At 74.5% G+C, this 57,671-nt stretch carries 43 protein-coding genes and 1 pseudogene (1 of these 44 only partly in view); 23 read left to right on the forward strand and 21 right to left on the reverse strand.

Annotated elements, in window-relative coordinates; genetic code table 11:
• Window positions 1-690 carry the 5' portion of an RHS repeat domain-containing protein gene (locus ABT238_RS12165; protein WP_350756898.1) on the reverse strand. Its footprint begins 5,055 nt before the window's first position, so the window shows 690 of its 5,745 coding nt (coding positions 1-690); it begins with the start codon at window positions 688-690; its stop codon lies beyond the left edge, outside the window.
• Window positions 691-1,613: 923 nt separating this feature from the next.
• On the opposite strand from ABT238_RS12165, the gene ABT238_RS12170 reads away from it, so the two are divergent.
• From ABT238_RS12170 to ABT238_RS12200, 8 genes and pseudogenes are all read left to right on the forward strand, one after another.
• On the forward strand, window positions 1,614-4,040 hold the full coding sequence (locus ABT238_RS12170; RefSeq protein WP_350562860.1) for a penicillin acylase family protein: 2,427 nt from the start codon (window positions 1,614-1,616) through the stop codon (window positions 4,038-4,040).
• A 471-nt stretch (window positions 4,041-4,511) separates the two neighbouring features.
• Window positions 4,512-5,114 (forward strand): carbonic anhydrase, encoded by a 603-nt coding sequence (locus ABT238_RS12175; protein ID WP_350562862.1) that lies wholly within the window; start codon window positions 4,512-4,514, stop codon window positions 5,112-5,114.
• Between the two features lie 88 nt (window positions 5,115-5,202).
• Entirely contained in the window at window positions 5,203-6,690 is a 1,488-nt protein-coding gene (locus tag ABT238_RS12180) for a SulP family inorganic anion transporter (RefSeq protein WP_350562864.1), read from the forward strand.
• Between the two features lie 171 nt (window positions 6,691-6,861).
• Window positions 6,862-7,557, forward strand: coding sequence for a hypothetical protein (locus ABT238_RS12185; protein WP_350562865.1), 696 nt, complete (start codon window positions 6,862-6,864; stop codon window positions 7,555-7,557).
• 30 nt (window positions 7,558-7,587) lie between these two features.
• Window positions 7,588-8,595 (forward strand): N-acetylglucosamine kinase, encoded by a 1,008-nt coding sequence (locus ABT238_RS12190; protein WP_350562867.1) that lies wholly within the window; start codon window positions 7,588-7,590, stop codon window positions 8,593-8,595.
• A 282-nt stretch (window positions 8,596-8,877) separates the two neighbouring features.
• Window positions 8,878-9,534: pseudogene (locus tag ABT238_RS38775) on the forward strand (hypothetical protein); the annotation flags it as partial.
• Between the two features lie 51 nt (window positions 9,535-9,585).
• Window positions 9,586-10,281, forward strand: a complete 696-nt coding sequence (locus ABT238_RS12195; RefSeq protein ID WP_350756901.1) for an outer membrane protein assembly factor BamB family protein — start codon at window positions 9,586-9,588, stop codon at window positions 10,279-10,281.
• A 50-nt stretch (window positions 10,282-10,331) separates the two neighbouring features.
• The gene (locus ABT238_RS12200) at window positions 10,332-11,150 is read left to right on the forward strand and encodes a class I SAM-dependent methyltransferase (RefSeq protein WP_350562871.1); all 819 of its coding nucleotides are present in this window, start codon (window positions 10,332-10,334) and stop codon (window positions 11,148-11,150) included.
• A gap of 111 nt (window positions 11,151-11,261) precedes the next feature.
• Here ABT238_RS12200 and ABT238_RS12205 read toward each other — a convergent pair whose 3' ends face one another.
• Window positions 11,262-12,095 carry an SAM-dependent methyltransferase gene (locus ABT238_RS12205; RefSeq protein WP_350562873.1) on the reverse strand — a complete coding sequence of 278 codons (834 nt, stop codon included), beginning with the start codon at window positions 12,093-12,095 and terminating at the stop codon, window positions 11,262-11,264.
• 293 nt (window positions 12,096-12,388) lie between these two features.
• Here ABT238_RS12205 and ABT238_RS12210 point away from each other — a divergent pair, with 293 nt between their 5' ends.
• From ABT238_RS12210 to ABT238_RS12245, 8 genes are all read left to right on the forward strand, one after another.
• A complete protein-coding gene (locus tag ABT238_RS12210) occupies window positions 12,389-12,775 on the forward strand; it encodes a PRC-barrel domain-containing protein (protein WP_350562875.1) in 387 nt (128 codons plus the stop codon).
• A 146-nt stretch (window positions 12,776-12,921) separates the two neighbouring features.
• A complete protein-coding gene (locus ABT238_RS12215) occupies window positions 12,922-13,188 on the forward strand; it encodes a metal-sensitive transcriptional regulator (RefSeq protein ID WP_344329712.1) in 267 nt (88 codons plus the stop codon).
• Window positions 13,189-13,318: 130 nt separating this feature from the next.
• Window positions 13,319-14,233, forward strand: a complete 915-nt coding sequence (locus ABT238_RS12220) for a phosphotransferase family protein (protein WP_350756905.1) — start codon at window positions 13,319-13,321, stop codon at window positions 14,231-14,233.
• A gap of 162 nt (window positions 14,234-14,395) precedes the next feature.
• On the forward strand, window positions 14,396-15,727 hold the full coding sequence (locus tag ABT238_RS12225) for a cryptochrome/photolyase family protein (RefSeq protein ID WP_350756908.1): 1,332 nt from the start codon (window positions 14,396-14,398) through the stop codon (window positions 15,725-15,727).
• 238 nt (window positions 15,728-15,965) lie between these two features.
• Entirely contained in the window at window positions 15,966-17,417 is a 1,452-nt protein-coding gene (locus tag ABT238_RS12230; protein WP_350756911.1) for an endonuclease/exonuclease/phosphatase family protein, read from the forward strand.
• Between the two features lie 14 nt (window positions 17,418-17,431).
• A complete protein-coding gene (locus tag ABT238_RS12235) occupies window positions 17,432-19,426 on the forward strand; it encodes a phosphocholine-specific phospholipase C (RefSeq protein WP_350562883.1) in 1,995 nt (664 codons plus the stop codon).
• An 87-nt stretch (window positions 19,427-19,513) separates the two neighbouring features.
• Window positions 19,514-19,987, forward strand: coding sequence for a VOC family protein (locus tag ABT238_RS12240; RefSeq protein ID WP_350562885.1), 474 nt, complete (start codon window positions 19,514-19,516; stop codon window positions 19,985-19,987).
• 4 nt (window positions 19,988-19,991) lie between these two features.
• The gene (locus ABT238_RS12245) at window positions 19,992-20,441 is read left to right on the forward strand and encodes an SRPBCC domain-containing protein (RefSeq protein ID WP_350756915.1); all 450 of its coding nucleotides are present in this window, start codon (window positions 19,992-19,994) and stop codon (window positions 20,439-20,441) included.
• Between the two features lie 58 nt (window positions 20,442-20,499).
• On the opposite strand, the gene ABT238_RS12250 is transcribed toward ABT238_RS12245, so the two are convergent.
• The 7 genes from ABT238_RS12250 to ABT238_RS12280 form a co-directional block, all read right to left on the reverse strand.
• Window positions 20,500-21,765: an FUSC family protein gene (locus ABT238_RS12250; RefSeq protein WP_502891422.1), complete on the reverse strand. Its 1,266-nt coding sequence runs from the start codon at window positions 21,763-21,765 to the stop codon at window positions 20,500-20,502.
• A 14-nt stretch (window positions 21,766-21,779) separates the two neighbouring features.
• Entirely contained in the window at window positions 21,780-22,523 is a 744-nt protein-coding gene (locus tag ABT238_RS12255; protein WP_350562889.1) for a polyprenol monophosphomannose synthase, read from the reverse strand.
• Window positions 22,524-22,692: 169 nt separating this feature from the next.
• On the reverse strand, window positions 22,693-22,959 hold the full coding sequence (locus ABT238_RS12260) for a GlsB/YeaQ/YmgE family stress response membrane protein (protein WP_350562891.1): 267 nt from the start codon (window positions 22,957-22,959) through the stop codon (window positions 22,693-22,695).
• Between the two features lie 142 nt (window positions 22,960-23,101).
• Window positions 23,102-24,292, reverse strand: a complete 1,191-nt coding sequence (locus ABT238_RS12265) for an ABC transporter ATP-binding protein (protein ID WP_350562893.1) — start codon at window positions 24,290-24,292, stop codon at window positions 23,102-23,104.
• A 9-nt stretch (window positions 24,293-24,301) separates the two neighbouring features.
• Window positions 24,302-25,135 carry a carbohydrate ABC transporter permease gene (locus ABT238_RS12270; RefSeq protein WP_350562895.1) on the reverse strand — a complete coding sequence of 278 codons (834 nt, stop codon included), beginning with the start codon at window positions 25,133-25,135 and terminating at the stop codon, window positions 24,302-24,304.
• On the reverse strand, window positions 25,132-26,058 hold the full coding sequence (locus tag ABT238_RS12275; protein ID WP_350756919.1) for a carbohydrate ABC transporter permease: 927 nt from the start codon (window positions 26,056-26,058) through the stop codon (window positions 25,132-25,134). The genes ABT238_RS12270 and ABT238_RS12275 overlap by 4 nt, the downstream gene beginning before the upstream one ends.
• Window positions 26,055-27,326, reverse strand: coding sequence for an ABC transporter substrate-binding protein (locus tag ABT238_RS12280; RefSeq protein ID WP_350562899.1), 1,272 nt, complete (start codon window positions 27,324-27,326; stop codon window positions 26,055-26,057). Before ABT238_RS12280 ends, ABT238_RS12275 begins: the two co-directional genes overlap by 4 nt.
• 360 nt (window positions 27,327-27,686) lie before the next feature.
• On the opposite strand from ABT238_RS12280, the gene ABT238_RS12285 reads away from it, so the two are divergent.
• From ABT238_RS12285 to ABT238_RS12295, 3 genes are all read left to right on the forward strand, one after another.
• Window positions 27,687-30,722: an AMP-binding protein gene (locus tag ABT238_RS12285; protein WP_350757153.1), complete on the forward strand. Its 3,036-nt coding sequence runs from the start codon at window positions 27,687-27,689 to the stop codon at window positions 30,720-30,722.
• A gap of 123 nt (window positions 30,723-30,845) precedes the next feature.
• A complete protein-coding gene (locus ABT238_RS12290) occupies window positions 30,846-31,634 on the forward strand; it encodes a LysR substrate-binding domain-containing protein (protein WP_350756922.1) in 789 nt (262 codons plus the stop codon).
• Window positions 31,635-31,737: 103 nt separating this feature from the next.
• On the forward strand, window positions 31,738-32,184 hold the full coding sequence (locus tag ABT238_RS12295; RefSeq protein ID WP_350562903.1) for a DUF4259 domain-containing protein: 447 nt from the start codon (window positions 31,738-31,740) through the stop codon (window positions 32,182-32,184).
• A gap of 20 nt (window positions 32,185-32,204) precedes the next feature.
• Here ABT238_RS12295 and ABT238_RS12300 read toward each other — a convergent pair whose 3' ends face one another.
• The gene (locus ABT238_RS12300; RefSeq protein WP_350562905.1) at window positions 32,205-33,137 is read right to left on the reverse strand and encodes an NmrA family NAD(P)-binding protein; all 933 of its coding nucleotides are present in this window, start codon (window positions 33,135-33,137) and stop codon (window positions 32,205-32,207) included.
• Between the two features lie 110 nt (window positions 33,138-33,247).
• Here ABT238_RS12300 and ABT238_RS12305 point away from each other — a divergent pair, with 110 nt between their 5' ends.
• Both ABT238_RS12305 and ABT238_RS12310 read left to right on the forward strand, forming a co-directional pair.
• Complete coding sequence (locus tag ABT238_RS12305; protein WP_350756924.1) at window positions 33,248-33,997, forward strand: TetR/AcrR family transcriptional regulator; 750 nt, start codon at window positions 33,248-33,250, stop codon at window positions 33,995-33,997.
• A gap of 184 nt (window positions 33,998-34,181) precedes the next feature.
• The gene (locus tag ABT238_RS12310; RefSeq protein WP_350756927.1) at window positions 34,182-35,444 is read left to right on the forward strand and encodes a GDSL-type esterase/lipase family protein; all 1,263 of its coding nucleotides are present in this window, start codon (window positions 34,182-34,184) and stop codon (window positions 35,442-35,444) included.
• On the opposite strand, the gene ABT238_RS12315 is transcribed toward ABT238_RS12310, so the two are convergent.
• From ABT238_RS12315 to ABT238_RS12345, 7 genes are all read right to left on the reverse strand, one after another.
• Window positions 35,378-36,436 (reverse strand): WD40 repeat domain-containing protein, encoded by a 1,059-nt coding sequence (locus tag ABT238_RS12315; RefSeq protein ID WP_350756930.1) that lies wholly within the window; start codon window positions 36,434-36,436, stop codon window positions 35,378-35,380. The genes ABT238_RS12310 and ABT238_RS12315 overlap by 67 nt on opposite strands.
• Window positions 36,433-37,305: a hypothetical protein gene (locus ABT238_RS12320; protein WP_350756933.1), complete on the reverse strand. Its 873-nt coding sequence runs from the start codon at window positions 37,303-37,305 to the stop codon at window positions 36,433-36,435. Before ABT238_RS12320 ends, ABT238_RS12315 begins: the two co-directional genes overlap by 4 nt.
• A 105-nt stretch (window positions 37,306-37,410) precedes the next feature.
• Entirely contained in the window at window positions 37,411-38,733 is a 1,323-nt protein-coding gene (locus tag ABT238_RS12325; protein ID WP_350756936.1) for a serine hydrolase domain-containing protein, read from the reverse strand.
• A 115-nt stretch (window positions 38,734-38,848) separates the two neighbouring features.
• A complete protein-coding gene (locus tag ABT238_RS12330) occupies window positions 38,849-39,442 on the reverse strand; it encodes a GNAT family N-acetyltransferase (protein WP_502891423.1) in 594 nt (197 codons plus the stop codon).
• The gene (locus ABT238_RS12335; protein ID WP_350756939.1) at window positions 39,414-40,145 is read right to left on the reverse strand and encodes a lasso peptide biosynthesis B2 protein; all 732 of its coding nucleotides are present in this window, start codon (window positions 40,143-40,145) and stop codon (window positions 39,414-39,416) included. The genes ABT238_RS12330 and ABT238_RS12335 overlap by 29 nt, the downstream gene beginning before the upstream one ends.
• Entirely contained in the window at window positions 40,138-41,958 is a 1,821-nt protein-coding gene (locus ABT238_RS12340) for an albusnodin/ikarugamycin family macrolactam cyclase (protein WP_350756942.1), read from the reverse strand. Before ABT238_RS12340 ends, ABT238_RS12335 begins: the two co-directional genes overlap by 8 nt.
• A gap of 66 nt (window positions 41,959-42,024) precedes the next feature.
• Window positions 42,025-42,153 carry an albusnodin family lasso peptide gene (locus tag ABT238_RS12345; protein WP_350756945.1) on the reverse strand — a complete coding sequence of 43 codons (129 nt, stop codon included), beginning with the start codon at window positions 42,151-42,153 and terminating at the stop codon, window positions 42,025-42,027.
• Window positions 42,154-42,591: 438 nt separating this feature from the next.
• On the opposite strand from ABT238_RS12345, the gene ABT238_RS12350 reads away from it, so the two are divergent.
• Window positions 42,592-43,935 carry an NsdA family TPR-like regulatory protein gene (locus tag ABT238_RS12350; protein WP_502891424.1) on the forward strand — a complete coding sequence of 448 codons (1,344 nt, stop codon included), beginning with the start codon at window positions 42,592-42,594 and terminating at the stop codon, window positions 43,933-43,935.
• 1 nt (window position 43,936) lies between these two features.
• Here ABT238_RS12350 and ABT238_RS12355 read toward each other — a convergent pair whose 3' ends face one another.
• Entirely contained in the window at window positions 43,937-44,584 is a 648-nt protein-coding gene (locus ABT238_RS12355) for a TetR/AcrR family transcriptional regulator (RefSeq protein ID WP_350756951.1), read from the reverse strand.
• Between the two features lie 92 nt (window positions 44,585-44,676).
• Between ABT238_RS12355 and ABT238_RS12360 the strand changes: the two genes are divergently transcribed.
• On the forward strand, window positions 44,677-45,300 hold the full coding sequence (locus ABT238_RS12360; protein ID WP_350562919.1) for an SRPBCC family protein: 624 nt from the start codon (window positions 44,677-44,679) through the stop codon (window positions 45,298-45,300).
• Here ABT238_RS12360 and ABT238_RS12365 read toward each other — a convergent pair whose 3' ends face one another.
• The 3 genes from ABT238_RS12365 to ABT238_RS12375 all read right to left on the reverse strand — a co-directional run bounded on the left by ABT238_RS12365 (window position 45,301) and on the right by ABT238_RS12375 (window position 57,387).
• Window positions 45,301-48,471 (reverse strand): non-ribosomal peptide synthetase, encoded by a 3,171-nt coding sequence (locus ABT238_RS12365; RefSeq protein ID WP_350756954.1) that lies wholly within the window; start codon window positions 48,469-48,471, stop codon window positions 45,301-45,303. It lies immediately after the preceding gene.
• Window positions 48,468-54,077, reverse strand: a complete 5,610-nt coding sequence (locus ABT238_RS12370; RefSeq protein WP_350756957.1) for a non-ribosomal peptide synthetase/MFS transporter — start codon at window positions 54,075-54,077, stop codon at window positions 48,468-48,470. Before ABT238_RS12370 ends, ABT238_RS12365 begins: the two co-directional genes overlap by 4 nt.
• A 151-nt stretch (window positions 54,078-54,228) precedes the next feature.
• Entirely contained in the window at window positions 54,229-57,387 is a 3,159-nt protein-coding gene (locus tag ABT238_RS12375) for a non-ribosomal peptide synthetase (protein WP_350756960.1), read from the reverse strand.
• Window positions 57,388-57,671: the final 284 nt, after the last annotated feature.

A 57,671-nucleotide genomic window follows, 5' to 3' on the forward strand; every position in this document is an offset into this window, starting at 1 on the left:
CTCGGTGTGCTTGCCGCCGAGGGAGAGCACGGCGTTGTCGTTGTACCAGCACAGGTCGCCGACCTTGGCGGTGTTGGTCCCGCCGGACTGGTCGTCGTCGCACGGCTTGTAGCGCCGCTCGATGAAGCCGGGTTCGTAGGACCAGCCGTCACCCAGCCAGCCGGCCTGGTTGTTGGAGGCGCTGCTGCGGCCGTCCACGGCCTGCGAGGAGTAGCCGAGCGAGACGGCGGGCCGCAGACCGCCGGGCACCGCGGGCACCGACAGGGGGTAGGACCAGGTGAACGCGCCGGTGGAGCCCCCGCCCGACCAGGAGCCGGACGCCTGGAGCGAGGTCGCCTTGTAGTCGCCGGTGGGTCCGGCGGCGTCGGCGAGCGCCGCGAGGACCGTCGCCCCGGCGGCCGGGGCGGACGCGGCGGTGAGCGAGAAGCCCTTCGCCTCCGCCGGCCGCGCGGGCGCGTCCAGGCTCGCCGAAACGGCGGACCTGGCGGGCTCGTTCACCGACTCCAGCGGCACCGCCGTACGGCACTCCGGGCGGTCCGGGGTGGTCAGGACGCAGTCGGGAAGCCGGACCAGACGCAGCCGTGACGCCCAGTCACCGCCGTAGGCCTTCGCGAAGGCCGAGTAGTCGAGCGTGACCTTGACCTTGCCGTCCTGCGGTGTCCGGTCGGCGGACGTGAGCGAGAACAGCACGCCGTCTATTCCGGCGGCACGGGTCTGCTGCCGGTCGGCGACGGTGACCCCGATGCCCTCGGGCTGCTCCGAGGAAGGTGCCTTCGTCAGCGAATTAACGTGCTTTTCAAGCGACTTGGCCGATCCGGCCGACGGTGACGTTTCGACGGAAATGGCGCCCGGGCCGGGCCATACCGCGTCGACGGCCTTTTCCGTCACGGTCGATGCCAGGCCGGGTCGCTTCTGCCCGCCGATCGGCACCGTCTTCACCGGTACCGGCCGGGTCTGCTGGAGGGCCGGCAGGTCGGGCCTCCCGCCGCTCCCCTCCGCGGCTGACGCTGCACCTGGCAGCGCGGATGTCAATGCCGTGGCCGCGACGGCGGTCGCCAGCCAGCGGGCAGCGAAATGCCTCACTCGTCCCCTCCGATGATTGTGAATGAGCCGACGAAGGCTAACAAGGTCGGAGGGGGATTTCTTTGCCCCACCTGCCCGAACGCCGGGCGTAATGTCCCGTGTGCGATCATTCGTCAGGATCGGTGGCAATCGACCTCATCGGTCCGTCAGCGAGACGAATTGTGAGGGAAATTGACGGTCGATCACGGGAATCGAGATCGATGAAATTGCCCCGATGAGTGCCCTGCGGCGGGTATGGAGTCCTACCGCTTTTCGGAAAAGCACTCATCGTGAAGGAAGCGGTGTGGCGGCTGTGGTTGGCAGGCTGGATCACCCTCCGGATCGCGGACGTCAACGGCGACCGTCCCGCCGGTAGGGGCGGGCGCGGGCGGTGAGCGCCCCTCCGGGAGGCGTACGCGGGTAGGCCCGACGGGCGAGGGCCGGGTCGTCCCGAGGGGCGATGACCGGGCGGCGCCCGGGGCGGCAGCGTGGGAGCCATGACGGAGAAGACGAAAGTGAGTACACGTCAGTCCAGCTCACCGTTGCGGCGATTGGCGTCGGGAACGCTCGCCCTCGGGCTGGCCGCGGGGCTGCTGACGGCGCTGGTCCCCGCCTCGGCGCAGGCCGCCGACGCCGACCTCGCGACCGGCCAGGGGGCCGACCGGGGCGGCTGGACCGCCAAGATCCGCCGGACCGAGTTCGGCGTCCCGCACGTCCTCGCCCAGGACTTCGGCGGCCTCGGCTACGGCTACGGGTACGCCTTCGCGCAGGACAACCTCTGCCAGCTCGCCGACCAGGTGGTCACCGTGCGCGGCGAGCGCTCGCGCTGGTACGGGCCGGACGGCCGGTCCGTCGACCGGCTCCCGAACCTGGAGAGCGACACCTACCAGCAGGGCGTGCTGCGTTCCGGGACGGTGCGGCGGCTGCTGGCCCGGCCGGCGCCGCTCGGTCCGACCGGCGAGGTGCGGCAGCTGGTCGACGGGTACGTCGCGGGGTACAACCGCTATCTGCGGGAGACCGGCGTCGACCGGCTCCCGGACCCGTCCTGCCGGGGGAAGGAGTGGGTCGGGCCGATCACCGCCGACGACCTCTGGAACATCCTCTACGAGGCCAACACCCTGGCGGGCACGGCGAAGCACTCGGTCGCCACCGCCGTCCCGGGCGCCGGCGGCCTCCCCGATTCCGATTCCGCCTCCGCTCCCGGTGCCGGGGCCGCCGCGCGGCGTGCCCAGGAGGGCCCCGCCGACGCGCCGCCCGGACCCCCCTGGGCGCGCCGCGCGGCCGACACCCCCGACACGGGCAGCAACGCCTGGGCGATCGGCCGGGACGCCGCCCGCGACGGCAACGGCCTGCTGCTGGCCAACCCGCACCTGCAGTGGGTCGGCGCGGAGCGGTTCTACCAGGCCCAGCTGACCATCCCCGGCGTCCTGGACGTCGCCGGCGCCGGGCTCTACGGCGTCCCGTTCCTGCAGATCGGTCACACCCGGGGCCTCGCCTGGAGCCACACCACCACCTACGCCGACCACTTCGCCGCCTACCGGCTCTCGCTGGTGCCCGGCGACCCGACCGCGTACGTGGTGGACGGCAAGGTCGAGCGGATGGCCGCGGAGACCGTCCCGGTCACCGTCCGGGCCGCCGACGGCACGCTCTCCACCGTCGACCGGACGGTCTACCGCTCCCGCCACGGCTACGTCATGGCCGAGGGCTGGACCGCCGAGTACGCCTACACGCTGCGCGACACCAACGCCGAGAACCTCCGCTCCCTCAACGAGTGGGTGGCGATGGGCCGGGCCCAGAACCTCGACCAGCTGCGGCAGGCCCAGCGCACCTACCAGGGCGCCCCGTGGGTGTACACCACGGCGGTCGACTCCAGCGGGACGACCTACTTCACCGACTCCTCCGCCGTCCCGCACATCACCGACGCGCTGCGGGCGCGCTGCCTGGTGCCCAACCCCCTCACCGACGGCGTGCTCGACGGGTCGACCACCTCCTGCGACCCGGGCAGCGACCCGGACGCCCTGGTCCCCGGCGTGTTCGGCCCCGCCAACCACCCGGAGCTGACGCGCGCCGACTACGTGGCCAACGCCAACAACGGCCCCTACCTGACCAACGCGCAGGCGCCGATCACCGGGCTGCCCGCCGTCTACAACGGCGGTGCGGAGCTCGCCTCGCGGCCGCAGCTGAGCCTGCGGATGATCGCCGACCGCCGGGCCGGCACCGACGGCCTGGGCGCGCCCGGCTTCACCCTCGCCTCCCTCCAGGCGGCCATGTTCGGCAACCGCGTGCAGAGCGCCGAACTGGACCGCGACGACGCCGTCGCGCTGTGCCGGGCGCACCCGGCGATCACGGCCTCCGACGGCACGCTGGTCGACGTGCGCGCCGCGTGCGACGTGCTGGCGGCCTGGAACACCCGCGCCGACGCCGACAGCCGGGGCACCGTGCTCTGGCAGGAGTACACCGGCGCGCTGGCGCGGACCGGGACGACGGCCTGGAGGACGGTCCCGTACGACCCGGCCCAGCCGCTGACCACCCCGCGCGGCATCGCCGCCGGCGACGCCGACGCGCAGCGCGCGTTCGCCGACGCGGTGCGCGGCCTGGCGGCCCGCGGTGTGCCGGTGGACGCCCCGATCGGACGCGTCCAGCGCTGGGCGGGCATCCCGCTGCACGGCTGCTCCGGCCTGCTGGGCTGCTTCAACGTCGTCACGGCCGCGCCGGAATCGGGCGCCGGCGGCGGCACGTACCCGGCGGACCTGCTGAGCGTCCCGCACGGCTCCAGCTTCCTGATGGCCACCGAGCTGACCGACCGGGGCCCGCGCACCCGGACGCTGCTCGCCTACGGGCAGTCGGCCGACCCGACCTCGCCCCACTTCACCGACCAGACCCGCCGCTACGCCCGCAAGCAGTGGGTGACCGAGCGCTTCACCGAGGCCGAGATCCGCTCCGCCCCGGGCCTGACCGTCACCACCCTGCGCCGCTGACGCTCCGTCAATTCGGCCACCGGGCCGCCGCCGTTCCCCGAACGGCGGCGGCCCGCGTGTGTGTGCCCGTTGTGTGGGCCTGCAGGTGTGCGTAGGGGGCGTGCCGAGCTCGCGAGGGGCGCGCGTGAAGGGCCGTGCACCAACTCCCCGGTCGGCTCTTGGGTTCCTCCGGTGCGCGAATGCCAAGGCGGAAGGCCGTGTACCGGTCCCGGCAACAGGATGTTAACCAGATCGGCACATTCTGCGCCCTGGACCCGCTTTTGCCGACCCGATACCCGTGTTTTACTTCCTCTTGACGCGTCATCAGGTCACCGGGGGGATACCGAGGGTCACTGGCGCGGCCCTGTGGCCTGTCCTCCGACGGCCGCGGCCGCAGCCCCTCGCCGGGGATATCTGGTTCCGACGTGCCTGCCCGTCCACCGCCCCTCCCGGCCGTCGCCGCGAGGGTCACCGAAGGAGGCATCCACCCTCATGGAACCGCTCATCGACCGGGCCCGGGCGTTCCCGCAGCGCGCGGGCGACACCGGCCGGGAACTCACCGGACTCGCCGCCGGGCAGACCCCGCAGGCCCTGTTCATCACCTGCTCCGACTCCCGCGTGGTGCCCGCCCTGATCACCGGCGCCGACCCCGGGGACCTCTTCGAGCTCCGCACCGCGGGCAACATCGTCCCCGCCTACCGGGCCGACGGCTCCTCGGGCGAGACCGCCACCATCGAGTACGCCGTCGAGGTGCTCGGCGTCCGCGACCTGGTGGTCTGCGGGCACTCGCACTGCGGCGCCGTCGGCGCCGTCGTCCGCGACGAGGACCTCAGCGTGGTGCCCGCCGTCCGCGCCTGGCTGCGCCACGCCGACCGCGCCGTGCTGCGCGCCGACGAGGCCGACGTCTTCGACCCGACGGTCGCCGGCCCGGTGCAGCGCCACGTCCTCACCCAGCTCGACCGGCTGCGCGGCTACCCCGCCGTCGCCCGCCGGCTGCGCGAGGGGCGGATCCGGCTGCACGGCTGGTTCTACGAGATCCACACCGGACTGGTGCTCGCCCACCAGCCCGACGCCGGCCTCTTCCTCCCGCTGTGATCCCGCCGTACCGTCGCGCACCGCGCCCGCACCGTCATGCACCGCCGTCCACCGTCCACCGCACCGTCCACACTCTCCCGAGGACCCGATGACTCGTCGTCCCGCCCTTCGGCTGAGCACTCTGCGCTCCGACCTTCCCGCCTCCCTCGTCGTCTTCCTGGTCGCCCTCCCGCTCTGCGTGGGCGTCGCCGTCGCCTCCGGGGTCCCGGCCGAACTCGGCCTGGTCACCGGCATCGTCGGCGGTCTGGTGACCGGCCTGCTGCCCGGCAGCAGCCTCCAGGTGTCCGGCCCCGCCGCCGGACTGACCGTGCTGGTCTTCGCCGCCGTCCAGGAACACGGCCTCGCCACCCTCGGCGTCATCACCGCCGCCGCCGGCCTGCTGCAACTCGCGATGGGCGCCGCCCGGCTCGGCCGGCTGTTCCGGGCGATCTCCGTCTCGGTCGTCCAGGGCATGCTCGCCGGCATCGGCCTGGTGCTGATCGCCGGTCAGCTCTACGCGCTCGCCGACGCCAAGGGCCCGGCCGGCGGGCCCGCCAAACTCGCCGGGCTCCCGGGCCTGGCCGCCGACGTCGCCGGGGACGGGCAGGCGCTCGCCGCTGCCGCCATCGGCGCCGGGACGGTGGCGGTCCTGCTGTTCTGGCCCCGTCTGCCCGCCCGGATCCGGGTGGTCCCCGCGCCGCTCGCCGCCGTCGCCGCGGCGACGGCCGTCACCGCCCTGTTCGACCTGCCCGTCGCCCGTGTCGAGGTGGCCGGACTCGCCGGTGTCATCGACCTGCCCGGCACCTCCGACCTCGCGGCGCTCGGCAGCCTCGGCGTCCTCGGCACGGCCGTCGCCTTCGCGCTGATCGCCTCCGCGGAGAGCCTGTTCAGCGCGGCCGCCGTCGACCGCCTGCACGACGGCCCGCGCACCGACTACGACCGCGAACTGCTCGCCCAGGGCGTCGGCAACACCGTCTGCGGCCTGCTCGGCGCCCTGCCGATGACGGCGGTCATCGTCCGCAGCGCCGCCAACGTGCAGGCCGGTGCCCGTACCAAGGCCTCCCGGGTCCTGCACGGCCTGTGGCTGCTGCTCTTCGCGGCGCTCATCCCGGCCGCCCTCTCCGCCATCCCGCTCGCCGCCCTGGCCGGCGTCCTGGTCCACGCCGGGGCCAAGCTCGTCCCGGTCCGCACCCTGCGGCCGCTGTGGCGGGCCGACCGCGGCGAGGCGGTGATCCTGGCCGTCACGGCGATCGCCATCGTGGTGACCAACCTCCTCGAAGGGGTGCTGCTCGGGCTGCTCCTCGCGGTGCTCAAGAGCGCCTGGGACACCTCCCACCTCCAGGTCACGATCACCGACCTGCCCGACGGCGCCGTGCGGGTGACCCTCCACGGCAACGCCACGTTCCTCCGCCTGCCCCGTCTCCTGGAGACGCTCGAATCCCTGGAGGACCTGCCCGCCGACCGCCCGGTACGCCTCGACCTCTCCGGCGTGCGCCACCTCGACCACGCCTGCCGCAGTGCCCTGGAACTCTGGCAGGAGAGGCACGACCGCAACGGCTCCGCCGAACTCCTCGGCCTCCCCGCCGCGGCCGCCTGACCCCCTCCGGGCCCCGCCGGGCCGTGGCCGCGGGAAGACCGCCGGCCACGGCCCGGCCGGGCGGGTGCGGTCCTCACAGGCTGAGCCCGCCCGCTCTCCTCCCTCCTCACCCCGGCCGGCGACCACGAACAGGACTGCGTTTTTCACGCCGGACCCCCGACCATGGAGGCCATGACGTCCACACCTGCGGACCGCCTCACCGACCCCTCCGTCACCGCCCCCTCCCTCGCCGAACGGCTGGCCCACGTGCGCTGGATCGCCGGTGGCCCGGCCGCCGGCAAGAGCACGCTGACCCGGCTGCTCGCCGATCGCCACGACGCCGCCGTCCTCGACGGCGACCGCGCCGAGCACCGCTGGCTCGACCGGTGCGACCCCGGGCGTCACCCGCGGCTCGCCGCCCTGCGGAACCGGCCGCCCGGGGACCAGTGGCGCGGCCGGACCGCGCGGCAGGTGTTCCGGGCCATGCCGAGCCTGCACGGCGAGATGACCGGGTTCCTCGTCGAGGACCTCCTCGCCCTGCCCGCCGACCGCACCGTCCTGGTCGACTACTTCGGGATCCTCCCGCGCGACCTCGCGCCGCTGCTCCGCCACAGCGGGCAGGCCGTCTTCCTGCTGCCCACCCCGGCCTTCCGGAAGGAGGCCCTCACCGCCCGGTACGCGGACCCCGCCCGTGCCCGGGCCACCTGGGGCGACCGGGATCCGGAGTCCGCCCTCGCCGACCGCCTCGCCCGCGACGCGCTCTGGGACGATGAGGTGCGCCGCCAGGCCCCGCTCCACGCCGCCGCCGTCCTCACGGTCGACGGCACCACGCCCGCCGCCGACCTGGCGGAACGCGTCGCCGCGCGGTTCGGTCTGCCCCGGCGGTAGCCGGGCCCCGACACACCCTGGAGGGACACCGTGGAACGGACGGCGGGGGAGTGCTGGATCGCCGGGGCCGATGTCGGCGGGTCCGGGATCCGGGTGGCACTGGCGCCCGACCGGTGGCCGGAGGGACTCGCGGGGGCGCGGACGGCCGAGCTGGCCGCACCCGCGCGGGTGTCGGCCCCGGCCGGAGGGCTGGACGCCCGGGCGCTGCTCGACCGGCTGCTCCCCGCCCTCCAGGGCCTGGCCGCCGGGCTGCCGGACGGCGCGCGGATCGGGGCCGTCGCGGTCGGCGCCACCGGGATGGCCCTGCTCGGCCGTGACCTCGCCGCCCGTCTGCCCGGCCCGCTCGCCCGCGCCACCGGGGCCCGGCACCTGGTGCTCGCCGGGGACGCGATCACCGCCCACGTGGGTGCGCTGGGTACGGACGCCGGGGTGACCGTGGCCGGCGGGACGGGGCTGGTCGCGATCGGCTACCGCCCGGGCGCCGGCTGGCGGCGGGCCGACGGCTGGGGCCAGCTGCTCGGCGACTGCGGCAGCGGCGGGTGGCTCGGCCGGTCCGGGCTGGAGGCCGCGCTGCGCGCGTACGACGGCCGCCCCGGCGGCTCGCCCCTGCTCCTCGCCGCCGCCGAACGCCGCTACGGCCCGGTGACCGGCCTCCCGGCAGCCCTCCAGCCGCGCCCCGACCGGGCCGCTCTGCTCGCCGCCTTCGCCCCGGACGTCGCCACGGCGGCCGGGGAGGGCTGCCCGGTCGCCGCCGGTCTGCTGCGCCGCGCGGGCGAGGAGATCGCCGCCACCGCGACCGCCGCCGCGAGCTCGGCGGGCCTCCCCGCCCCGGACCTCGCCCTGACCGGCGGCCTCTTCCGTCTCACCTCCCTGCACCGCGCCGCCCTCGCGGCCCTGGCCACCCACCTCCCCACCGCCCGCCTCCGCACCCCCGACGGCCCGCCCCTCCTCGGCGCCCTCCGCCTGGCCGCCACCGCCCCCCGCCTCCCATGGCCCCTCCACCCTCCCCTCCTCGGCCTCCTCACCACCGACCCCTGAAGTGATGGCGGGCACGGACCTCGACGACGGATGACGGTGGCGCTCGCGGCTCGGACGGCCATACGGAGGGCGAGGGTGTGTTCGAACTTCGAAGGGGCGGCGCAGATGGGTGCTCCATCCGTTCCGACCTGCGGTTCCGCCGTGGGGTTGCCGGTCGGCCGGGATTCCGTGGGAAGCGCCGGGGCGGTGGAGGAGCCGGTGGATTTCCGGATACCCGGGAGCGTCGGGTAGTCCTCTGGGGGCGGTCGTCCCGCGGTGCCGGACCCGAGGGAGGTGGTGTCGATGGCGGCTTCGGGGACGAGCCGGCGTTCGAGCGTGGTCAGGAACCTGGTGGCCGGCGACGTGACCGTGCACGGCTCCGTGATCCAGGGCAAGAACGTGAACGTCACACTGGTCGCCGCTCTCCCGGGCCCCGATGCGCCGACCGGGTTCCCCGGACCGACACCGGAGTGCCGCGAGGAGCGTGACGACCCGCCGCCACCGCCGCCCGCCGGAACGGACCCGGGAGGACAGGGGGCGATCAGTGGCAGGCGCAGGGGGCGCCGACTTCCCGCGCAGGTGTGGGGGCCGGTTCCGATTGCCCCCCGACAGGTCCGGGGCGGGCAGGGGCGCAAGCGCCGGGTCGAGCAGCCGCTGTACATCGACGGCTCCCTCGTCGTGAGGGAGGGATGCGAACTCCACGTCCTCGGAGCCCGGGACGGTGGCCACCGGCGACACGTCGCGGCCGGGAACGACGCCCGGCCCTTCGTCGACGCGGGGCAGGTCCACTTCCAGGGCTTGAACGGCAGGGTCAACACGCTTGATCTGCGAGCCGACAGACTGCATCGATGGGACCCGGGATTCCACCTCTACGAGGGCAGGACGAGCCTGTCCCGTGGTTCGGCCTTCACGGTCGACCCCAACGGCGTCGTCACCTCGCTGGACCTTCGCCGGAGGCGCCGACGCTGGACCATGGCGGAGGTCGCCTGTGCCGTCGTCTCCGCACCTCGGGTGTCGGGTCATGACGTCCTCGGCCTCGGGGTGATGCCCGGCGGGGCGGAGCGAGAGCCGGACTGCGTGGCGGCGATCCACGAGGAGGACGGGACGGGGCGGTGGCTCTACCCGGCAACGGCGCCGCTGTTCCCGGTGTGGCGCGTTGCCGACCGCGCCGTCTACGCGATCGAGATGCGTCCGCCGGACGCCCGCCTCATCGCCATCGACACGGCGACCGGCGACACCCGGTGCCGTTCCGGCTGGTTCACCGGCACTCCGGCGGACCTCGTCGTCACGGACGCAGCAGCCTTCCTCCGCACCACCGACCACCACCTGTACGCGGTCGACCCGGGCGACGGTCGGGTCCTGTGGGACAGACCCGGCATCACCCGCTCGCCGACCGTGGCGAACGGGCGGGTCTTCCTGGTCGAGAACGCGCGCCGGCTCGCGGTGGTGGAACCGGCGAGCGGCGAGGACCGGTGGCCGGGCAAGCCGGGCAAGGGAGTCCTGCTCGCCGGGCCGTTCGTGACGGATCGAACGGTCTGCACCGTCGGGCACGACGGGCTGACCGCGCGGAACGCGGAGACGGGGCGGGTGATCGCACGACACGCGATGAGCCTGAACCCGGACTGTCGGGGCGTGCCGGCCCTGGTGGACGGGGTTCTCTACTTCACCAACGGCCGCCGTGAGGTGGAGGCCGTCGCCCTGGGGTGAGGGCGGAAAACGGTTTGATCAAGGCCTGGGGCGTGCCTAGCGTGGCGGGTATGAACAAGACCCCGACGCCCGAGGACTGGCTCGCGGCGAACCGTGCCAACTGGGACAGCCGTGTCCCCGTTCACGTGGCCAGCGCCTTCTACGACGTGGACGGCTTCGTCGCGGGGCGGGAGCCCTTGCGGGACTTCGAGCTCGCCGAGGTCGGTGACGTGGACGGGAAGTCCCTGCTGCACCTCCAGTGCCACTTCGGGCAGGACACCCTCTCGTGGGCCCGGCACGGGGCGACCGTCACCGGGCTGGACTTCTCCGCGCCCGCGGTGGAGGCCGCCACCGAGCTGGCCGGGCGGATCGGCGCGGACGGCGCCCGCTTCGTCGTCTCCGACGTGTACGACGCCGTGACCGCGCTCGACGGGCAGCGCTTCGACGTCGTCTACACCGGCCTGGGCGCGCTGTGCTGGCTCCCGGACGTCACCCGCTGGGCGCGGACGGTGGCGGCCCTGCTCGCCCCGGGCGGCTTCCTCTACCTCGCGGAGTTCCACCCCTTCGCCGACACCCTGGCGGAGGACGGCCGCACGGTCGAGTACGACTACTTCCACAACGAGGCGACGGTCTGGGACGAGGCCAGCACCTACACCGACGGCGAGCTGTCGCCTACGGCCGCCACCGTGACCGTCGAGTGGCAGCACGGGGTCGGTGAGGTCGTGAGCGCCCTGGCGGCCGAGGGGCTGCGGATCGAGTTCCTCCACGAGCACGACTTCACCGTGTTCGCCCGCTTCCCGGTGCTGGAGCACGACCGGGTGTTCCGCTTCCCCGAGGGCCAGCCGGGCGTCCCGCTGATGTACTCCCTCCGCGCGAGCAAGCCGGCGTAGCCCCGACCGCACCGGCGCCCCGCCCGTAGCGCCCGCCCCGGCTCCCGCCGTTAGCGCCCGCCCCGCCCGTAGCGCCCGCCCCGCCCATTGCGTCCGCCCCGCCCCGCCGGGTCAGGGCTTGCGGGCCACCGCTCCGTACATGCTGACGCGGTCGGCGCCCGCGGGCAGGGCGCCGTCGGGGCGCCAGAGGGGGACGGTGACGACCCCGGGGTCGAGCACCTCCAGGCCGTCGAGGAAGGCCCGCACCTGCTCCCGGGTGCGGCCGACCAGGGGAGCGGTGGCCTTGCTGTAGACGCCCGTCACCCGGTCGCGGACCTCGGAGGGGAGGAAGTCCGCGGTGCCGTGCGACAGGATCAGGTGGCTGCCGGGGGCGAGGGCGTCCAGCAGCGTGCGCACCACCTCGTAGGGGCCCTCGTCGTCCCGCACGAAGTGCAGGACGGCGGCGAGGACGAGGGCCGTCGGGCGGTCGAGGTCGAGCAGCTTCTCGGCCGCGGCGTCGGCGAGGAGCTCGGCGGGCCGGCGCAGGTCGGCCTGGATGACGGTGGTCCGGCCGACGGCGGTGCCGCCCATCAGGGCGCGGGCATGGGCGAGCACGATCGGGTCGTTGTCGACGTAGAGGACCCGGGCGCCGGGATCGACCGCCTGGGCGATCTCATGGGTATTGCCGGCCGTGGGGATGCCGGTTCCGATGTCAAGGAACTGGGTGATGCCGAGGTCGGCCACACACCGCACCGCCCGGGTGAGGAAGGCCCGGTTGGCGCGCGCGGTGGAACGGAATTCGGGGTTGGCCGCCAGGGCGCGCTCGGCGGCCTCGCGGTCGGAGGGAAAGTTGTCCTTGCCTCCCAGGTAGTAGTCGTACATCCGGGCGGGGTGCGGGACGTCCGGACGGAGGTCGGCGGGGATGCCCGGCTCGCCCTGCTCCCACATGCTCTCGTAACTCTCCACCACTGCCGCGCCTCCGCCCTGGGGACCTGATGCTCCGTCGGCGGACAGCGTAGGTGTTCGAGTGGACTCCTGTGCGTGGTTGGTCGGTTCACCCCCGGTTGTGCGAAATGGGCCCCTTGCCACCCCTTACGACGGAGCCGCACCCCACCCGGGAGGGCCGCACCCCCTCACGTTCACCCGATCGGGGGAGAACCGGCCCGGCGGGCGCTCCCCGCCCGATCGGCGCAGGATGGGAGGGTCCGGGGCACTGCCCAACCGAGGTGCCGCCGAGGGGCGGCTAGCGGGAGGTCGCCATGGCCGTCGCGGAGATCGTTCCGGCCGACATCAGGGAGTGGCGGGGTCAGGCCGTCGTGGACGAGAAGGGGCACAAGATCGGCAAGCTGGAGTCCGTCTACGTGGAGACCGCCAGCGACGAGCCGTACTTCGTGACCGTCACGGTCGGCCCGGCCGTCTCGGTCGGGCTGAACGTCAACACCCGGCTGGTCTTCGTCCCGCTGGACGGAGCCGTGCTGGGCCCGGGCTACCTCAAGGTGGCGTTCCCGAGGGCGCTGGTCAAGCAGGCGCCGTCGATCGGCGTCGACGACGTCCTGCCCGCCGAGAGCGAGCCCGAGGTGTTCGCGCACTACGGCCTCGCGTACGCCACCGGCGCGGGCGGCGAGCGCAGGCTCGCCCGGCGCTGAGCGGGGCACCCGGCCGGCCGCCGGACCGGGCCGCCTCCGCCGGCCGGCCACCGATCACGGGCCCTTCCGCCGCCGACCACCGGGGCTCCGATACCCCACGGGGTACACTGGAGAGCCGGTAGTCGACAGTGGAAGGCGGTCCTGAGATGCAGGTGGACGAGGAGGCCGTCGGCGCGGTCCTGAACCGGCTCCGGCGCGCCCAGGGGCAGCTGGCCGGCGTGATCGCCATGATCGAGGCCGGCCGGGACTGCAAGGACGTGGTGACTCAGCTGGCCGCCGTCTCCCGCGCCCTCGACCGGGCCGGCTTCAAGATCGTGGCGAGCGGCATGCGCCAGTGCATGGCGGGCGCCGACGCCGACACCCCGCCGATGAGCGAGGCCGAGCTGGAGAAGCTCTTCCTGGCCCTGGCCTGAGCACCCGGCCCGGAGGGCCGTTGTTGTCGCGGACCCCGTTGTCGCGGACCCCGGTGTCCCGGAAGCCTCCCGGAAGCCTCCCGGACCCGTCGGCCCCGCGCCGGCACCGTCGAACGGCCAAGGAATGCTCATGCCCCTCGACCCCGACGCGACGCGCGAAGCCGTCGCGTCGAGCCTGCGCGACCTGCGGTTCCCGTGGAGCGGGGATCCGGTCGAGACCGTAGGCTGGGGCTTTTCGAACGTCGTGCTCCGGGCCGGCGCGGACGTCCTCGTCAGGGTGCCGCGCACGCCCGAGGCCAGGGACGGCAGCGAGCGCACCGCCGAGGTGCTGCGGCGGCTGCCGCCCCTGCCGCTGGCCGTCCCTGAGGTGCTCGGAACGCTCCCGGCCGGGCCGCGGCTGCCGTTCGGCGCCGTGCTGCTCAGGAGGCTGCCGGGCGCGGTCGTGGACGACGACGTCGCCCGCGCGGACCGTGCGGCGTTCACCGGCGACCTGGCCGCTTTCGTCTCGGCGCTGCACGCCCGCGGCGACGGACCGCTGCTGGGCGCCCTCGGGGCGCACGGGGCCGGAGGGGCGGTCCACCCCGACGACGCCCTCGACGCCGGGACGGCCGCGGCCACCGCGGAGCGGCTGGCCGGTCGCGAGCGGCGGGTGTTCGAACGCTGGGCCACGGCCTATCGGCGGTGGCTCGCGGGCGCCGAGACCGTGCCGGTCCACGGCGACCTCTGGCCCGGCAACCTCCTGCACGCCGGCGGGAGGCTGTCCGGCGTCCTGGACTGGGACGAGGCGAGAATCGGCCCGCGGGCGGTCGACCTGTGCGGTGTCCGGTACCTGGGCCGCGACGTCGCCGAGGAGCTGATTCGCGCCTACGCGGCCCGGAACTCCCGCGACTACGAAGTCCTGCACGAGGAGACCGGGCTCGCCGCAGTCCGGCGTGAACTGCGGGGCGTCACCTGGTCCCTGCGCCACGACGACCCCGGGGAACTCCAGGAGTCCCTGGACAAGGTGCGGCGGTCCCTGCACGAGTTCCTGCGCCCGCCCGCCTGACCCGGCCGTCGCCCGCCCGCCTGACCCGCCCGTCGCCCGCGCGGCCACGGCGGCACCGGGCTCCCGGACCCCCGGCGGGGGCGTGCGCCACCACGGCGCGCGCCCCCGCCGTTCGCGTGGCGCACCCCGCGCAACCCCCGGCCGTGCGAGGCTCGTCCCCCCATGAGCCTCGCCATCGCCCTGCTCACCCAGGACCTCCGCCTGCACGACAACCCCGTGCTGCACGCCGCCCGCGCCGCCGCCGACGAGGTCGTCCCGCTGTTCGTCCTGGACCCCGACATCGCCGCCGCCGGCTTCGCCGCGCCCAACCGCGCCGCCTTCCTCGCCGACTGCCTCGCCGACCTGGACGCCTCGCTGCGCCCGCTCGGCGGCCGCCTCGTGCTGCGCCGCGGCCCCGCCGCCGCCGCCACCGCCCGGCTGGCCGCCGAGCTGGACGCCGCCTCGGTGCACGTCGCCGCCGGTGTGAGCGCCTTCGCCCACCGCCGCGAGCAGGCGCTGCGCGCCGCGCTCGGCGACCGCCTGCACGTCCACGACGGCTCGCTCACCGCCGTCGTCCCCGGAGCGGTGACGCCCGCGGGCAAGGACCACTACGCCGTCTTCACCCCGTACTTCCGCGCCTGGTCGCAGGCGCCCCGCCGGACGATCCACGGCCCGCCGAAGACCCTGCGCACACCGGAGGGCATCGCGAGCGAGCCCCTGCCCACCGCGGAGCCGGAGTCGCCCGCGCTCCCGCCGGGCGGCGAGCGGGCGGCCCGGCGGCTCTGGCGCCGCCACGACCTGGACCGCTACGCCGAGCTGCACGACGACCTGGCCGCCGACGGCACCTCGCGCCTGTCGCCGTACCTGCACTTCGGCTGCCTCTCCGCCGCCGAGCTGACGGCCGGGGCGCTGCGGCACGGCGGCGACGGCGCCGAGGCGTTCGTCCGGCAGCTGGCCTGGCGCGACTTCCACCACCAGGTGCTCGCCGCCCGCCCGCAGGCCGCCCGGCAGGCCTACCGCGACCGGGGCGACCACTGGCTGCCCGAGGACGACGAGGAGTGCGCGGCCTGGCGCGCCGGGCGCACCGGCTTCCCGCTGGTCGACGCGGGCATGCGCCAGCTCGCCCACGAGGGCTGGATGCACAACCGGGCCCGGCTGGTCACCGCCTCCTTCCTCGCCAAGACCCTCTACCGGGACTGGCGGATCGGCGCGCGCCACTTCCTGCGGCTGCTGGTGGACGGGGACCTCGCGAACAACCAGCTCAACTGGCAGTGGGTGGCCGGCACCGGGACGGACACCCGGCCGAACCGGGTGCTCAACCCGCTGGCGCAGGCCGACCGGCTCGACCCGGACGGCGCCTACGTCCGGCGCTGGGTCCCGGAGCTGGCGCACGTTCCCGGGCGGGCGGTGCACCGCCCGTGGCTGCTGGCCGAGCGCCCGGCGGGCTACCCGGACCCGCTGGTCGACCCGGCCGCGCTCTCCGAGCGCCTGCGCGGCGCCCGCGGCCTGGACTGATCCACCGCCACACCCCACACCCCCACACCCCCCGTTCCACAGTTCCCGAACCGCCCGACATTGCGTCACGTTTCGTTCACGTCCCGGTCGCTGACCTTCGGATGAATGGGCCCGGCCCCACAGTTGTACAGCCAACTGGCAATGGGGTCGCTCCCCCCAGCCTCCGTCAGCAGCCGCGGACGGCCCCGGTCCGGCATCCCTGCGGCGGCCCGGCGCCCGAGCGGCGGACAGGACCTCCGTGGCCACCGGCAGCACCCTGACTCCCACCGCCTCGACCAGCCCCCTGGAGGGCGACCGCCTCACCTTCCACTGGACCACCGACGCCCCCGACCCGAAGAACTGGGTCGGCGTCTACGACGGCGACCGCCTGCCGGGCAACGGCAGCTCGCTGCTCTGGAAGTACACGCCGGGCACCGCGGGCGACGTCCAGCTCGACACCTCCGCGCTCACCGGCGGCCCGTACACCGCCTACCTGCTGGCCAAGGACGGCTACGGCATCCTCGCCAGGACCGAGCCCTTCACCTTCCGCCCCAAGCCCGCCGTGGTCCGCCCGCACGCCGTCGTGGACGCCCTCACCGCCACCCCGGTGGCCCCCGGCGCGGCCGTCACCGTCGAGCTCGGCGGCCTCTGGGCCCGCCCCGAGGGGAACCCGGCCGGCAGCGCCGCCTTCCGGAAGGTCTCCGGCCCGGCGTGGCTGGCGGTCGCCGCCGACGGCACCGTCACCGGCACCGCGCCGACCGGCAGGCCGCCGCGCAGCCCGGAGGTGCTGGTCGTCGGGGTCAAGGACAGCGCCGGCGCCGCCGACACCGTCACCGTGCTGCTCCCGGTCGCCGACCCGGCCGCCGCGCCGCGTCTCAAGGTGGCGAGCTGGAACCTCGCCGACGCCGGCGCCGCGTTCACCGACGCGGTCGAGAAGCAGCTGCGCGTGGTGCTCGCCCAGGGTCTGGACGTGCTGGCGCTCCAGGAGACGGCCGGCACGGCCGCCCGGACGCTGGCCGACGCGCTCGGCTGGTACGCCTACCAGAGCGAGAGCAGCGTCGGCATCCTCAGCCGCTACCCGCTGAGCGCCGTCACCGCGCCGACCACCGCCCTGCCCGCCGCCGGGGCGACCGTCCAGCTGCCCGGGGGCCGCGCCGTCCGCGTCTGGAGCGCGCACCTCGACGAGGCGGACTACGGCCCGTACGCGGCCCAGGACGGGCGGAGCGCCGCGCAGATCGCCGCCGCCGAGACCGCCTCCACCCGCCTCCGGCAGGCCGAGGCGCTGGCCGCCGCCGTCCAGGCCGACGCCGCCGCGGGGGTCCCGGTGGTGCTCGGTGGCGGGCTGTCCTCGCCCTCGCACCTGGACTGGACGCCCGCCACCGCCGCCGCGCACGGCGGCGTCGGCGCGCTCGCCTGGCCCGTCACCACGGTGCTCCAGGCCGCCGGGCTCACCGACGCCTTCCGCGAGGAGAACCGGGACCCGGTCACGGTGCCGGGCATCACCTGGTCGCCGGTGCGCAAGCAGCGCGCCACCGGCAAGGCCGAGCCGCAGGACCGCGTCGACTACGTGCTCTACCGGGGCCGGCTGAAGCTGGTCGAGGCGCACACCCTGGTCGCCGACTGGCCCGCCACCGACGCCGATCCGGCCGCCCTCGCGGCCAACCAGTGGCCGTCCGACACCGCTGCCGCGGTCGCCACCTTCCAGCTCTGAAAGGCCAGTTCGCGATGTCCGACCTTTCCCGCCGCACCTTCGTCGGCGCCACCGCGGCCGCCGGCGCCGCCGCCCTGACCGGCCTGCCGGGCACCCCGGCGCAGGCCGCCCCCGCACCGGGGCGGCTGACCGGCACCATCAAGGACGTCAAGCACGTCGTGGTGCTGATGCAGGAGAACCGCAGCTTCGACCACTATTTCGGCGCCCTCGGCGGCGTGCGCGGCTTCGGCGACAAGCAGGCGCTGCGGTTCCCCGACGGCACCGACGTGTTCCACCAGCCCGACCCGCGCCGCAGCGACGGCAACGTGATGCTGCCGTACCGGATGGACACCTCGAAGTACAACGCGCAGAACGCCGGTGGCCTGCCGCACGACTGGGCGACCGGTCACCAGGCCATCAACAACGGCGCGATGAACAAGTGGATCGCCGCCAAGGGCGAGCGCACCATGGGCTACTTCACCCGCGAGGACATCCCCTACCAGTACGCCCTCGCCGACGCCTTCACCATCTGCGACGCCTACTTCACCTCGCTCGCGGGCCCGACCGACCCCAACCGGCTCTACCTGTGGACCGGCACCGCCGGCCCCGGCCGCGACGGAACCACCGGCCCCTGGATCGACAACACCCCGGTCACCGACAACCCCGTCGCCGACTGGACGACGTACGCCGAGCGCCTCGAACAGGCCGGGGTGAGCTGGCGGGTCTACCACAACCCCAGCAAGGACGACCGCACCGGCGACTACGACGACAACGCCCTCTCGTACTTCAGACAGTTCCACGACTTCCCGAAGGACGACCCGCGTTACGTCAACGCGATGACCAGGTTCGACCCGGCGGCCTTCGACGCGCACTGCAAGGACGGCACCCTGCCGACCGTCTCCTGGCTGGTCGCCCCGTACCTGTTCTCCGAGCACCCGGAGGCCGGCCCGGCGTACGGCGCGCACTGGGTCGACCAGGCCCTGCAGTCGCTGATGTCCAACCCGGACGTGTGGCGGCACACCGTCTTCCTGGTGATGTACGACGAGAACGACGGCTACTTCGACCACGTGGTGCCGCCGACCCCCGAGCCCGGCACCCCCGAGGAGTTCACCCAGGGCCGCGCCATCGGCCTCGGCAACCGGGTGCCGCTGTGGGTCCTCTCGCCCTGGTCGCGCGGCGGCTGGGTCAACTCCCAGGTCTTCGACCACACCTCGGTGCTGCGCTTCATGGAGCGGGTCACCGGAGTCGCCGAGCCCAACATCTCCGCCTGGCGCCGCGCCGTCTGCGGCGACCTCACCAGCTGCTTCGACTTCGCGGCGCCCGACCACTCGATCCCGCGACTGCCCGACACCAACGCCCTGATGGCCATGGCCGACGCCGGGACCAGGCTCCCCGGCGTCCAACTCCCCGCCGCCGGAGCCCAGTCCATGCCCGTCCAGGAGCGCGGCGACCGTCCGCACCGCCATCTGCCCTACCAGCCCTGGGCCGAGGCCGAGGTGGACCGGCGCACCGGCCGGGTCACCTGCACGATGAGCAATGACGGCGGCGTCGCCTTCCCGTACACCGTCTACCCGAACATCGCGCGGCCCTTCGCCGGCACGCCGTTCACGGTGGCGCCGGGCGCCTCGGCGACGTACCTCTGGGAGGCCGCGGCGACCAACGGCCGCTACGACTTCACCGTGCACGGCCCCGACGGCTTCGTCCGGCGCTTCGCCGGCACCGTGATCCGCGACGGCGCCGGGCGCGCGGACGTCCCGGAGGGCCAGAACGACATCGGCATCCCGATCGTCACCGCCGACCTCTCCGGCTCCGGCCGGCTCACCCTCCAGCTCGTCAACGACGGCATGACCGACGTCTGCTTCTCCGTCGCGCCGAACGACTTCGCGGGCACCGCGCAGACCGTCTGGGTGAAGCCCGGCAAGCAGAACAACCTCGCCTGGCCGCTGGACAAGCAGGGCCGCTACGACGTGGTGGTCACCGCCGCCACCGGCCAGCGCTTCACCCGCCGCTACGCGGGCTGGGTGCACTGAGCCGGGCCGCGGCCGGGGGGCGCCGAACCGGTGACCCCCGGCCGTGGCGCCCCCGCCCGGCCCGGACCCGCCGCTACCGTCGGCTCCATGCAGCAGATCACCCCATGCCTCTGGTTCGACGACCAGGCCGAGGAGGCCGTCCGCCACTACACCTCGGTCATCCCGAACTCGCGGATCACCGAGGTCACCCGCTACACCGAGGCGGGCCCCGGCACGCCCGGCACCGTGCTGACCGTCGCCTTCGAACTCGACGGCCGCCCGTTCGTCGCCCTCAACGGCGGCCCGCTCTTCCCGTTCACCGAGGCCGTCTCGCTCCAGGTGCAGTGCGACGACCAGGCGGAGGTGGACCGGCTCTGGGCGGCGCTGCTGGAGGGCGGCGGCCAGGAGAGCCAGTGCGGCTGGCTCAAGGACCGCTGGGGCTTCTCCTGGCAGATCACCCCCCGGGTGCTGATCGACCTGGTCTCCGACCCGGACCGCGCGAAGGCCGCCCGGGTGACCCGGGCGATGCTCACCATGCGCCGGATCGACATCCGGCAGCTGCTCGACGCGGCCGAGGGGTGAGCGCATGGCCGTCCCCGCCTACCGCCACATCTCCTACCTGCACGCCGCCCCGCAGCGGGTCTGGCACGCGCTGACCAACCCGGACGAGTCCGCTCTCTACTGGGGCCACCGCAACGTCTCCACCTGGCAGGTGGGCGCCCGCTGGGAGCACCAGCGCGCGGACGGCTCCGGCGTCGCCGACGCGTTCGGCACGGTGGAGGCCGCCGACCGGCCGAACCTCCTGGTCACCACCTGGTCCGGCCCCGGGGAGGAACGGCCTGCCGGGCCGTCCCGGGTGACCTTCGAGCTGTACGCCCACCAGGACCTCACCCGGCTGACCGTCACCCACGAGAACCTGGCCGACGAGGCCGAGCGCGCGGACGCCGAGGCGGGCTGGTCGGCCGTGCTGTCCAATCTGAAGACCTACCTGGAGACCGGCCACCCGCTCCCGCAGGACCCCTGGACGGTGCCGTGACCCCGGCGGCCCCCTGAACCGGACGCCGGACGCCGGTCGCCGGTCGCCCGGTCCTCGCTCAGGCCCGGCGGGCGCGCCTGCGCTGCCTGCGCCGCCGGCGCACCCGGCCGAACCCCGGCCGGTCGCCGCGCATCCACCGGCGCAGCCGGCCGAGCCGGGAGAACCGCTCCCGGCTCGCCACCGACGCCCGGTCCAGCTCCTCCATCAGCCGCCGCGAGCGGTGCTCCAGGTCCAGCTCGTCGAGGATCCGGTCGACCTCGGTCAGCAGCGAGCCGAGCAGGTGCCAGGCGTCCGGGTGCGCCCGCACCTGCTCCAGCAGCAGCCGGGCGACGTTCTCCCGGCTCGCCCAGGCGGCGGCCAGCTCGGCGGTGAGCCGCTCCTCGGCCTCCTCGGCGTTCCGGCTGACCTGGGTGGTCACCAGCACGGCGAAGCTCACCAGCGCGCCGCCGACGTGCGCGAGCAGCTCCTCCAGTGCCACCGCCAGCCCCGGCGCGACCAGCGGCTCGCCGGGCGCGCGCCGTTTGGCGAGGTCGGTCAGCGAGCGCGAGATGACCCGGATCACCACCACGCAGATCTCCAGGGTGTCCAGCCCGGTGCGCAGCACCAGCCGGGACAGCAGCCCCTCGCTGATCCGCGGGTTGAACCGCAGGCTGTCCTCGGCCTGCCGCAGCGCCGCGTCGACGTCGGCGATCGCCTGGTCGAGCCGGCGGGCCTCGTGCAGCCGTTCGGCGGCGTCCGCGACCGGGGTCGGCCGGCCCAGCTGGTCGGAGAGGTCGAGCAGCAGGTGCCGGGCCCGGCGGGAGAGGTCCTCGATCGACTCGCCCGCGGTGTCCACCCAGAGCGGCGGGGCGAAGACGAGGTTGAACAGCAGGCCGACGGTCGCGCCGATCAGCGTCTCCAGCACCCGGTCCCAGGCCTGGGAGGTCACCTGCGTGACGCCGAGGATCAGCATCGCGCTGATCGCGACCTCCTGGACGAACTCGTCCACCCGGACGAACCGGCCGATCACCAGCGAGGCCAGGATGATCAGTCCGAGGCTCCACCAGGAGAGCCCGACCACCGAGCTGAAGCCGATCGCGATCAGCACGCCGACCACCACCGAGTTCACCCGGCGGATGCTGGTGGTGAGCGTGGAGTAGACGGTGACCTGGACGACCAGCAGCGCGGTGAGCGGGGCGGTCAGCGGGGCGGGTTCGCTACTGAGCCAGGTCGCCACCACGTAGGAGAGCGTGGCGGCGACGGTCGCCCGGGCGGTCTGCACGGCGAAGGGCTCACGGGCGGCACGCCGCACCAGGGCGACGGCCCGGTCGGGGGCCAGGGCCACGCGGACCTCCTACGCTACGGCTTGCCGCGGCGCCCCTCGCGCAGCAGCTTCCACGGTGCGAGCGCCGACTCCATCTGCACCGCGAGGCTCATCTTCGACGCGCCCTCGACCCGCTCCTCGAAGCGGATCGGGACCTCCTTGATGGTGAGTCCGAGCCGCACCACCCGGTGGTTCAGCTCGACCTGGAAGGAGTACCCGTTGCTCCGGACCGACGGCAGGTCGATCGCCCGCAGGGACTCGGCGCGCCAGGCCTTGAAGCCGGCGGTGGCGTCCCGCACACCCAGGCCGAGGATGGTGTTCACGTAGAGGTTGGCCCAGGCGGAGAGCGCCTTGCGGTGCCACGGCCACTCCGCGGCGGTCGACCCGCCCGGCACGTACCGGGAGCCGAGCACCACCGCCGTGTCGTCGGCCAGCAGGGTCGCCACCATCTGCGGCAGGACGGAGGCGGGGTGGGAGAGGTCGGCGTCCATCTGCACGACCACGTCCGCGCCGTCCTCCAGGGCCCGGGTCATGCCGGCGACGTAGGCCCGGCCGAGGCCGTCCTTCTCGGTGCGGTGCAGCACCCGGACCCGGCCTTCGGACTCGGCGGCCAGCTTGTCGGCGATCTCGCCGGTGCCGTCGGGCGAGTTGTCGTCGACGACCAGCAGATGGAGGTTCGGCAGGTCGAGGCCGGCCAGCATTCCGGCGAGGACCGGAAGGTTCTCCCGCTCGTTGTAGGTGGGCACGACCACAACGACCTTCGGGGAGGCCTCGACCATCTTCTGTTCCCTCGCGATTTCGGCGTCCGCAGGCCGGCGCGGTCATCGGCATCCGCGCCGGGGTCGGACGGTCGTCCAGTGCTCCGGCCGTCGTCGTGGACCACGGCCGGTCCGTAGTACGGCCGTGCGAGTCTAGCCGCGCCGCTGCGGACGCCGTCGCGCCGTACCGTCATCTGGTCCGGCGGGAACTCCAGGCGGGGGCGACCACGGCGATCAGGGCGATGGCGAAGCCGAGCTGGAGCAGATGGCGGATCCAGTCGATCCCGGAGGTGTTCCGGACGCCGATCCAGCCGGAGACCGCGTTGCCGAGCCAGGCCCCGGCCGCGCCGAGCAGCATGGTCAGCCACCACGGGATCGCCTGCGGGCCGCGCAGGATCAGTTTGGCGATCACGCCGAGCACGAAGCCGATGAGCAGAATCCACAGGAGCTGGAACATCGCATTCCACCTTTCGAGGCGCGTTCCCCCATGATCGCCCGAACCGTCCGGTGCGGCACGTCCAGCGGGGGAGCGGGGACGGTCGCGCCCCCGCCTGCCCCGTTCCGGGCGTCCCAACCCCGCGTGATCCGGGAGGGCGGGCCTACCCGTCGGTGACCCGCTCCTCGCCGCTGAGCGCGGCCCCGGTGGCCGGATCGAAGACGTGCAGCCGCTCGGTGTCGATCCACAGCTCCAGCGGGGCGCCCTCGGCCGCCCGGGTGGAGGTGCCGATCCGGGCGACCACCTCGCGGCCGGGCGCCCCGGCGCCCGCCTCCTCCTGGCGCGCGCCGACCTCCTCCAGGCCGCCGCCGGAAACCGCGTCGCCCTCCACGGTGAAGTGCGCGAAGACGTCCGAGCCGACCGACTCCAGCACCTCGATCCCCACGGTGACGGTCGCACCGCCCACCGGGTGCTCCAGCAGCGCGGCGTCCTCGAAGTGCTCGGGGCGGATGCCGACCACCACCTCGCGCGGCGCGTTCGCCGCCGTGAGCCGCCGGCGCAGCCGGTCGCCCAGCGGCAGGTCGCCGAGCGCGGTGCGCAGCGCGCCCTCCTCCAGCCGGCCGTGCAGCAGGTTCATGCCGGGCGAGCCGATGAACCCGGCGACGAACAGGTTGGCCGGCTCGTCGTACAGCCGCTGCGGCGGGCCGACCTGCTGGACCAGGCCCGAGCGGAGCACCACCACCCGGTCGCCCAGCGTCATCGCCTCGACCTGGTCGTGGGTCACGTAGACGGTGGTGGTGCCCAGGCGCCGCTGCAGCCGGGAGATCTGGGTGCGCATCTGCACCCGCAGCTTGGCGTCCAGGTTGGACAGCGGCTCGTCCATCAGGAACGCCTTGGGATCGCGGACGATCGCCCGGCCCATCGCCACGCGCTGGCGCTGCCCGCCGGAGAGGTTGGCGGGCCGGCGGTCCAGGTGCTCGGTGAGGTCGAGGATCCGGGCGGCCTCCTCCACCTTGGCGGCGATCACCGCCTTGTCGGTCCGGGCCAGTCGCAGGGCGAAGCCCATGTTCTGACGCACCGTCATGTGTGGGTAGAGCGCGTAGCTCTGGAACACCATCGCGATGTCCCGGTCCTTGGGGGCCCGGTCGTTGACCACCTGCCCGCCGATCCGCAGGGTGCCGCCGGTGATGTCCTCCAGGCCCGCGATCATGTTCAGGGTGGTGGACTTCCCGCAGCCCGAGGGGCCGACCAGGATGACGAACTCGCCGTCGGCGACCGTCAGATCGAGGTCGTGGACGGCCACCGAGCCGTCGGGGTAGCGCTTGGTGATGCCCTCCAGGACGATCTCCGCCATCGGTCCGCGTCATCCCTTCACTGCGCCGGCGGTCAGGCCGGCCACGATGCGGCGCTGGAAGAACAGCACGAACAGCACGATCGGCACCGTGATCACCACGGCCGCGGCGGCGATCGAGCCGGTCGGCTGCTGGAACTGGGAACTGCCGGTGAAGAAGGCGATCGCGGCGGGCACGGTGCGCGCGGCGTCCGTGGAGGTGAGCGAGATCGCGAACAGGAAGTCGTTCCAGCAGAAGATGAAGACCAGGATGCCGGTGGTGAACACGCCCGGCGCCGCCAGCGGGGCGATCACCAGCCGGAACGCCTGGGCGGGGGTGGCGCCGTCCACCTTGGCGGCCTTCTCCAGTTCCCAGGGGATCTCCCGGAAGAACGCCGAGAGGGTGTAGATCGCCAGCGGCAGGGAGAAGGTCATGTACGGGATGATCAGGCCCGGCCAGGTGTCGAAGATCCCCAGCGCCCGCTCGATCTCGAAGAGCGGGGAGACCAGCGAGATCGGCGGGAACATCGCGATCAGCAGCGACATCCCGATCAGCAGCCGCTTGCCGGGGAAGCGCAGCCGGGCCACCGCGTAGGCCGCCATGGTGGCGAGCACGACGGCGATCGTGGTGGAGATCACCGCGATGCCGATGGAGTTGACCAGTGCCCGGGTGAACTCGGTCGTGCGGAAGATGCCGCGGTAGTTCTCCAGCGTCCAGCTGCGCGGCACGAAGTTGCCGTCGGTGAGGGTGGCCGGGTCCTTGAAGGAGAGCGCGGCGATCCACCAGACCGGGAACAGCGCGTAGAGCACCACCACCAGGTTGACCACGCCCCAGCCCGTCGCCGAGCGGGCCTGCCGGGCGGTCACCGGTGCTCCGCCGAGCCGCCGGGCGCGGCCGCGCCGAAGACCTTGACGAAGACCAGCGCGATCGCCGCCACGCAGAGGAACACCAGCACCGAGATCGCCGAGCCGATGCCCAGGTTGAGCGCGGTGAAGAGGTTGTCGTAGCCGAGGATCGACACCGAGCCGGTGTCGTTGGCGCCGCCGGTCAGCACGTAGATGTTGTCGAAGATCCGGAACGCGTCCAGGGTCCGGAACAGCAGGGCCACCAGGATGGCCGGTTTCATCAGCGGCAGGACCACCAGCCGCAGCCGCTGCCCGAAACCGGCGCCGTCGACCATCGCGGCCCGCACCGTCTCGGCCGGCACCAGCGCCAGGCCCGCCAGCAGGAGCAGGGCCATGAACGGGGTGGTCTTCCAGACCTCGGCCAGCACGATCAGGCCGATCGCCGGCCAGTGCTCGGTGAGCGGCGCGCTGCCCTCCGGCAGCAGCGCCGCCAGGTACCCGGTGCCGGGCGTCCAGGCGTACTGCCAGGAGTACGCCGCCACCACGGTGACGATGCCGTACGGCACGAGCACCGCCGTGCGGACCAGCCCCCGTCCGACCACCGCCCGGTGCATCACCAGCGCCAGTGCCAGGCCCAGCACCAGCTCGGCCGCCACCGAGACGACGGTGATCAGCGCCGTCACCCACAGCGCCTGCCACCAGTACGGGGAGGACAGCACGGCGCCGTAGTTGGCGAGGCCGACGAACTCGGAGCGGTCCGGGAAGCGCAGGTCGTAGCGCTGGAAGGAGAGGTAGACGGCGTAGCCGACCGGATAGGCCGTCACCAGCAGCATCACCAGCACGGCGGGCGCGCACAGCAGCCAGCCGAGCCGGCGCTCCTGCCGGGATCCCTCCGAGAGCCGGCCGGCGGCCTTCGCGGCGGTCCCGGTTCTGGTCGCGGTCACGGAATCAACCCCTTCGAGCCGAGCGCGTCCCTGATCTGCCCGGCGAGGTCGGCCACGGTGCGCTCCGGGTCCACCTCCGACGGCGGGGAGAGGGCGTGCGCGACGGCGATCGAGACGTTCTGGTACGCGGGCGTCTGCGGCCGCACCGAGGCGGAGTCGAGGGCCCGCAGCACGTCCGCCGCGAACGGGTAGCTCTGCGTGAGCTCGGCGGCGGTGTAGAGGCTGCGCAGCGACGGCGGCAGGCCGCCCTTGAGCGCGTTGGTCAGCTGGTTCTCCCGGTTGCGCAGGCACAGCACGGCCTCCTGGGCCGCGTCCGGGTGCCGCGAGTAGGCGCCGACGGCGAGGTCGATGCCGCCGATGGTCACCGTGGCGGGCCGCCCGGGGACGACCGAGGGGTAGGGCGCCCAGCGGAAGTGCGCGAACAGCTCGGGCTTGTTCTCCTTCATCGACGGATAGACGAAGGGGTAGTTGAGCTCGAAGGCGGCGGTGCCGGACTCCATCGCGAGCCGGTTCTCGTCCTCCATCTGGTTGGAGAGCGAGGGGTCGGCGGCGGGGGAGCGGGCGAGGTCCCGGATCACCCGGGCGGCGGTGACGGCCGGTTCGCCGAGCGAGGGCGCCGTCGCGTCGGGGGTGAGGATCGAGCCGCCGGCGCTGGTGACCAGGGTGTTGAACCAGACCGTCAGGCCCTCGTACTGCGCGCCCTGCACCTCGATGAAGTGCGGCTTGTCCTGCTCCGCCAGGCGTTCCGCCGCCTCCAGCATCTCGTCCCAGGTGGCGGGGGCGGCGGGCACCAGGTCGTCGCGGTACCAGAGCAGTTGGGTGTTGGAGTTGTACGGGACGGCGTACAGCCGGTCCTTCCAGGTGGCGGTCTGCAGCGCGGCGGCCAGGGTGTCCTCGCTCGCCCGTTCGCGCAGCGGGCCGGTCCACTCGCGGACCCAGCCGGCCTCGGCGAACTCGGGCGTCCAGGTGACGTCCAGCCCCATGATGTCCACGCCGGTGTCGTGCGCGGCGAGCCGGCGCACCAGCTGCTGGCGCTGGCCGTCGGCGGTGCGCGGCAGCTTGTTGTAGCGGATGGACCAGCGCCCGCCGGAGTCGCGGCCGCAGTTGTCCGCGGCCTGCTGGAGCGCGCCGGAGTCGTCGGGGAAGTTGTACCAGTCGAGGACGACCGGGCCGCCGCCCCCGGAGCCCCCGCCGCTGCCGCAGGCGGCCAGCGCCCACGCGAGCAGGAGCACCAGGGCGACGGCGGCCGGGTGCTTCTCTCTGGGCATCGCTACTCCCTCCGGTGGACCGGCCCGCGGCTGGCCCACGGTAGGCCGGGAGGCCGCCGGCCGCGCCCGACCGGCCGGTGCGACACCCCCCGGACCGCCCGGGCGGGCTAGCCGCGTTGCGCTCGGCGTGGACCTCGACGGTGCCGAGCGGCCGGGCGGTGGTCGGCGCGAAGCCCGAATCCGGCCCTGACCCCGGCGCCGGCGTGGGACGGCTCTGGCGGGTGACGGCGCCGAACCGCTACGGTCTGGACCAGCCACCCGTCCTGGCCTCTACCGGGAGTCGTCATCAGCACCCGATCCACCGTCAGCGCCGCGCCCGCCACCGCCGTTTCGGCGCTCGACGCGCTCACCCTGCCCGACCTGCTCGACGACCGGGCGCGGCGGCACCCCGACCGGCCCGCGCTGCTCGTCCCCGGCCGCCCGGCGCTCGGCTACCGGGCCTGGCGCGAGCGGGCGGTGCGCGCCGCCCACGGGCTCGCCCGGGCCGGGGTGCGGCCGGGGGAGCGGGTGCTGCTGCTCTTCCCCAACCGGGCCTGGGACGACTACGCGGTGGCCTTCCTGGCCGCGCACTACGCGGGCGCGGCGGGCGTCGTCGTCCGCGAGGACCTGAGCGCCGAGGACACCGCGCGCCTCGCGGGCGACAGCACGGCGGCCCTGGCGCTCGCCCCCGACGCCGACGCCCGGGCGGCCGCGGCCGGCCTGCGCTGCCTGCGGCTCGCCGACCTGGAGGCGGACGGCGCGGGCGAGGACCGGCCGCCGCACCGTCCCGGCCCCGGCGACCTCGCCCAGGTCATCGGCACCTCCGGCACCACCGGCGCGCCCAAGGGCGTGCAGGCCGCCCACGCCAGCCTCACCACCGGCCAGCGGCTCGATCCGCGCCCGCGCCCCTACGCCCACTCCGCGCACGCGGTGCACGCCTTCCCGATCGGCACCAACGCCGCCCAGGTGGTCCTGGTCAACGCCCTGGTCGCCGCGCCCGCGACGATCTGCCTGCCGCGCTTCGACGCCGAGGAGTTCGGCCGCACCGTCGCCGAACACCGGGTCGGCACCGTCTTCCTGGTGCCGTCGATGGCCGTCGAACTGCTCAACACGGGTGTCGCCGAGCGCCACGACCTCGGCAGCGTCCTGCTGGTGAGCTGCTCCGCCGCCGCGCTGCCCGCTCCCGTGGCCACCGCCCTGCGCGAGGCCCTGCCGACCGCGACCCTCGTCAACACCTACACCTCCGCCGAGGCGTCCCCCGCCCAGATATCCGCCGTCGTCGACGCCCGCCGCCCCGGCTCGGTCGGCCGCCCCGCCAACCCGGCCGACCTGCGGCTGCTGGGCGAGGACGGCGAGCCCGTCGAACCGGGCGAGGTCGGCGAGGTCTGGCTGCGCCAGCCCGGCCCGCCGCGCGGCTACACGGCCGGCGCCGCCGCCTCGGCCGCCGTCTTCCGGGACGGCTGGGTGCGGATGGGCGACCTCGGCCGGCTCGACGCCGACGGTTACCTCCACCTGGTCGACCGGGAGAGCGACGTCATCAAGTCCGGCGCCCTCAAGGTCTCCACGCTGCGCATCGAGGACGTCCTGCACGCCCACCCGAGGGTCGCCGACGCCGCCGCGCTCGGCCTGCCGCACCCCGTCATGGGCGCCGTGCCGGTGGCCGCCGTGGTGCCGGCCGCCGACGGCCTGGACCTCGACGAGCTGCGGCTCTTCCTCGCCGCCCGGCTCGGGCGGGCCGAACTGCCGGTGCGGATCCTGGTCACCGACCGGCTGCCGCGCAACCCCAGCGGCAAGGTCGTCAAGCACGAACTGCGCGCCCGCTTCGAGGCGCCCGCCGAGGAGCCGGCCGGCACCCCGCCCACGACCGAGCACGAACGCGCCCTGGCCGCCGTCTGGCGACGGATCCTCGGCCGGCCCGCCACCGCCGTGGAGGACGAGTTCTTCGCCCTCGGCGGGGACTCCTTCCGCGCCGTCCAGCTCGCCGCCGCCGTCTCCGCCGAGTTCGGCGTCACCGCCGCCACCGCCCTCGTCTTCGAACGCCCCTCGCTGCGCGCCCAGGCCGCCTGGCTCGCCGACGCCCCGCGGAACGCCGGCGGCCTCCTCCCGGTGGACGACGCCGACCTCTCGCCCTTCCTGCGCGAACTGCGCGCCCAGCCGCACGACATCCCGCTCACCTCCCAGCAGGAGAACTTCCTGCGCTGGATGGCCGAGGCCGAGGGGCGCAACGTCGGCTCGGTCGCCGTCATGTTCCGCGTCACCGAGGCGCTCGACCCCCGGCTGCTGACCGAGGCCCTGTACGAGGCGGTCCGCCGCCACCCGGCGCTGCGCACCCGGTTCGTGCCGGTGCCCGGCGCCGCACCGGGGATCCGGCGCGCCGTCGTCGACCCCGAGGCGGAGGTCGAGGCCGTGCTGGTCGACGCCCCGGGCGAGAGCGACGACGAGGTGTCGGCCCGTCTGATCGCCGTCCGGGACCGGCTCACCGACGTCGGCGAGGGACCGATGACGGGCCTGGCGGTGGTCAGCCGCGGACCCGACGACCACGCCGTCCTGCTCGCCGTCCACCACATCGTCGGCGACGGCTGGTCGGTCGGCGTGCTGCTGCGCGACCTCGGCGTGATCTACTCGGCGCTGCGCCGCGGCCGCCCGGCGCCCCCGCCCCGGCCGATGCCGACGCTCGGCGAGCTGGTCACCCGCGCCAACGCCCAGTGGCCGCTCTCCCGCGCCCACTTCGCCCGCACCCTCGCCGGTGCGCCGGAGGCCGTGCACCCGTTCCCCGGGCGCGCCGACACCGAGACGGTGCTCAGCGCCGCCCACCGCCTCACCGTCCCGGCCGCCCGGGCCACCGCGCTGCGGGAACGGGCCGCCGAGGCCGGGGCGACCCCGTTCCAGGCGCTCGCCACCGTCTGGCTCGGCCTGCTGGCGGAGCGCAGCGGGCAGGACGACCTGGTCCTGATGACGCCCGTCCCCGGCCGCACCACCCCCGAGGCCGAACAGGCCGTCGGCTGCTTCGTGCAGTCCCTGCTGCTGCGGGTGGACGCCTCCGGCGCCCCCGGATTCGCCGAACTCCTCGCCCGGGTCCGGGACACCGCCACCGCGGCGCTGGACCGGCAGCTGTACCCGTTCGCGGAGTTCAGCCCGCTGGTGCCGTTCGCCGCCTGGATCCGTTACGAGAGCTGGAACGCGCCCGCCCAGCTCCCGGGCCTGGCCTGCACGGCGTGGGAGGTCCCGCGCAGCGCCACCGTGCCCTACCCGCTGCCCGGCGGCGACCGTCACGTCCCCGAACTCGCCGCCACCGAACAGCCGGACGGCTCCCTGGTCTGCTGGCTGCGCTACAACGAGCACGCCTTCACCACGGCGGCCGTCGAGTCGCTGGCCGCCGCCCTTCAGGCGCGCATCGCGGACGCCGCCGGCGGCTGACGCCGCGGGGTCCCGGTGCGGGGCGATGGGTCGTCAGGAGAGCACGGCGGGCCCGAGGACCCGGGCGCACCACTGCTCGAAGCTGGTTGCCGACGTCGCAGCAGGCCGGCGGCCGCGGCGGCGATGTCGGCGACGGCCACCATCGGCGCCCCTGCGGCCGGCCTCCAGGACGTCGGTGAAGACCCCGCGCTCGCGGATCGAGTCCACCTCCTCCAGGAGGTTCTCGAAGAAGGACGGATTGGCCAGGGCGCGGTAGGCGACCCCGCCGCGCTGCGCACCACCTTCACCCTCGAGGCCGCCGACCTGGTCGGGGCCGCGCTGGCCCCCGCCCTGCTGCGGCTGGTGCGGCGCGAGGCGCCCGGGGTCGCGCTGCGCTTCCGCACCGAGGAGGGCGAGGGCGGACCGGCGCTGCGGGACGGCCGCGTCGACCTGGAGATCGGCTCCATCGACCACCCCGACCCGGAGACCCGGGTCGAGGACCTGGTCACCCTGCGGATGACGGCGGCCGTGCGCCGCGGCCACCCGCTCACCGAGGGCCCGCTGACCCCCGCCCGGTTCGCGGCGGCCGAGCACGTCTCGGTCAGCCGGCGGGGCGTCTTCACCGGCCCCGTCGACACCGCCCTCGCCGCACTCGGCCTCAGCCGTCGTGTGTCCGTCGCCCTGCCCGACCACCTCGCGGCCATGACCCTCGCCGCGCTCGGCGACGTCGTCTGCCTCGTCCCGGCCGCCCTGCCCGGTGCCGCGCCCTCCCCCTTCACGGACGCCGCCACCGCCCTCGCCCTGCAGCTGCTCGACATCCCGCTGCCCCTGCCGCCGGTCACCGTCGGGATGGCCTGGCACCCGCGCCACGCCGCCGACGGCGCCCACCACTGGTTGCGCGACGCCGTCCGCCGGACGGCCGGCGGGCTCTGACGGACGGGTCGGGCATGACGCCGGCTCAGGGCGGGGCGGGGGCAGCGGCTCGATTGTCGGTGGGCGGTGCGAGGATGCGGGCACAGCAACCGAGGAGAGCACCATGGGTACCTGGGACACCGGCCACTTCGACAACGACACCGCCGCGGACTTCGCGGGCGCCCTGGACGAGGCGGCCCCGGAGGAGCGGGAGGCCCTGATCCGCCGCGTCCTGACGGTCGCCGCCGACACCGGGGCCGAGGACTACCAGGACGCCTGGGACGGGGAGAAGGCGGTGGCCGCCGCGGCCCTCGTCGCCGCGCAGTGCCCGAACGGCGAGCCGGTCACCACCGCCTACGGCCCGGACGAACCCCTCCCGGTCCTCTCCGCCGACCTGCGCCAGCTGGCCGTGCAAGCCCTCGACCGGGTGGTCGCGGAGGAGTCCGAGCTCGCCGAGCTCTGGGACGAGACCGAGGAGGGGCCGGCGTGGCGCCGGTCCGTCAAGGACCTCCGGGCCGTGCTCGCCCCCGAGCCGGAGCCCGCCCCGGAGGCGCTGTCCGAGCTCGGGTGAGCACGGCCGGCCGTGCGCCGTCAGACCGTCCGCGGCGCGGGCTGCTCGCCGAGGAGCCGGGCCCGCAGCGCGGCGGCGCCGGACTCGGCGAGCCAGTCGGCGAAGGTGCGCAGGCCGGGGTGGATGACCCGCAGCGCCTCGATGTCCGCGTGCCAGCGGTGGCCGGCGTCCCACTGCTGCCGGACTTCGGCGAACTCCGGGTTCAAGGCGGCCGCCTCGTCGTGGGTGACCTGCTCGTAGCGCACCGCGATTCCGGTCGCGGCGCTGATCGCGGCGGCGGCCTCGACCGGGGTCGGGGCGTCGCCGGCCAGCTCCAGCGTGCGTCCGGCGAACCGGTCGGGCTGCTCGAAGGCGAGGGCCGCGAACTCGGCGATGTCCTCCAGCGCGATGATCTGGAGCGGCGCGTCCGGCGTGAACAGGTGCCGGTGGACCCCGTCGACGAGTCCGTCGAGGCCCACGCCGGTCACCCCGAGGTAGTTCGTCATGAACCGCACCGGGCGCAGCACGGTCACGAGCGGGATGCGCTCGTGCAGGTACTGCTCGATGCGCCGCTTACCCGGCGCCGCGAACGCCGCGCCCGAGGTCGAGGCGACGCCGGTGAACACCACCTGGCGGACCTCCGCGAAGGTCGCCGCGTCGACCAGGGCCCGGCCCCGGGCGAACTCCGACTCCGGGTCGCTGCCCGCCGGTCCGTAGGCGACCGGCGGTACGGCGAAGAGCGCGGTGACGCCGGCCAGCGCCGGTCCCAGGCTCGACGGTTCGTCGAAGTCCGCGACGGCCAGCTCCGCTCCCGCGGCCCGCAGCGCCGAGGCGGCGGGGGTGGACTCGTCTCGGACCAGCGCGCGGACCCGCCGGCCCCCGGCCAGCAGGCGGCGTGCCGTCGCGCCGCCCTGCTTGCCGGTGGCGCCGGTCACGGCGATGGTGGCCCAGGCGGAGTCGTGGTCGGTGGTCATGTCGTTCCTCCTCCGTCTCCCGGGACCGATGGCTCCGCATTGATGCGGTCGGCCCGGGGTATCTGGAACACTGCAACCCGTTTGGTCCGGTGGACAAGGGGTTTCGTGACATGACGACAGTGATCGGCGGGGACCGCGCGGACGCCCGCCGCAACCGGGCCAGGGTGCTGGCCGCCGCCGTCGAGGCGATGGCGGAGCTGGGGCTCGACGTCCCGCTCGGCGAGATCGCCCGACGGGCGGGCGTCGGCGCCGGCACCGTCTACCGGCACTTCCCGAGCAAACAGGCCCTCCTGGAGGCGGTGTTCACCCAGCACCTGGACGACCTGGTCTCCTCCGGCGAACGCCAGGCCGCCCGCTGCGCGCCCACCGAGGCGTTCTTCGGATTCCTGCTGGACGTCGTCGAACTGTCCAGCAGACGCGGGCACATCTGCGATGTGGTGACCGGTGACCGGACCTGGCCGCGCCCGCTGCTCACGGCCGCCCTGCTGCGCTTCCGCCAGGTCCTGGCCGCGCTGCTGCACGCGGCCCAGCGGGCCGGCGGCGTCCGCGCCGACCTCACCCCCGAGGACGTCGTGGCGCTCACCGTCGGATGCGTCTCGACGCTCACCGCCCGCCGCGACCGCTCGGCCGGGCTCAAGCTCGTCCGGCTGACCCTGGACGGGCTGCGGTCCACCACTTCCGTCACGAAACATCCACCCTTCCGTGACGGGTGCGGCGAGACCGTGACGACCTGCGGCGAGTCCGTGACGACCTGCGAGGAGTGCGGGGCCGCCCTCACCGCCCGCACCACCGGCCGCCCGGGCCGCTACTGCGGTGCCACCTGCCGCCAGCGGGCCCGCCGCAGACGCCTCGCCGGCTGACGGACGTGGCGAGCGGGATCGACCTCCTGCTCCGTACCCGTGAAGTTCTCCTGGTGTTCAGCCGGGTGCGACCCGTTGGCGGATAGCATCCGCGGCAGTCAGGCATCTAGACGTCTAGATGCCTGGCCGGAGCGGCAGGGGAGCTGCACCGCCACCACCCGACCCCGACGGGCAGGACGAGACCATGGACCACCAGGACGATCCGCGCGGCTGGATCACCGCACCCGTCACCGCGGACCTGCTGCGCGGGGCCCTCGACGTGGAGCGGACCGAGCGCGGCCTGCTGCCGCACCGGCTGCCCGCCTGGGCCCGCGCCCAGTGCGCGGACCCCCAGTTGGCCAGGGCGCAGTCCCAGCCGTCCGGTGTACGGCTGGTCTTCCGCACCCGGGCGACCGCTCTCGAACTGGACACCGTCCCCACCAAGACCGTCTACGCGGGCGCCCCGGCACGCCCCGACGGCGTCTACGACCTGCTCGTCGACGGCCGCCTCGCCGGCCGGGCGAGCGTGGCCGGCGGCGACACGCTGACCGTCGACATCGCCACCAGGACCGCCGAGCGCCGCCCCGGCCCCGTCGGCACCCTCCGCTTCGCCGGCCTGCCCGACCGGCTCAAGGACGTCGAGATCTGGCTACCGTACAACGAGACCACCGAACTGGTCGCGCTGCGGACCGACGCCCCCGTCGAGCCCGTGCCGGACCGGGGCCGCACGGTCTGGCTGCACCACGGGAGTTCCATCAGCCACGGCTCCGACGCCGCGAGCCCCACCACCACCTGGCCCGCCCTGGCCGCCGCCGCCGGCGGCGTGGAACTGATCAACCTGGGCCTGGGCGGCAGCGCCCTGCTCGACCCCTTCACCGCCCGCACCCTGCGGGACACCCCCGCCGACCTGATCAGCATCAAGATCGGCATCAATCTGGTCAACCACGACCTGATGCGCCTGCGCGCCTTCGTCCCCGCCGTCCACGGCTTCCTCGACACCATCCGCGACGGTCACCCCGGCACCCCGCTGCTGGTCGTCTCGCCCATCCTGTGCCCCATCGTCGAGGACACCCCCGGCCCCAGCACCCTCGACCTGGCCGCCCTGCGTGCCGGACGCGTCCTGGTCCGCGCGACGGGCGACCCCGCCGAGCGCGCGAGCGGAAAGCTGACACTCGGCGTCATCCGCGAGGAGCTGGCCCGCATCGTCGAACAGCGGGCCGCCGCCGACCCGAACCTCCACTACCTCGACGGTCGCGAGCTCTACGGCGAGGCCGACGCCACCGCCCTCCCGCTGCCCGACCGGCTCCACCCGGATGCCGCCACCCACCACCACATCGCCCGGCGCTTCGCGACCCTGGCGTTCACCGCGCCGGGTCCCTTCGCCCCTCCCGTCGCCGAGGGTCATCCGGAGGAGGGGGAGGCGAGCCACAGCCTGGAGCCGACCGCATCTCCCGAATCGCCGTCCTGAACGGTCCGGATGAACAGCGCCTTGCTGTGGGGGACGGCGCCGACCTGCTCCACGTGGTGGCCGGGGAAGGCGTGCTCCCAGACGACGCGCCGGCCCTCGACGTCCCAGACCACCACACCGGAGGGCGTTCCGGCCGCCGCGCGCCGGTCGTCGCCGAAGAGCGTCGCCGTCCAGATGATGGTGAAGTCGCCGACGGCGACCGTCTTGTCGGAGCGCACCCGGCCCGTCGTGAGGTCGACGACGACGGTGTGGCCGTCGGCGGTGCCGAAGGTCGCGAGGCTGCCGTCGCCGTTGAACCGCACGCTCCGGGAGGCGCACCCGCACCCGATCGTCTCGCCGACGCGGTCCGGATCGGCGGGGTCCCAGGTCTCCACGCCCTCCAGGCCGGCCGCGCGGACCAGCCCGTCGCCGGTGACCGCCCAGTCCTCGTAGGCCGTGCGGCCCCCGTCCGGGATCGGCTTCTCCGGCAGGGTGCTCGTCCTCCCGGTGGTCACGTCCACCACGGTGGGCTCGAAGCTGCCGTAGACGAAGAGCCCGCCGTCCGGGGACAGGCCGCCCGGTCCCTCGAGCGGGTCGATGGTGAAGTCGGTCGGGGTGGTGCGGGAGAGGTTCATCACCCGCACCGCGCCGTCCTCGCTCAGCACGGCGGCCGTCCCGCCGTCCGCCGAGACCCGGATGCTCCGTACGGGGGCGGGTGTGGGGGTCATCAGCCTGGTCGCGCCGTTGGCGGGGTCGACGTAGTAGACGCGCCCGTTCGACGTGCCCACGAGCAGGAGGCCGTTGCCGAGCGCGGCGCTCGCGGTCGCCCGCCCCGCGTCGCCGCCGGGGAGCGGTATCTCCGTGAGCGTGTACGGGGCACGTGCCGGCGTCTGGTCGTCGGCGCCGTCGGCGGCCGGGGCGTCCGACTGCCACCGGCCCACCCCGATCCCGGCGCCGACCGCCGCGAGGCAGACGAGGACCAGCGCGAGCACCCGCGCCCGGACGCCGCTCATGGCGCGTCCTTCGCACCGGGCGACGGCGGGACGAGGGGCTCACCGACGGCAACGGTCCGGCCGGAGGTGGTGGACGTCCAGGTGCTCTTGTAGTCCCACGCCCAGCCGGGCGCGGCCGGCAGGGGCGCCGTGCGGAAGCTCTTCCCGCCGTCGTCGACCCGCACCGTCGTGCGCTTGGTCCCCGAGACCAGGTCGAGTTCCAGGTACCAGTGGTAGAGCGCCTGTTGGGCCGTCGCGGAGATCAGGAACGTCTCGATCTCGCCGGACTCGACCGTGAAGCCGAACGGCGCGCCGTCCTCGGACGTGTACGTGGCGCGGGGCTGCGGGCTGTCCAGGTCGATGGTGAGGAACCGGAGGTTGGCCTGGCCGGCGGTGGGGCAGCTGACACCCACCGAGGCCGGCGGCTCCTCCCGGGAGGCGACCACCACGCGGACGTTGGAGATCTGCACCTGCCGTTCGGCGTTGCCCTGGACCGTCACCTGGAGCCTGCTCGCGCCGGCGTCCGTCCCGGCGTTCTTGATCAGCCAGTCGTGGAACCCGGTGCACCCGGTCCCCGGTCCCGTGGTGGGCGCGGCGCCCGCGGGCAGCACGCCCTGGATGCCCGTGTCCTCGAACGCGCCGACCTTCTTCGGGTTGGTCTCGACGGAGACCGTGGCGAGCGGGCCCGTGGTCCGGGCGAGCGAATTCGCCCCGTCCGTGAGTCGTGTGACGCCCCACGAGACGACCCCCACCACCGCCGTCGTGACGATCAGAGCGGGCAGCGACAGGAACAGCTCCCGCCGCCTGCGCCTGCCGTCCTGTCGTCCGGTCTCGCCAAGCTCCGGTCCCCGCCCGTCCCCTGATGTCTCCGCCGGGCCGCCCTCCGCCATGCCCGCCCCCTTCCCGCCCAGTCCTGATGCCCGGAAAACGGAAAGATCACCCGAGTTGTCCCCCGGCAGTCCACTCGGCCACCTGTCGCCCGTGCTGAGCGGGCGTCAGCGGGACGTCAGGGTGCAGGGGTGGACCAGGTAGGGGCCGAGCCGGCCCTGGTGGTCGCCGTCCTTGAAGGCTGTGGCGCGGCCGGTCAGGCGGTTCGGTTCGATGCGGAGGTCGAGGGCGAGGCTGGGGCTGTTCAGGAGGGCGTCGGGGGCGGGCAGTTGTAGTGGGGCGATCGTGCGCAGGTCCCAGTGCTGGGAGGCGGTGGCCGGGGTGGTGAGCGGCGGGTGGTCGGCCAGTCGGATCTCGACCTGATCGTTGCTCAGGATCGTGAGCCGCAGGGGGATGTCCGCTTCCGCCGCGCGGATCTCTCCGGTCCACTCGCCCTGCGGCAGTGTCGCCGGGCGGGGCTGCTCGGTGGTCGGGTTGAGGTGGTCGGCCGAGAAGCCGGGCGCCAGGGCGGCCATGAGGTGGGTGACGATCGCGTCGCGGGCCGCCTTGTCGGTGGAGTTGGTGAGGACGGCGACCGAGAGCTCGCGCTCGGGGACGTCGATCATCATCGTGGCGATGCCGCCCATGCCGCCGCCGTGGCTGTGGACCACCGGTCCGGCGCCGCGCGAGACGACCCGGCCGAACCCGTAGCCGAGGTGCTCGTTGAACGGCACGGCCTCGTGCATGGCGGCGACCGTGGCGGGTTCGAGCAGGCGGGAGGCGGTCCGGGCGAAGAGCGCGACGTCGCCGGCGGTGGCCCAGCCGGCGCCCGCGGCGGGGTGACCGGTGAAGCAGGTGGGGTACGCGCGGCCGTCGGCGGAGTAGCGCCGGGCGACGGGCGCCGGCCCGGGGTAGGCCGCGCCGAACCCGAAGCCGCTCAGGCCGAGCGGGTCGGCGATCCGCTCGCGCAGGTAGTCGCCCAGGTCCTGGCCGGTCACGGCCTCCAGCAGGCTGCCCAGCTCGTGGTAGCCGATGTTGGAGTACTCGAAGTCGGTCCCCGGTTCGCGGACGAGCGTGCGGTAGCGGTCGATGTCGACGGGCAGCGGGCCGGTGCCGTAGTGGAAGTTGTAGAACGCCGGGAACCCGCCGCGGTGCCGGAGCAGTTGGCGCGGTGTCGGCGCGGTCCACGGGAAGCTGCCGGGGACCGGGGTGTCGAGGTCCAGCAGGCCCTCGTCGGCGGCCAGGCAGACGGCCGTGGCGGTGAAGGCCTTGGTGACGGAGGCCAGCCCGTAGACCGTCTCGGGAGTGGCCGGCCGCCGGCCGGCGACGCTCGCCCGGCCGTAGGCCCGGGAGAGCACGAGCTCGTCGCCCGAGGCCACGGCGACGGAGGCGGACGCGCAGCCGTGTTCGGCCAGGGCCCGGACGCAGAACTCGTCCAACTCGTCCAGCATGCGGTCGACCTCCCGATCGGGTGCTCCGTCGGTCGAACGATACTGGTGCGCCTTCGAACGGTCCTCGCCGGGGCGGCCCCGATCAGACGTCGCGTCAGGACAGTGGCTCCCGGCTCTATTCGGCCACGAGAGGAGTCAGCGTCGAAGGCCCGCCGAACTCGGCGGCCAGCGCGTCCATGACCACCTCGTCACAGACCCGCCCGAGCCAGTACCCGGCCTCCCGCAGCACCCCGACCGTGCGGAACCCCGCCTTCTCGTACGCCCGGACGGCCGGCCTGTTGGGCGCCAGTACCTTCAGCCAGACCATCCGAACGTTGGTGATGTGAAACGCGTAGTCCAGCACCAACCGGGTCGCCGCCGTCCCCAGCCCCCGCCCCCGCGCCTCCGGGGCCACCATCACCACGTACTCGGCCGTTCGGACAGCGGTATCCGGCAGCAGCGTGGCGACGCCGACCGGCACGGCGTCGGCGTCGCCCGTGAGCTCGTAGACGGTGAACCGGATGTTGTCACCCCGGAGTTGCCGTTCCATCCCCTCGGTGCGGGCCTCCAGCGACTCCGGCTGCTGCCGCCCGTACCCGACCAGCGAGGCCGGATGCTGCTCCCATCGCCAGTACGTCTCGACGAGATCTGCACGATAGGGCCCGAGGCCGCAGCCGCCGTCGCGGATCCAGATGATCGGGTCAGTTTCGCTGATGATGGCGGGCTCCAAGGGCGAGAACGGGTGTGTAGGCGCCCGTCGAATCCGGCTCGCCCACAGCTGTGCCGTCCTCAGTCTGCACCCAGGCATGAAGCCGTACGGGATCAGCGGCAATTCCGTGACACCACGTCACGGTGAGACGGCGGGTGGCCAGCAACAGGACGACCGCCGCTGACTCCTCCAGGCAGGCTGTACGGCCTGGGGCGTACCACCCGGCGGCTCGGACCGCAGCAACAGCGCCTGCTGCCTCCTTCGGGGTGGCCGGACGACGGCCGATTGACGTCGCCAGCCGGATTGCGTGGATGACCCGCAGCATCGCCGTCCGGCGACGTCCTGCAGCCTTGATGGAGGCCACCGTCGCGAGTGCACCTGTGCCACGTAGGAGGTCTACGTAGGATCCCGGGTCCGGCCGGGCTGTACCGGCGACGTGCTCGGCGCTTCCCCAGCTCGCCCGTCCCGTGTGGGCGATGATCAGCGGCCAGGGCGAGGCCGAGGCGGCGGGTACGACGAGCCCGGCGGCCCGGAGTCGGTTGTTGAGCGGTTTGCCGAGCGCACGGTAGTCGCCGGTGCGGGCGGCTCTGCGGAAGCGATCGGCGGCAGCGGGGAGCAGACCTCGCACGCTGCCGGAGTGATAGTCGATGAGGACCAGGACGTGGCCGAAGTCGGTAGCGCGTACGTGGCTGGGCATGGTGACCACGTCGGCCGGTTCATCCATGGGACTCACCTGCGGGGACCTGCGTCCAGCCGGGCAGCGGATTGCGATGGTGGACGGTGAGCCAGGCCTCGGTGGCGAGGGCCTGCTCGATGGTCGCGAGCGGCGTCGGCAGGCCAGCCGCGGCTTGTGCAAGGTGGCTGCGGAAACGGTCGGGATCAAGGAGACCAAGCGTCGCGAGATGACCGTCGGCCATGACGGACAGCTCAGCCAGGTTCGTGCGCAGCCCGGTGTAGTGGTCGGCGTTGAAACTGCCCTTGGTTGTCCGTGCCGCAGTCTCGGGTGGTAGGAGTGAGGCCATCGCCTCGGCAAGGACCGGTTTGTAGGCGTGTTGCGGTGGACGCAGGTCGAGCGGTGTGGTCAAGACTGTGTCCACCACGAGGGGATCCAGAAACGGGTTGTGCAACGCGATGCCGTAGGCAGCCGCCACCTCAGCGTCGGCGGCAGCCGTACGGGCGACCTCGCGGACTTCGTCCACCAGCACCCGCACCGAGAAGTCAAGTCCGGGCAACGGATCGGTCACTTGGGTCATGCGCCGAGCGGCGTCGGCGAGGAGCCGAGCGGCAAGAGGGCTACCCCAGGAAGGGAAGGGGAGCAAGGGGAACCAGGTGGCTCTCCCGTGCTCGTCGCTTGCCTGGGTTCCCACAGTGGCTGCGAGGGTGGCCGCGGCGCGGCGACGAGTGGTGTACGCGGTGCGGACGGCGTCCCGCAGCACCAGGCCGACAGAGGCATGGCGCAGCCGGGCCCAACCGAACGCCTCGCCCGCTGCGCGACGCAGACGGCGGTGACGGATCAGGTCGGCGAGGTGGACGGGCGGCTGGAACAGGATGCTGTCTCCACCATCGCCGGTCAGGTGTGTTCGTGTGCCCAACTCTTCTCGCATCCAGGTCAACTGGCCAGCCAGCCTCGCGAGGGTAAGTGTGGACGGCGCGGGCTCGTTGGTCGCCGGTACCTCGGTGATGGAGGTGTAGGGCAGGTGGTCATCAGCCAGCGGGAGCAGATGGTGGGTGATTCGGTGTGTGCAACGGGCTGCCGAGAGCCGCGCGTGACGGAGATCGGCTCCGCCGAGATCACCGTCAGGATGAACGGTGACGGCGTTGAGGCGCCGGTCGGAAGGCAGCGCGTTGGCAGCCAGGAGCGCGACGCTCGTGGAGTCCAGCCCACCGGAGAGATCGCATGAAAGCGTGGGGTCCGAATCGGTTCGCAGAGAAGTCGCTTGTTCGAGGGAACGGCGTAGCCGAATGTCGGGCGGTGCGCAGCGTACGGGCGTTGGCAGCCAACTCGTGCTGATTCGAGGGGAGGAGCCGTTGGCAGGCAGTTCGATTCTTGCACCAGGCGGTAGCTGTCGGACTCCCTCGAAGAAGGACCGTCCGGCAGCCAGTGCGGGCACCGACGGGAGGAAGACGGCGCAGACCAGGCGTTCGGTGTCAATGGTTGCTGCCGTCAGTGCGGCGAGCGTCCGGGCAGACGTGGACCAGGCCCAGCACCCGCCCCATGGGGTTGCGTACACGGGAAGGGAGCCGGCGGGGTCGGTGTGCACGATGGTCCCGGAGACTGTCTCCTCGATCACCGCGTACGCACCGGCCCAGCGCCAAGTAGCGTTGGTGGGCGGGCCGGAAGAGCTCAGCTGCGACAACTCGGATTCCTTGGCGCCGCAATGGCCGAGGACGAAGATTCGGTGACTCTCGGTGGTGACCGTGAGAGCCCGGGCGGGCTGGCCGCCGAAGCGCCAGGCAGATGATCCAGCCGTGATCAGGTCGGCGCCGGCGGGACGCGGACGGGGTGCGGCCGTGGAGCTGAAGCCTCCGAAGGACATGCTTTCTCCTGGGGAGCAGGGACGGGAGTGGTGCGGCCCCGGCTCGGCGGGGCCGCACACTGGACGTCAGCTGTTGTAGGCGCGGCGCTTGTCCTCGCTGCTGCCCTTGCCCTGGCCCTCGGTGAGAACGGTGAGGTCGCCGATCTCGACCATGAGGTCGCTGTTCTCCGGCTCCGTGGTCTGCTGCTCGATCATGAGTGTCTCCTTGAGAGATGAGGTGGGATTACCCGGTCCCGCCCTGTAGCGGCCCGGGTTCGACCGCCCGTGAAGGGGGTCATTCCTGCTCCGGCGCTCGGGGCAGGAAGCCGTGGGGTGCGGTGCGAGGTGCCTGTAGATCAGCGCGAGGTGCTCGGCAGCGGACGTATCCGCGCGCGACGGCGGCGGGAGAGCCGGCGAGCGACGGCGCGGAGTGTGCGGTGGGGGTGGGCCAGAATCTGGCGACGGGTCAACGGTTGGGCAGGGAGCTCCAGCTCGGCCCAGACCTTCTTGCCAAGGTCGGTTCGTTCGACGCCGTGGTTCAGGGCCCGGGCTGGCTTGTCTGACGTAAAGTCAACAGGTGAGCACGGGCTGTGAGTGCGGTTGGCGGCCTCTTGTCGATTGAAACCCTTGAAACCCGGTCGGGAGGCGAGGCGGATGGCGCGCGGGCGGACGGCAAATCCGAAGCTGGCACACTTGCTCATGGAGTGCCGGTGGAAAAGCAACGGCGAGTTCGCCCGGTCGGTGAATCGGGCCGGAACGGAAGCCGGGTTCAGGCTGAGGTACGACGAGTCGGCCGTATCCCACTGGCTCGCCGGAACCCGCCCCATGGCGAAGTACCGTCAAGTGGTCCTTGAGGTTCTGAGCCGGCGCCTCGGGAGGGCTGTCACCGCATTTGAGGCCGGTTTCGTGGATCGGCCCGATGAGCAGGAGCAATCCGAAGACATGGTGAGAGGGCTGCTTGACCTCGGGAGTGCCGATATGGATCCATCACGCAGGGGTGTACTCGGAGCCGGCCTCTACTCGATCGCGTTGACCGTTCCCGGGTGGCCTGATGTGGTGGGCCGGTTCGAGAGGCTGAGGACCGATCCGCACAGCAGGATCGGGATGGGCGAGGTCGAGTCCGTCATCGCGATGACAGAGCGGATCAGTGAGATCGACGACCAGTTCGGCGGGCGGACCGCACGGCCGATGGCGGCCGCGTTCATGGTCAACAACATCGTCCCGTACCTGCGCGCCACCGCCTCGGCGGGAGTGCGTAGGGCGATGCTCTCCGCGGCGGCCGATCACCTCTATCTCACGGGATACATGGCGGTGGACGAGCGCTTGGACACGCTCGGACAGCGCTACTACACCAAGGCGCTGGAGCTTGCGCTCGCAGCGGGTGACCATCTCATCTACTGCACCACGCTGCGAGGCATGAGCGTTCAAGCCGTCGAACTCGGTCACGGTTCGCAGGCGGTGAGACTCGCGGAAGCCGCATCGACCGCGTCGCCGCAGGCAGGGCCACGGATGCGTGCGTTCCTGGCGGGCCAGCAGGCGCATGCCCTCGCCCGGACCGGCGATCGTACCGGGGCGCTGACGATGCTGCGGGCGGCCGAAGTCGCGATGGAGCGGGCCGAGTCCAGGGCCAAGGCTCACGGCTCGTACGATCCCGCGTCGCTCGCCTATCACGTGGCTCAGGTGAACCACGAACTCGGTGACCGGGAAGGCGCGATCAGGGCGCTGCAACGCTCTGAAAGGGTGCGGCCCGCCGTGTACCGGCGGGCCCGGGTTCGCCACCGGGCGATGCTGGCCGAGTGGCAGGTGGAGGTTGGGCGGCTCGAAGAAGCTGTTCAGAACTGGCACCTGGCCCTGGATGACTACCCGCAGGTGCAGTCGGGTCGGGCGGACGACCGGTTCCGGGCGATGGTGGTCGCGACGAGATCCCATGCGAGGAATCCCCGGGTGCGTGAACTGCTGGAGCGGGCCCGGCCGATGGTGGGTGTGTGGCGGGTCTGAATCAGGGGAGCAGGGCGGCGAGTTCGGACTCGAAGAGGACCTCGGGGTCGAACCGCATGCCGGTGAAGTGGCCGGCGAGTTCGAGGGACAGGACGCCGTGGAGGCGGGTCCAGAGGGTGAGGAAGAGGGCGAGGGCCTCGGGTGGGGCGGGGTGGTTGGCGGCCCAGGCGCGGTGGGTGGCGAGGTGGGCGGCGAGGGGGGAGGCGGGGGCGGCCGGGGGGAGGGCGGCGGCGCAGGCGTCGAGCAGGGCGGTGGCGATCTCCCGGGAGATCGCGGTGGTGTCCTCGGGCGCCTGGTAGCCGGGGATCGGGGTGCCGTAGACCAGCAGGTAGCGCTGGGGGTCGGTGAGGGCCCAGCTGCGCAGGGCGCGGGCGAGGGCGGGCAGGTCCGCGCCGGTGGCGGCGGCCGCGGCGAGGGTGTCGGCGAGGCTGCGGTAGGCCTCGCGGACGAGTTCGGTGATCAGCTCGTCGCGGTTGGCGAAGTAGCGGTAGAGGGCGGGGCCGCTCATGCCCATCCGTTTGGCGATGGCGTTGAGGGAGAGCGCGGAGGCGCCGGCGGTGGCGATCTGCTCCCAGGCGCGTTCCATGACCTCGGCGCGCACCTGGGTGCGGTAGCGCTCGCGGGGGGTGGTGGACTCCGTCTTCGCCATGGTTAGAAGGTATCACGGAAGCTATTGACTGTCGGAACGGTGAGGAGTTAGAACTTCTAACGAGAGGGATGGCCTCTAGGGAAGGAAATGCCATGTCCGGAATCCGGGCCGCCGTGATCACGGTTCCGCTGGTCGTCGGGATCCTCGGTGGGGCCGCCGTGCCCGCTGGGGCACAGCCCGCCAAGGGGCTCACCTGCCGGGGCGCGGGCGTCGACCCCGCCGCGCAGGTGCGGTACCGGACGGAGGCGGTGATCGACGCGCCGCCGGCCGTCATCTGGAGGCTGCAGACGGACGTCGACCGCTGGCCGTCCTGGCAGCGGCCCGTCACGAGCGCGGAGCGGCTGGACCACGGCCGCTTCCGGGCCGGGTCGGCGTTCCACTGGACGACGCCCGTACCGCCGGGGACCGGGATCCCGGCCACCGGCCTGGACATCACCTCGACCGTGCGTCAGGTCGAGCGGGGCTCCTGCATCCGCTGGACCGGTCCGGCGGTCGGGGAGGGGGTGCACATCGACGGGGTGCACGTCTGGAACTTCAGCAGGGTCGAGGGCGGGGTGAAGGTGAGCACCGAGGAGACCCACACCGGGCCGCAGGTCGACGCCGACGTGCCGATGGCGACGGAGATCCTCAAGGCGGGTCTGGAGGGGTGGCTGGCCGATCTCAAGGCCGCCGCCGGGGCGCGGGCATCCCGGTGGACGCCCGCGCCCCGGTCGTGATCAGCCGGACAGGCGCTCCGCCGCCTCGTCCTCGCTGAGCGCCTCGATCTCCGCGATCAGCAGTTCCTCGACGCGCGCGGCGAGCGCGGCGGCCGTGGAGAGCTCGAAGGCGTCGCGGATCGGGACGTCCAGCCCGACGCCCGCGCGGATCCGGGCGACCACCCGGGTGACCAGCAGCGAGTCCCCGCCGAGTTCGAAGAAGTCGTCGAGGGCGCCGACCCGGGGCACACCCAGGACCTCCTGCCACAGCTGGGTGACCAACTGCTCGGCGTCGGTGCGCGGCGCCACGTACCGGCTCGCGGCGGCCGGGGCCGGTTCGGGCAGGGCGGCGGTGTCGAGCTTGCCGTTGAGGGTCAGCGGGAGGGCGTCGAGGAGGACGACGGTCTCGGGGACCAGGTACGCGGGCAGCCGTACGGCCAGGTGTTCGCGCAGCGCGGCGGGGTCGGGCCCGGCGGCACCGGGGGCCGGGACGGCGTACGCCACCAGGCGGCGGCCGCCGAGCACCACGGCGGCGGCGCGCAGCACGTCCGGACGGCCGGTCAGGGCGGACTCGATCTCGGCCGGTTCGATCCGGTAGCCGCGCAGCTTGACCTGCTCGTCGGTGCGGCCGAGGTAGTCGAGGGTGCCGTCGGTGCGCCAGCGGGCCCGGTCGCCGGTGCGGTACATCGCACCGCCGCCGAACGGGTCGTCGACGAACGCGGCGGCCGTGAGGTCCTGGCGGCCCAGGTAGCCGCGGGCCAGGCCGGCGCCGCCGATGTACAGCTCGCCCTCCGAGCCGCGCGGCAGCAGGGCGCCGCGCTCGTCGAGCACGTACAGCCGCACCCCCGGCAGCGGGCGGCCGAGCGGCGGGCGGCGCCCGGCGTCCGGGGCGCCGAGGTCGGCGGCGGTGACGATGACGGTGGCCTCGGTCGGGCCGTAGGTGTTGACCAGCCGGACGGCGTCGCCGTGCCGCTCGCGCCAGCGGGCGACGGCGTCGGCGCGGGCCTCGGAGCCGCCGAGCACCACCAGCCGCAGGGCGGCCGGCCACGCGGTGCGCTCGTCGTGCGAGACCAGCTCCTCCCAGTAGGCGGTCGGCAGGTCGAGCACGGTGACGGACGGGCCGTGCGGGCCGCGCAGCAGCTCGGGCAGGGTGCGCCCGCCGCCGGGGAGCAGGACGACGCGGGCGCCGGCGGCGAGCGCGGGCCACAGCTCCTCGGCGTGGGTGTCGAAGCCGATCGAGGCGAACTGGACGATCCGGTCCTCCGGCGTCAGGCGGTAGCCGTCCGGGCCGGCCATCCAGTCGACGCGGGCGGCCAGCGCGGCGTGGTCGACGGCCACGGCCTTGGGGGTGCCGGTGGAGCCCGAGGTGTAGAGGACGTAGGCGAGACCGGCGCGCCCGTCGGCCGTCACCGGGTCGGCGCCGGGCCGGATGCGCAGGCCCTCGCCGTCCTCGTCCGTCAGCAGCAGGACGGCACCCGACTCGCGCAGCATCAGCTGCCGCCGCTCCTGCGGGTGGGCCGGGTCGAGCGGCAGGTAGCCCGCGCCGGCCTTCCAGATCGCCAGCAGGGCGGTCACGAGGTCGAACGAGGGCGCCAGCCGGACGGCCACCAGCTGCCCGGCGACCGGGCCGAGCCGCTCGGCCAGCCCGGTGGAGCGGCGATCGAGTTCGCCGTAGGAGAGGACCTCGCCGTCGCACTCCAGCGCCGGGGCGTCCGGTGCGGCGGCGGCCCGTTCGGCGAAGCGGGCGAGGACGGGGCGGACCGTGGACGCCGGGGCGGGACCGGTGCCCAGGGCGAGCAGCTCGGCGCGCTCCTGCGCCCCGATCAGCCAGTCGCCGTGCAGCGGCACCGCGGCGTCCTCGACGGCGGCGGCCAGCAGGGCGCGGCAGCGGGTGCCGAGCGCGGTCACCGTCGCCGGGTCGAGGACCTCCCGGTCGAAGCAGAAGGAGAGCGTCAGGCCGCCGTCCGGGGTGCGCCAGCTGTCCAGCAGCAGATCGGTCTTGGCGCGCTCGAAGCCCGAGTCCATGGAGGCCGTGCGCACCCCGGCGGGCAGCGCCGCGCCGCCGTCCTCGCCGGCCGCCAGGTCGTACTGGCTCTGGTGGACGAACACCGCCTGGTAGAGCGGCGCCGCACCGGCCTCGGCGGGCAGGTCCAGATGGGCGGCGAGCCGCTCCAGCGGGACGTCCTGGTGGCTCAGCGCGCCCAGGGTGGCGGTGCGGACGCGGTGCAGCACGGTGCGGAAGCCGGGCTCGCCGGTGAGATCGGCGCGCAGCACGCCGGTGCGGGCGAAGTAGCCGACCAGCTCCTCCTGCGCCGCCTCGGTGCGGCCCGCGAGCGGGGTGCCGACCACGAAGTCGGTGCTGCCGGCCCAGCGGGCGAGCACGCACTGGTAGGCGGCCAGCAGCACCATGAACGGGGTGCAGCGCTCGCGCCGGGCCAGCGCGTCCAGGGCCGCCGTCAGCTCCGGGTCCAGGGCGACGGTGGCGAAGCCCGCCGGGTGGAGCGGCTCGGCGGGCCGCGGGTGGTCCAGCGGCAGCCGCAGCCGGCCGGTGCCGGCGAGCTTCTCGGCCCAGTAGCGGAACGCCGCCTCGGCGCCGCCCGCGGCCGCGCGCTCCTGCTCGGCGCGCGCGACGTCGCCGTACCGCAGGGCGAGCGGCGCGAGCGCGGCCGGCGCCTCGCCGAGCGCCTCCCGGTACAGCGCGAGCAGTTCGCGCCACAGGATCCGGAACGACCAGCCGTCCGAGACGATGTGGTGGACGACCAGGGCGAGCGCGTGCTCGTCCGGCCCGGCGGAGACCAGGACGGCGCGCAGCGGCGGGCGCCCGGCGAGCTCGAACGGCGCGTTGACGGCGGGGCGGCAGGCGTCGGTGAAGTCGTGCTCGGTGGCGCCGGGCGCGAGCGCGACCAGGTCGAGCGGGACGGGCGCGGGCGGTTCGACCAGCTGGACGGGCGCCTCGCCGTCCAGGGCGAAGCGGGTGCGCAGCGGTTCGTGGCGGGCCGTCAGCCGCTCCAGCGCGGTGCGCAGCGCGGCGACGTCCAGCGGGCCGCTCCACCGGCGGCACAGGTACATGTTGAACCCGGCGTCGGCGGGGTGGAGCTGCTGGAGGAACCAGAGCCGGCGCTGTTCCTCGGTGAGCGGGTGGACGGCCTCGGCGGGGCGGGCGGCGCCGGGGGTCCGGTCGGTGGTGGTCATCGGATGGTGGCCTCGGTTCGGGTACGGCGCGCGGCGGCGGGTTCCGCGGGGGCGGCGGGGAGGGCTTCGGACGGGGACGCGGCCTCGGCGCGGGCCGAGAGGGTGGCCAGGCCGACCAGGTCGTCCGGCTCGGCGTCGGGGACGTCGCGGTCGAAGTGACGCAGCGCCGGGACGGCGAGGCAGACGAGCACCAGCAGCGCCATCGCGAGCCCGAACAGCAGGTAGAGCAGGCCGATGCCACGGCCGTCGCCGGTGCCGATCAGCCGGCCGACGGTGCCGGCCAGCGCGCCGTCCTCGTCGACCCACGGCTGGACCAGGCGCGGCCCGAGCGGTGCGACGACGGCGAAACCGACCGGCAGGGTGGACCAGGCCACCATGGTGTTGACGGCGATCACCCGGCCGTGGAAGCGCAGCGGCACCTTGGTCTGCACGATCGTCGCGTAGACGCCGTTGACCAGCCCGAGCCCGTACGCCATGCCGAAGGCGCCGAGCGCCACGGGCCAGATGCTGGGGCGCAGGCCGGTCACCAGGCAGGCGGCGGCGAGGCCGAGGGTGGCGAACAGGACGCCGCGCAGCCGCAGCCGGCGCGGCCCGCCCCAGACCAGCAGGGTCAGCCCGCCGAGCACCGCGCCGAGTCCGGCCGCGACCGAGACCCAGCCGGCGGCCGCGAGCGGGGCGAAGGAGAGCACCAGCGGGGTGGTGAGCAGGAACAGCGGCGACAGGAAGATGTTGAGCACCGCGAAGAACAGCAGCATCGCCCGGAAGTGCCGGCTGCCGAGCGCCCGCCGGAAGCCGGCCCGGATCTCGGCGGCGACGCTCTCGCGCCGGCGTGCGGCCATCACGTCGGGGAAGCGCACGGCCAGGGTGACACCGGTGGCGACCACGTAGCTGGCGACGTCCATCACGAGGATGCCGCCGAGGCCGAGGGCCGACAGCAGACCGACCGCGAACAGCGGGACCAGGAACTGGGCGAGGCCGAAGGCCATCTGGACGACGCCGTTGGCGCGGCCGAGGAAACGTTTCGGTACGAGCTGCGGAACCGCCGAGTTCCAGGCCAGCCGCTGGAAGGTCAGCGCCGTCGACAGCATCGCGATCAGCACGTAGGCGTGCCAGACCTGCAACGCGTCGGTCAGGTACAGCAGCAGCATCACCGCCTGGGTGAGGCCCGCCGCGACGTCGCCGTAGAGCATGATCCGGCGCCGGTCGCCGCGGTCCACCAGCGCCCCGGCCAGCGGCGCGGTGAGGATGCCGGGCACCAGACCGCAGGCGGCCAGCAGGCCGAACTGGGCGAGCGAGCCGGTGGTCAGGTAGATCCACACCGGCAGGGCGAACTCGGTGAGCGCCGAGCCGATCATCGAGATCTGCTGGCCGGCGGCGACGCCGAGGAAGCGGCGCATGGTCGGCCGCACCGCCGCGGCCGAGCGCTCGGGGGCCTGCGCGGCGTCCCGGGACAGCCCGGCCAGCCACCAGGTGGCGCCCTCGGTGCGCCGGTGCCGGTCCTCCTCGCCGTCCGCCACCGAGCGGTGCACGGTGGTGAGGATCTCCGCGAGCTCGGCGGCCCGGTACTTGAGGTAGAAGTGGCCGGCCTCGTCGAGCACCACCACGCCGGTGGTGCCGCTGAGCCGGTGCCACTCGCGGTAGCGCTCCTCGTAGAACTCGGTGGCCGGGTCCCGGTCGCCGCAGACCGCGTACACCGGGGCGGCGATCCGGACGTCCTCGCCCCCGCCCTCCTCGATGCCCTCGAACAGCCGGGTGAAGTACTGCTCGGCCTCCCGGGTGCCGATCCGCCGGTTCGCCACCATCAGGCGCAGCTGCTCGGTGCCGACCTCGTCGGTGTCCAGGCCCGCCGCCGCCAGGGCGTTGATCATGCCCTGGTCGCTGCGCAGCCGGTCCGCGGTGCGGGCCCACCACTCGCCGACGGCGGCGCCGCGACCGCGCGGCCGGGCGAACGGGAAGATGCCGCCGAGGTGGATGGCGTCGATCTCGCGCCCGGCGGCCTCCACCCGCCGGGCGATCTCGACGGCCAGCCGGACGCCGACGCCGCAGTGGCCGTACAGCACGATCCGGCCCTCGACGGTGTCCAGGATCTCCTGGGCGCAGCCGGCCGCCACCTCGTCGACGTCCATCGCCTCCTCGCCCAGCTCGTGGCCGGGGACGGCCAGCGAGTGCAGGGCCCAGTCGGCGGGCAGGGCGTCGGCGAGCGGCTTGTAGATGAGCGCGCTGCCGCCGCCGTACGGCGTGCAGACCAGGCTCGCGGTGACCTTGCGGCCGGCCGGGGTGAGCAGGTGCAGCAGGCTGCGCGGGCCCCGGTCGGCGTGCGGGTCGCTGACCAGGGCGGCCAGCCGGCGCACGGTGGGGTACTTGAAGAGGTCCATCACCCCGACCGGGGTGGGGAGTTCGGGGTAGGCGCGGCGCAGCTTGGCGACCACCTGGGTGGCCAGCAGGGAGTGCCCGCCGAGTTCGAAGAAGTCGTCCAGCGCGCCGACCCGGGGCACCCCGAGCAGCTCGGCCCACAGGGCGGCCAGGAACTCCTCGGCCTCGCCCTCCGGTTCGACGAACTCGCCGCTCGCGGCGGGCTCCTCGGGCTCGGGCAGGTTCCGTCGGTCGACCTTGCCGTGGGCCAGCAGCGGCAGCCGCTCCAGCACCACGAAGCGGGCCGGGACCATGTAGTCGGGCAGCACCTCGGCGAGGGTGTCGCGCAGTTCGGCCGGGGTCGGGGCCGGGCCGTCGCCCGGGTGCTCCAGGTAGCCGACCAGGGTCTGCCGCAGCCCCTCGCCGCGGGCCAGCACGACGGCCTGGGTGATGCCGGGCAGGGCGGTGAGGGCGGCCTCGACCTCGCCGGGCTCGACCCGGTAGCCGCGCACCTTGATCTGGTCGTCGGCCCGGCCCAGGTAGTCCAGGGTGCCGTCGGTGCGCCAGCGGGCCAGGTCGCCGGTGCGGTAGAGGCGGTCGCCGGGCGCGCCGAACGGGTCGTCGACGAAGCGCTCGGCGGTCAGGTCGGGGCGGCCCAGGTAGCCGCGGGCCAGCCGGTCGCCGCCCAGGTACAGCTCACCCGTGACGCCCGGCGGCACCGGCTGCCCGGCGGTGTCGAGGACGTGGCAGCGGGCGCCGGCCAGCGGGGTGCCGATGGGGGTGCTGCCCGGGCCGGCGGCCTCGGCGGTCACCTCGTGGACGGTCACGCCGACGGTGGCCTCGGTCGGGCCGTAGTGGTTGAAGACGGCGCACCGGCCGAGCGCGGCGAGTTCGGCGGCCCACGGCCAGGCCGAGGCCTCGCCGCCGAGCACCAGGGCCCGGCGCGGCAGCAGGCGCTCCATCGGGGCGTCGGCACCGAGCGCGGCCAGGTGGGAGGGCGTCATCTTGAGGTAGTCGAGGCGCAAGGCCTCGACGCGCTCGGCGAGTTCGGCTCCGGCGATCCGGCGGGGCAGCAGGTGGACCCGGCCGCCGGTGCTCAACGCGAGGTAGAGCATGGTGATGCTGAAGTCGAAGGAGAGCGACTGCAGCAGCCCGTAGCCGGCGCCCGGTTCGATCCGCAGCCGCTCCCGGACCCCGGCCAGGTAGTTGAGGATCTGACGGTGCTGGACGGCGACACCCTTGGGGGTGCCGGTGGAGCCGGAGGTGTAGATGACGTAGGCCAGGTGGTCCGCGCCCGAGAGCTCCTCCAGCGGCTGCGGGTCGCGCGGCGCGGGGTCGGTGTCCAGCAGCAGCGCGGCGCCGTCGTAGCCGGGGAAGCGCTCGCGCAGCGCCGCGTCGGTGAGCAGCACCCGCACCCCGGCGTCGGCGGCCAGGTGGGCGAGGCGGGCGGGCGGCTGCTCCGGGTCCAGCGGCAGGTAGGCGCCGCCGGCCTTGAGCACGCCGACCAGGGCGACCGCCAGCTCGGGCGACTGCTCCAGGCAGACCGCGACCCGGTCGTCCGGTCCGACGCCGAGCGCCCGCAGCCGCCGGGCGAGGCCGTTGGCGCGCTCGTCCAGCTCCCGGTAGTCGACGGTGCGGCCCTCGAACTCCAGGGCCGGGCGGTCGGGGTGGGCGCGCGCGGTGGCGGCGAGCAGGCCGGTGAGCGTGCGGGGGCCGTCGGCGGGGTCGGGCAGCGCGGGCCCGGCCGCCCACCGCTCCAGGACGTCGCGCCGCTCGCCGGGGGTGAGCAGCGGCAGCCGGGAGACCGGCCGGTCCGGGTCGGCGACCGCCGCCGCGACCAGCAGTTCGAAGCGCTCGACCAGGTGCCGCACGGTGGCGGCGTCGAACAGGTCGGTGCGGTAGGTGAGCAGCCCGTACAGGCCGCCGTCGGACTTCTCCCGCAGGTAGAAGGCGAGGTCGGTGCGGGTGGTGGCGGCCTCGTGCCCGAAGCTCTCGGCGGCCGGCGCGCCGGCGGGGCCGGTGGCGGGGGAGGCGCTGCGGTCGCCGTAGTTCTGGAAGGCGAAGCTGACCTGGAAGACGGCGGAGCGGCTGACGTCGCGCTCGATGTCGAGGTCGGCCACCATCTGCTCGAACGGCACCTCCTGGTGGGTGTACGCGTCGAGGGTGGTCGCGCGCACCCGCCGGAGCAGCTCGGTGAAGGCGGGGTCGCCCTCCAGTCGGGCCCGGATCGGCAGCATGTTGACGAACAGGCCGACCACGCCCTCCAGTTCGCGGTGGAGGCGGCCGGCGACCGCCGAGCCGATCGCGAAGTCCCGCTGCCCGGCGTGCCGGCCGAGCAGCGTCTGCAGTGCGGCCATCAGGACCATGTACCCGGAGGCGTTCGCGGAGCGAGCCAACGCGGCGATGCCGCGGCCGAGTTCGGGGCTCCAGTGGAACTCGGTGGCGGCGCCCTCGAAGGTCAGCACCGGCGGGCGGGGCCGGTCGGTGGGCAGCTCCAGGGCCGGGACCTCGCGCAGCTCCTCGCGCCAGTACGCCCGGGAGGCGGCCAGCGCCTCGCCGCCCAGGCGCTCCCGCTGCCACACCGCGTAGTCGCCGAACTGGACGGGCAGCGCTGGCAGTTGGTCGGGTGTGCCGTGGGCGTGCCGGGCGTAGAGCGCGTCGAGTTCGCGGTGCAGGAGGTCGAGCGACCAGCCGTCGCTGACGATGTGGTGCATGACCAGGGCGAGCACGTGCTCGTCCGGGGCCGTGCGCACCAGCAGGGCCCGCAGCAGCGGGCCTTCGGCCAGGTCGAACGGCCGCGCCACCCGCTCGCCGAGTTCCCGGGCGGCGCGGCCGGCCGGGTCCGGGTCGTCGGTGGCGTCGACGAACTCGGCCGCGCACGGGCCGGGTTCGGAGATCCTGACCAGTGCGGTGCCCTCGGGGGTGGCGGGGAAGGCCATCCGCAGCGCCTCGTGCCGGGCCAGCAGGTCGGTGAGGGCGGCGTCCAGCGCGGTGCGGTCGAGCGGGCCGCGCAGCCGGCGGGCCGGGGCGAGGGTCCAGGCGGTGGAGCCGGGGGCGAACTGGTCCATGAACCAGAGCCGTTCCTGGCCGCTGGAGAGCGGTACCTCGGCGCCCGGGGGCCGGGCGGGCACGGTGCTCGCGGGGGTGGGCCCGGTGGCGTCCGCGGAGCCGGCCGCGGCGGCGCGCAACCGCTGGGCGAGCAGGGCGCGCTTGGTCGCGGACAACCCGGGGGCGGGGTCCTGGAGGTCGGTCATCGGTGTTCCATTCGGCGCACGTCGGGGCGGTCGGCCGCGTGCCGTCGGGCGGGGTCGCCACGAGGCCGGGCCGCCGCGGGGTGAGGAGGCGAGGGCGCAGGGAGGGAGACGCGGGAGCGGGTGCGGGAGGCCCGGGCGGGCCTCCCGCGGGTCAGCGCAGGTCGCGGACGGCCGCGGCGATGCCGAGCGGGGTCGGGGTGGCGAAGAAGACGTCGAAGTCCAGCTCGACGCCGAGCAGGTCACGGATCCTGGCGGTGATCTGGATGATCGTCAGGGAGTGCCCGCCGAGTTCGAAGAGGTCGTCCTCGGGGCCGAGACCGGGCAGGCGCAGCACCTCGGACCAGATCCCGAGCACCGCGGTGAGCACCTCGTCCCGTTCCCGCCCGACGGGCGGCGCGCCGGCCGCCTCGACCGGTGCCGGGGGGACGGGCAGTGCGCGCCGGTCCAGCTTGCCGTTGGGCGTCAGCGGCAGCCGGTCGAGCACCAGGAAGCGCTGCGGGACGGCGGCGCCGGGCAGCGAGCGCTGGAGGAAGGCGCGCAGCTCGGCGGGGGCGGGGGCGGCGCTCCCGGCGGCCGGCACCAGGTACCCGGCGACGAACGGCTCCTCGCCGTCCTCCTCCCGGTGCACCGCGGCGGCGGCCTCGGCGAGCGCCGGGTGGGCGAGCAGCGCCGACTCGATCTCGCCCAGCTCGATCCGGTGGCCGCGGATCTTGACCTGGTCGTCCAGCCGGCCGAGGAACTCCAGTTCGCCCCCGGGGCTCCAGGCGACCAGGTCGCCGGTGCGGTAGAGGCGCTCGCCGGGCGCGCCGAACGGGTCGTCGACGAAGCGCTCGGCGGTCAGCCCGGGCCGCCCCAGGTAGCCCTCGGCGAGGCCGTCGCCGCCCAGGTACAGCTCGCCCGGCACGCCGATCGGCAGTGGCCGGCGCCGGCGGTCCAGGACGTAGGCGCGGGTGTTGGCGATCGGGGTGCCGATCGGGACGGCCTCCGGCGCCCGGGGGAGTTCGGCGCAGGTGGACCAGACGGTGGTCTCGGTCGGCCCGTAGACGTTGAGCAGCCGGTCGGTGCCGGCCCGCAGCTCCCGGGCCAGCGGCAGCGGCAGCGCCTCGCCGCCGACCAGGCCGGTCAGCCCGGCGGGCAGCGGTCCGGCGCCGAGCAGCACCCGCCAGCCCGAGGGGGTGGCCTGGACGTGGGTGACGCCCTCGCGCTCGACCAGGGCGCGCAGCCCCGGCCCGTCCACCGCCAGGCCGTCCGGGGCCAGCACCAGCCGTCCGCCGGTGGTCAGCGGCAGCAGCAGTTCGAGGGCGGAGATGTCGAAGGACAGCGAGGTGAGGCCGAGCCAGACGTGCTGCGGGCCGGAGTCCAGCAGGTCGGAGAAGGCGGCGAGCAGGTTGGTCAGCGCCCGGTGGCCGATCTCCACGCCCTTGGGGCGGCCGGTGGAGCCGGAGGTGTAGAGCACGTAGGCGAGCCGGCCCGGGGCGGTGTCGGTCGGCGCGGCGGCGTCCGTGTCCGTGGCCCCGGCCAGCCGGAGCACCGCCGGGGCGGCGGCGGCCACCTCGGGCGCCGGCTCGCGGTCGGCCAGCAGCAGGGCGGCGCCGGAGTCGGCGAGCACGAAGGCGAGCCGCTCGGCCGGGTAGCCCGGGTCCAGCGGCAGGTAGCCGGCGCCGACGGCGTGAACGGCGAGCAGCGCGGCCGGCAGGTCGGCGGTGCGGGCGAGGTGCAGGCCGACCAGGTCGCCCCGGCCGATGCCGGCCGCGCTCAGCGCGCCGGCCAGCCGCTCGGCGCGCTCCAGCAGGTCGCGGTAGCCGAGCCGCTGCTCGCCGGCCACCACGGCGAGGGCGTCCGGGGTGGCGGCGGCCCGCGCGCGGACCAGGTCGAGCACGGTCCGGTCGGCCGGGTGGTCGCGGTGGGTGGCGTTCCAGGCGGTGGTGACGAGGCGCCGCTCGGCCGCGTCGAGCAGTGGCAGGTCGCCGAGCGGGGTCGCCGGGTCGGCGGTGGCGGCGGCCAGCAGGGTGGCGAGGTGGCCGGCGATCCGCCGGGCGGCGGCGGGGGCGAGCACGGCCGGGTCGTACTGGAGGGAGAAGTCGATCGCCTCCGGGGCCTCGACGGCCTGCAGGTGCAGGGTGTTGCGGGCCGCGTGGTGGAAGACCGTCCAGTCGACCCGGGTGGTGCTGCCGGGGAAGACCGGCTCGGTGGTGGTGCGCCGGCGGTAGCCGAAGGAGACCGGGGCGAGCCCGGCCCGGGGGGTGAGCCCGGGCACGGCGGCGCCGAACGGCACGGTGCGGTGCGCCGAGACCAGCCGGACCTCGGCGCGCACGGCGCGGGCGTAGTCCGCGAACGGGGCGTCCTCGTCGGCGTCGGCCGGGGCGTACACCGGCAGCTCGTTGACGAACAGGCCGATCGCCTCGTGCCGGCCGGGGCGGCGGGTGGAGAACGGCACGGCGACGGGGACGGCCTCGCCGCCGTAGCGGCGCAGCAGGCCGTGCAGGGCGGCGAGCAGGAACTCGAAGACGGTGACCCCGGCCTGCGCGGCGGCGTCGGCGAGCGCGGCCCGGCCGGCGTCGTCGAGCCGCCAGGTGACGGCCTCGCCGGGGCCGGCGTCGGTGGTGGCCCGCGGGCCGCCGGGCAGCACCGGGGCGGTGGCGGCGGCCCACCGGGGGCCGTGGTACGCGGCGGCCCGTTCGACCTCGTCGGCGGAGGAGGCGGAGGAGGAGGAGGCGGAGGAAACGCTGGAAGCGGCGGCGGTGACGGCCCCGGCGCCGACGGCTCCGGCGGGCGCCTCACCCGCGAGGGCGGCGGCGTACGCGGCGGCCAGGTCGGCGGCGAGCACGTCCTTCGAGGTGCCGTCGAAGACCGCGTGGTGGGCGACCACCAGCAGCTCGGCGCCGCCGTCCGCCCGCTGGTGCAGCGTGAACCGGGCGAGCGGCCCGGCGGCCAGGTCGAAGGGGAGGGCGAGCTCCTCTGCGAGCCGCTTGGCGAGGGCCTCGCCGCTGTCGGCGGCGGTGTCGAGGACGGTGAGCGCGGGCGCGTGCCCGGCGGGGACCAGGCGGACCACGCCGTCCCGCTCCACCAGGACGGCGCCGAGCGCCGGGTGCCGGGCGGCGGTCGCGGCGACCGCGCGGGCCAGGGCGTCGGCGTCGATCCGGTCGAAGTCCAGGCGCAGCGCGAGGTGGAAGACCTCGGGGACGTGGGTGAGCCTGCTGGTGAGCCAGATCCCGTGCTGGGCGGGGGAGGCGAGCCCGGTGGCGTCCGTCGCTCTCGCCGGGTCCCCGGCGGCTGAGGCGGGGTCGGGCCGGTTGGGGGAGTCGGACATGCTGTGCTCGATTCGGGAGTCGGAGACGGAGCTGCGGGGCACCCGTCCGAGCGGTGGCCGTGGCGGCGCGGACGCGGCACGGCGCGGTCGGACGGCGCGGCTGCCGAAGGGTGGCCGGCCCGCCCCGCGGACCGGTCGGCAGGCGCCGAGGCACGGCCGGACCCGACTCCCAGGATTCCCCCCTGATGCGTCGGACGATCCGATCCTCTCCCCCGTTCGAAGATCATTGGCCTGGACCTGCCGAGAGATTTCCACACACCACATGCCTCGTCAAGGGTTGTCCA

The organism is Kitasatospora sp. NPDC001527 (genome assembly GCF_040298605.1).
In the GTDB taxonomy this organism is placed as follows: domain Bacteria; phylum Actinomycetota; class Actinomycetes; order Streptomycetales; family Streptomycetaceae; genus Kitasatospora.

Excerpts from the sequence above, each read along its gene's own strand:
- ABT238_RS12320 (WP_350756933.1), bottom strand. The coding sequence starts at position 37,305 with ATGGCGGAGGGCGGCCCGGCGGAGACATCAGGGGACGGGCGGGGACCG.
- ABT238_RS12175 (WP_350562862.1), top strand. The coding sequence starts at position 4,512 with ATGGAACCGCTCATCGACCGGGCCCGGGCGTTCCCGCAGCGCGCGGGC.
- ABT238_RS12185 (WP_350562865.1), top strand. The coding sequence starts at position 6,862 with ATGACGTCCACACCTGCGGACCGCCTCACCGACCCCTCCGTCACCGCC.
- ABT238_RS12335 (WP_350756939.1), bottom strand. The coding sequence starts at position 40,145 with ATGGATGAACCGGCCGACGTGGTCACCATGCCCAGCCACGTACGCGCT.
- ABT238_RS12365 (WP_350756954.1), bottom strand. The coding sequence starts at position 48,471 with ATGACCACCACCGACCGGACCCCCGGCGCCGCCCGCCCCGCCGAGGCC.
- ABT238_RS12360 (WP_350562919.1), top strand. The coding sequence starts at position 44,677 with ATGTCCGGAATCCGGGCCGCCGTGATCACGGTTCCGCTGGTCGTCGGG.
- ABT238_RS12375 (WP_350756960.1), bottom strand. The coding sequence starts at position 57,387 with ATGTCCGACTCCCCCAACCGGCCCGACCCCGCCTCAGCCGCCGGGGAC.
- ABT238_RS12345 (WP_350756945.1), bottom strand. The coding sequence starts at position 42,153 with ATGATCGAGCAGCAGACCACGGAGCCGGAGAACAGCGACCTCATGGTC.
- ABT238_RS12280 (WP_350562899.1), bottom strand. The coding sequence starts at position 27,326 with ATGCCCAGAGAGAAGCACCCGGCCGCCGTCGCCCTGGTGCTCCTGCTC.
- ABT238_RS12215 (WP_344329712.1), top strand. The coding sequence starts at position 12,922 with ATGCAGGTGGACGAGGAGGCCGTCGGCGCGGTCCTGAACCGGCTCCGG.
- ABT238_RS12290 (WP_350756922.1), top strand. The coding sequence starts at position 30,846 with ATGTCGGCGACGGCCACCATCGGCGCCCCTGCGGCCGGCCTCCAGGAC.
- ABT238_RS12200 (WP_350562871.1), top strand. The coding sequence starts at position 10,332 with ATGAACAAGACCCCGACGCCCGAGGACTGGCTCGCGGCGAACCGTGCC.
- ABT238_RS12370 (WP_350756957.1), bottom strand. The coding sequence starts at position 54,077 with ATGACCGACCTCCAGGACCCCGCCCCCGGGTTGTCCGCGACCAAGCGC.
- ABT238_RS12315 (WP_350756930.1), bottom strand. The coding sequence starts at position 36,436 with ATGAGCGGCGTCCGGGCGCGGGTGCTCGCGCTGGTCCTCGTCTGCCTC.
- ABT238_RS12310 (WP_350756927.1), top strand. The coding sequence starts at position 34,182 with ATGGACCACCAGGACGATCCGCGCGGCTGGATCACCGCACCCGTCACC.
- ABT238_RS12255 (WP_350562889.1), bottom strand. The coding sequence starts at position 22,523 with ATGGTCGAGGCCTCCCCGAAGGTCGTTGTGGTCGTGCCCACCTACAAC.
- ABT238_RS12240 (WP_350562885.1), top strand. The coding sequence starts at position 19,514 with ATGCAGCAGATCACCCCATGCCTCTGGTTCGACGACCAGGCCGAGGAG.
- ABT238_RS12245 (WP_350756915.1), top strand. The coding sequence starts at position 19,992 with ATGGCCGTCCCCGCCTACCGCCACATCTCCTACCTGCACGCCGCCCCG.
- ABT238_RS12260 (WP_350562891.1), bottom strand. The coding sequence starts at position 22,959 with ATGTTCCAGCTCCTGTGGATTCTGCTCATCGGCTTCGTGCTCGGCGTG.
- ABT238_RS12180 (WP_350562864.1), top strand. The coding sequence starts at position 5,203 with ATGACTCGTCGTCCCGCCCTTCGGCTGAGCACTCTGCGCTCCGACCTT.
- ABT238_RS12265 (WP_350562893.1), bottom strand. The coding sequence starts at position 24,292 with ATGGCGGAGATCGTCCTGGAGGGCATCACCAAGCGCTACCCCGACGGC.
- ABT238_RS12350 (WP_502891424.1), top strand. The coding sequence starts at position 42,592 with ATGGCGCGCGGGCGGACGGCAAATCCGAAGCTGGCACACTTGCTCATG.
- ABT238_RS12340 (WP_350756942.1), bottom strand. The coding sequence starts at position 41,958 with ATGTCCTTCGGAGGCTTCAGCTCCACGGCCGCACCCCGTCCGCGTCCC.
- ABT238_RS12300 (WP_350562905.1), bottom strand. The coding sequence starts at position 33,137 with ATGACCACCGACCACGACTCCGCCTGGGCCACCATCGCCGTGACCGGC.
- ABT238_RS12355 (WP_350756951.1), bottom strand. The coding sequence starts at position 44,584 with ATGGCGAAGACGGAGTCCACCACCCCCCGCGAGCGCTACCGCACCCAG.
- ABT238_RS12210 (WP_350562875.1), top strand. The coding sequence starts at position 12,389 with ATGGCCGTCGCGGAGATCGTTCCGGCCGACATCAGGGAGTGGCGGGGT.
- ABT238_RS12295 (WP_350562903.1), top strand. The coding sequence starts at position 31,738 with ATGGGTACCTGGGACACCGGCCACTTCGACAACGACACCGCCGCGGAC.
- ABT238_RS12305 (WP_350756924.1), top strand. The coding sequence starts at position 33,248 with ATGACGACAGTGATCGGCGGGGACCGCGCGGACGCCCGCCGCAACCGG.
- ABT238_RS12235 (WP_350562883.1), top strand. The coding sequence starts at position 17,432 with ATGTCCGACCTTTCCCGCCGCACCTTCGTCGGCGCCACCGCGGCCGCC.
- ABT238_RS12220 (WP_350756905.1), top strand. The coding sequence starts at position 13,319 with ATGCCCCTCGACCCCGACGCGACGCGCGAAGCCGTCGCGTCGAGCCTG.
- ABT238_RS12225 (WP_350756908.1), top strand. The coding sequence starts at position 14,396 with ATGAGCCTCGCCATCGCCCTGCTCACCCAGGACCTCCGCCTGCACGAC.
- ABT238_RS12325 (WP_350756936.1), bottom strand. The coding sequence starts at position 38,733 with ATGCTGGACGAGTTGGACGAGTTCTGCGTCCGGGCCCTGGCCGAACAC.